This window comes from Bradyrhizobium sp. WSM2254 (assembly GCF_000472645.1).
Lineage (GTDB): Bacteria > Pseudomonadota > Alphaproteobacteria > Rhizobiales > Xanthobacteraceae > Bradyrhizobium > Bradyrhizobium niftali.
The window spans coordinates 1-55,495 of sequence record NZ_AXAB01000036.1; the positions used below are offsets into that span (position 1 = coordinate 1).

The following is a 55,495-nucleotide window of genomic DNA, read 5'->3' on the forward strand; positions in this document are numbered from 1 at the left end:
GGGCTTGCGGTGGACGCGGCAGCGTCGGGCACGAGAGGCGTGGGGCAGGGCGGATTGCTCTCCGTGAGCCCCAAGGCTTCGTGCGGACGAACGGCGCTGACAGGTTCGTCTCGCCAGCAGGTTTCCGGCTCCGTCGACAGGGCTGGAAAAACCGCGGCGAAATGGCGGGCCGTGCGTACGGCAAAACCGTGTGGTCCTGGCCGTCGTTGCTACGGTCAAGCTCTTGCGGAGGCGGCAGTCGCGTCAACCGGCGCGGCGTCGGTGAATTCCGCGAAGGCGAGGGAGGCCAAAAGGAACTCGGCTCCCGGGAGAGCACGGCATAAGCCGTCCAACCACTGCGCAGGGAGGGCCGAGTGATTGGCTACACCTGTATGCTGCTGTGCGGTTTCTCCTGCGTGTGCTTTTCGCGCAGCGGACCGCGGGTGCNAGGTCAGCACCCGGCCTTCCCTGCGCCCTCTTGGTTTAGAGGGTGGAGNGACGAAGCAAAGCTCGGGCGAAATGCGCCGCGAGGACGGGAAGGCGTGTCTGCAACCACACCCTCGCTGTCATCGCCCGGCTTGACCGGGCGATCCAGTACTCCGAGACGGCAGTGATGGAGCCGAGAGGCTGCGGCGTACTGGATTCCCCGCCTTCGCGGGGAATGACAGTGCGACTTGGAGAAGAAGCCGATGCACCTTGCTCCGTCATTGCGAGCGCAGCGACTTGTCCGCCGAAGCTTTAGCGAAGGCGGAAGCAATCCAGAATCCCGCCGCGGCGGCGGCACCTCGTTCTAACGCTGCGACACCTGCACGGGACGTCGCGGCATTTTGTCGTGCATTTGTGAAAATGCGTGATCAGCTTCCGGATGGGCGGAACATCACATCCGCGTTGAGGTTGCTGCGAAATCGTCCTGCTGCGCCGATGTGAATGTGCCGGAGCGATAGCTGCGCGCGTGGACAGCCGCCGGCAGATGTCCGATAATGCGTTCCGGAAATTGCGGGGCGCTGTGGCCTGCACTTGGACTCCGCGGAAGGAATGACCCGATGACACAGGCAGGCGCCTACGGACAGAGGCTCGGGCAGTTCCTGCGCTTGAAGGATGCGCCGCCCTCGCTGGTCACCCGCTCGCTGCGCAGCGCCGAGCTTGCGATCACCGAAACCCGGAATGACAACCCGGTGGCTGGCCTGTCCGGATCGCTCGCCGCCGAAGACGCCTTTCTCGTCAGCCTGAAGCTCCACGACTACCCGGATTGCGAGCTCTGGGAGCGCGGCAAATGCATCATGACCGCGGACGTCCATGCGGGGACGACCTATTTGTACGACCTCAAGCGCGATCCGCGCTACGTGATCGACAAGCCGTTCCACTCGCTGTTCTTCTACATTCCACGTTCGGCGCTCGACAGCATCGCCGAACAGTGCAACGCGCCGCGCGTTGACGAGCTCGACTGCCAGATCGGCGTTGGCCATGACGACCGAATCGTCCGCCACATCGGCGCGTCGCTGCAGGAGGGCCTGCGTCGGCCGGACGAGGCCAATCAGCTCTTCATCGATCACATGATGCTCGGGCTGACCGCCCATGTCGCCCAGACCTATGGCGGGCTCCAGCGCACGTCCGGGCTCGCGCGCGGCGGTCTCGCGCCATGGCAGGCGAAACGCGCCTGCGAGAGGCTCGAGTCGGACCTCGGCGGCAAGCTCTCGTTGCAGAGGATCGCGGCCGAGCTCGACCTTTCGGTCAGCCATTTCTCCCGCGCGTTTCGAATCTCGGTCGGTGTGCCGCCGCACCAATGGCTGCTTCAGCAGCGCGTGAAGGCCGCCAAGCAGTTGATGAGCGTCCGCGACCTGCCGCTGTCGGAGATCGCGATCTCGGCCGGCTTTGCCAACCAGAGTCACTTCACGCGCGTGTTCTCCTCGATCGTCGGCGTCAGCCCGGCCGCGTGGCGCCGCGAGTCGCTCGGCGCGTCGAACGGCGAGACGTGACGCCGGGCGCCTTCCGTCCTCAGCGGCGTTTCGCGAGTGAGATCGCGTAGGCGGCCCGCCGCGCCGCAAAGATCTCGTCCGGCGGATGACCGATGCCATCTGCGAGGTTGGCCGGATTGAAGATGGAGGCGTCGCAGGCCTCGTCCGGCTCGAAGCCGGTGATCACGATCGTGCCCAGGCGCACCTCTTCGCGATGATCCTCGTCCGGCCAGCGCATGGTCACGTCCAAGGTGGGGTCGCCGGGGCGGTCGAGCAGCGCCATCACGTTGAAGCGGACATTGCCCGCAGCGATCCGCGTGCCGAGATCGTCGTGCAGGAAGTCGGCCGGCTTCGTCCTGGCTTCGTCCTCGGTCAGCGTGATCTCGCCGCGGGCCGGGACGACCTTGAACTTGATGAAGCGCGTCTCGTTCTCCGCATTGGTCGCCGGAAAGGAATGCACGCCCCAATAGGTCGTGCCGGCAAAGCTTCCGGGCAGCGGACGTGCCGCGACGTAGTTCGCCTGGTTGAGCGTCTCGGGATTGGCCGCCGAGAAAGCCTTGACCTTCGCCATGTCCGGCTTGCCATCAGGTCCCGGGATGCGCGCCTCGAGGAAGGCCAGCATCTGGTCGAGCGTTCGAGCAAAGTGCACAGGCGCGCTTTCCGCGAGAATATCCGAGCGGTGATCGCCGTCGCCAAGCTTAAAGCTGAAGCCGCGCAGCACCAGATTGTTGGTGTCGGCTACGTTGGGATTGCCGCCGCCGACCGAGAAGCGCGCCAGCACGCGCGATGGCCTCGTGAAGCTCTGCGATCGGGTGACTTCTCCCGCCCGGTCCGACGGGGTGTAGGTACCGCGAACGCACCAGCCCTTGGCGAAGCTGGCGCGGACCTTTGGCGGGTTGCCGGCGACGGCCTTCAGGGCGTCGACGATGGAGGCGGGCGTTGCGGCATCGTTCGGGCTTCCGGCCATGGTGGATCTCTCGCATCTGCGAGTCGGATTCTAGCCGCGATGCGGACCCGCGATCTTTCCCAAAGCGGTCAGGTTTTGCCCGATCCTGCTCAAGACACATGCCCCGCGATGGCCCACGTGCCGATGCTCGCAATCGCCTGACCAATCAGGGAATGTCGGGTTGCGTCTCCGCCAGCGGTATCCAGCCGCCCTCGCCACGTTGGAAGAGCGGGCACCCGAAGACTGCGCGAACCGGAAGTGCCGTGGTCGAGGCCTGCCAGCGATTGGTTTGCTTCATCGCGACGACCATGCCGGCAATTTCGACGCCGACCTTCTGCAACAGGCGCACCGCCGCGAGCGCAGTCGCGCCGGTCGAGATCGCATCGTCGATCAGCACCACGCGGCGGCCCTCGGTCAGGGGCAGCAGGTTCGGATCGAGCCGCAGCTTTTTGCCGGCGTCGGGGCTGGTGATTGAACTCACGGGCTCGGACAGCGCGTCGTCGTACCAGAATTTGCGCGAATAGCCGAGCGGGACATAGCGTGGCTGTCCGAGCCGTTCGGCGACCTCTGATGCGAAGGCAAGACCAAGGGTCGGGAGCCCGACTACGATTTCGGCATCGAATGTGCGCGCCTGCGTCGCCATATGGTCCGCCAGCGCCGCGACAACGATATTTGAAGCTTGATTGGCAATGAGCGAGGCGACGGCGCGATCGCCATCGGGCAACTCGCGCAGCGGCAAGACGAGGACGCGGCCGCAGGGCAGGGTGGCGGGATACCCGAAGCGATAGGGGGGCGTCGCCGGGAAACGTGCAGGGATCTCCGGCGTCAGATCCTGCCAATAGCCCGTCGTAGCCTCGGTATAGGGTTCGCCTGCGGTCATGATGCCGGCATCAGACGCCTAACCCCCGAGGATTCGCCGGCAGGCGTCGACGAACACCTGCGCGCCCGTGACGATGTCGGCGTCCGCGGTGTTCTCGGTCCAGTGATGGCTGATGCCGCCGATCGACGGCACGAACAGCATTCCCGCGGGCATGACGGTCGCGAGCAATTGCGCGTCGTGGCCGGCGCCGCTGGGCATGCGGATGGACCGTCCGCCGGCGACGGCCTTGCTCGCAGCTTCGATCGCGTCCTGAAAACCGGAGTTCATCATGGCGGGAGCACCGGTCCGCAGTTTCTCCACGGTCACGGTACAGCGACCGCTCGCGTTGACCTCGTCCGCCATGGCCTTCAGCAATCCCTCCAGCCGCACAATGACCGCCGGGTTGTCGTCGCGGATCTGGAACAGCATTTCGGCGCCACCCGGAATGATGCTCGGCGCGCCCGGGTCGAGTGTGATGCGGCCCGTGGTCCAGACGGTGCGCGGACCGCACGCGGCCGGGAAGCGCTCGTCGATCGCAACGCAGAATTTGGCCAGCGCAAGGCCGGCATCCTTGCGTGCAGCCATGCGGGTGGTGCCGGCGTGGTTCTGCTCGCCAACGAAATTGATCTGGTACTGCCAGATGCCGACGATCGAGGTCACGACGCCGACCGCGAGCTGCCCGCTTTCGAGCGTATCACCCTGCTCGATATGCGCCTCCAGATATCCGACGTGCCGTCCCGGCTCGGCGGTGATGCGTGGGCGTCCGGCGAGCCCCATGTCGGCGAGCGCATCGCGCATGGTGCGGCCGCTGGTGCGGTCGCGCGCAGCATCGATATCGGCCTCGGTCACTTGCCCGACATAGGAGCGCGAGCCGAGGAAATGCCCGAAGTGTCCTTCCTCGTCGCACCAGGCGGCGACTTCGACCGCGCCCTGCACGGAGGGATCGGCATTGAGCACCCGCGCGGCCTCGAGCGCGTAGACGACACCGAGCGGACCATCGAGCCAGCCGGCGTAGTTCTGGCTTTCCAGGTGCGAGCCCGCCAGAAGCTTCGGGCCGGGCTTGGTGCTCGTCCCGAACACATTGCCGATGCCGTCAACAGCGGCGGAGAGACGCGCATCGGGCAGCTTCTGCACCAGCCAGTCCAGTGAAAGCTTGTGCGGCTCGGAGAAGGTCGGCTTGTGCACGCCGGTCTTGTAGGCGCCGATGGCGCGGAGCGCATTGAGGTCGGCGAGGACGCGCGCGCCGTCGAAGGATGGACGATTGTCAGGCATGTTCGGCAACCTTCAACGCCTCGGTACGGATTTCCTCGACCAGCCGTTCCTTGAGCTGGACGAATTCCGGCGTGGTCTTGATCTTGTAGGAGCGCGGATGCGGCAGGTCTATGGCAATCTCGGCCTTGATGCGGCCGGGGCGCGCGCTCATGACGACGACGCGGCTGCCGAGGAAGATCGCCTCCTCGATGTCGTGCGTCACGAACAGCACGGTCTTCTGGTCGCGCTCCCAGATCCCGAGCAGCATTTCCTGCATCAAGGCGCGGGTCTGGTTGTCCAGCGCGCCGAAGGGCTCGTCGAGCAGCAGAATCTTCGGATCATTGGCCAGCGCGCGGGCGATTGCCGTGCGCTGCTGCATGCCGCCTGAGAGCTGCTTCGGCCAGTGGTTCTCGAAGCCGGACAATCCGACCTGGCGGATGAAGGCGTCGGCGATCTTGTGCCGCTCGTCCTGCGACACACCGCGCTCGCGCAGGCCGAAGGCGATGTTCTCGCGCACGGTGAGCCAGGGAAACAGCGTGTAGGACTGGAACACCATGCCGCGATCCGCGCCCGGGCCGGTCACCTCGCGCCCGTCGAGCGTGACGCGCCCGCCGGTCGGCCGGTCGAGGCCGGCGACGATGCGAAGCAGCGTGGACTTGCCGCAGCCGGAGGGGCCGAGGATGGTGACGAAGTCGTTGTTGCCGATGGTGAGGTCGGTCGGCTCGAGCGCTCTCGTCGGCGCATTGCCGTGGCGCGCAGGGAAGGTCCGTGAGACCTGTTCGATCTTCAGCGTCGTCATGCGAGCTTCCACGGAAACAGCCAGGCGTTGAACGCCTTGAACAGGAAGTCGGAGACGAGGCCGATCAGCCCGATCACGATGATGCCGAAGATGATCTGGCCGGTGTTGAGCAGCGCCTGGCTGTCGGTGATCATGTGGCCGATGCCCGAGGACGAGCCGATCAGCTCGGCGACGATGACATAGGTCCAGGCCCAGCCCAGCACCAGCCGTAGGATCTCCGCGATCTCGGGCGCGGAGGAGGGCAGCAGCACACGGCGGATGATGCCGCGATCGCTGGCCCCGAGCGTATAGGCCGCTTCGACCAGATCGCGGCGCGTCGCGCCGACGGTCACCGCGACCATCAGGATCACCTGAAACACCGAGCCGATGAAGATGACGAGCAGCTTTTGCAGCTCGCCGATGCCGGCCCACAGGATCAACAGCGGGATGAAGGCGGAGGCGGGCAGGTAGCGTGCAAACGAGACGAACGGTTCGAGAAAGGCCTCGACCGGCTTGTAGGCGCCCATCAGCACACCGAACGGCACTGCAATGATCGCGGCGAGCGCGAAGCCGCCGACGACGCGCCAGATCGTCATGCCGATGTCGAACACGAAGCCTTGCTTCGTCAGCAGGTCGAAACCTTCCTGCACCATCGTCAACGGGTTGGCGAGAAAGGTCTTCGACACATGGCCGCCGAAGGTCGCCCACGACCAGAGGGCAACGAACAGTACGAAGAACGCGAGGCCATAGGCCACGCGCTGCCTCGATGTCACGGGATCCAGGGGACGCATCAAACTGTCTATCCGAATAGTCGATCAGGCGCCGGCTCCGCCTCCTGGCGGAACCGGCAGCTTGCAGAAGTTACTTGATGAAGCTGGCGTCGTAGAGGTCCTCGACCTTCGGCGCGGCCTTGATGATGCCGATCTCGAGCAGGAGCTCGGCCGCGTCCTTGTTGAAGGTCAGGAAGTCGCCAGTGAAGAACTTCTGGTTCGCGGCCTTGTCCTGCCAGCGCAGGTACTTCGCCGAGTTGCCGAACTGTTCGCCGGTCTGCTTCACGTCGGCGCCCATGATCTCATAGGCCTTGGCCTGGTCCTTGGCGATCATGTCGAGCGCCTCGAAATAGCTGTTGGCGAGCGCCTGCGCGGCCTTCGGATTCTCGCTCAGGAATTTCGGCGTGCAGCCAAACGTGTCCATCACGATCGGATAGTCCAGCGTAGTCGCGATGATCTTGCCTTTGTCGGGCGCGGCGCGCACGGTCGACAGATACGGCTCGTAGGTCATCGCGGCGTCGTTCTGGCCGGAGACGAAGGCCTGCGCCGCCGCGGCGGGCTCGAGATTCACCACGGTCACGTCCTTCGTGGTGAGGCCGTTCTTCTTGAGCATCCAGGCCAGCGCGAAATACGGCGAGGTGCCGGGCGCGGAGGCCGCAACCGTCTTGCCCTTCAGATCCTTGATCGCGGCGACGTCGTTGCGCACGGCCATGCCGTCGGCGCCATAGCTCTTGTCGAGCTGGAAGATCTGCTTGGTGGCGACGCCGTTGGCGTTCCAGGAGATCCAGGTCTCGACCGTGGTCGCCGCGCACTGGATGTCGCCGGAGGCAATCGCAAGGTGGCGGTCCTTCTGCGGGATCTTCTTGATCGTGACGTCGAGGCCGTTCTTCTTGAAGATGCCGGCTTCCTTCGCCAGCGTCAGCGGCGCGAAGCCGGTCCATCCGGAGATGCCGACGCCGACCTTGACGTCGTCGGCGAGCACCGGAGTGGAGGCCGCAAGGGCAATGATTGTCACGAATACTTTCGAATTACGCATGATTGTCGTCCTCTTGCCGATCGATGGATTGACGTCCTGTTGATCTGTTCGTGTCGGTCCATGCAGACCGTTGCCCGAAGCGTTGCACGAATTGTGCCGACATTGGTCTCTCAGCCCCCCTTGAATCGGGCGACAAGGCGGTGAGAGTCACCGGGATAGAGCAGCCGCACCGCGGTGATCGTGCGTGTGCTGCGCCAGGTGTAGCGGTCGATCACGAGGCAGGGCGCGCCGACGGCGATGTCGAGCGCCTGCGCCGCGCGATCGTCCGCAACGATGGCGCTGATCGTGTGCTCGGCCTCTGTCCATGGGACATGGTGAAGCAGCCACGAGCCCGGCGGTTCGCGCGAGAAGTCCGCGGTCGCAGCATTCGGCACGGATGAGAGATCGATCAGCCTGTCCTCGACGGCAAACGGCACGTTGTCGGCGCTGTGGCGGCAGGCGATCGCGACTACCTTGCCGGCCTTCTTCACCCCGAGACGGTCACGGTCGGCGGCGGTCGCCATGCGCAGCTTGCGATGGATCAGCTCGTAGCCGTAAGCGCGGCCGAGTGCGGTGATCTCGGCGCGGATATCGGCGATCTTGAGCACCGCCGACTGATGCTGCGGCCGGCGCACGAAGGAGCCGGCGCGCCGCCGCCGCTCGATCAGATCGGCTTGCGCGAGTTCCGACAGCGCCTTGTTTACGGTCATGCGCGAGCAGCCGTAGCGTGCCACCAGCTCGTGCTCGAACGGAATGCGATGACCCGGCGGCCACTCGCCGGTCAAGATGCGCTTCTCGATATCGGCGCGGATGCGCTTGTAGAGCGTCGGCTGGTCCGCGCCGTCTGTAGCGAGGCTCATGCGAGGAGGCTCCGCACCGATGCGTTGAAGCGCTCGCGCGCGGCCTGACGCAGCCGGTGCCGTCCGCCCTCGACGACCTTGTCGCCGCCGGCCCAGACGCAATCGATCGCGCCGCTGCCTGCCGCAAAGATCCAGCCGTCGATGGCCGCATCGCCCTGACGCCCCGCGAGCGACGGATGCGCGGAGTCGAGCGTGACGATGTCGGCACGCGCGCCCGACGTAAGACCGACGGTCGGCTGCGCAAGTGCCTGCGAGCCGCCGGCGAGGGCTTGATCGAACAGCGTGCGTCCGGTCGAGGCGCCCGCGCCGCCGGAGAGCACGTTGCGCTGGCGATGCTTCAGCCGCTGGCCGTATTCGAGCTGGCGCAGCTCGTCGGCGACACCGACCAGGACATTGGAATCGGTGCCGACGCCGAACCGGCCGCCGGTATCGAGGAATTCGCGGGCTGGAAAAATGCCGTCGCCGAGGCTCGCTTCGGTGATAGGGCAGAGGCCGGCAACCGCGCCTGTCTTGGCGAGCGCGGTGACCTCCTCGTTCGTCGTGTGGGTTGCGTGGATGAGGCACCAGCGTTGATCGACCGGTGCGTGCTCCAGCAGCCATTGCACCGGGCGCCGGCTCGACCAGGCCAGGCAATCCTCGACTTCCTTGACCTGCTCTGCGGCGTGAATGTGCACAGGGCCGCCGTCGGCGAGCGGAATGATCGCCGCGAGCTCGTCCGGCGCCACCGCGCGCAAACTGTGCGGCGCGATGCCGATATTGGCTCCTGGCAATGCTGCGATCGCTTTACGCGACGCAGCCATCAGCGCGGCGAACCGATCGACCGAGCAGATGAAGCGGCGTTGGCCGGCATGTGGTGCCGCGCCCCCAAAAGAGCCATGCGCATAAAAACTCGGCAGCAGCGTCAGCGCAATACCCGAGGCTTCGGCAGCCTGTGCAATGCGCGTGGCCATTTCGGCGAGGTCGGCGTAGGGCGAGCCGTCGCGATCGTGATGCAAATAATGGAATTCGCCGACGCGGGTAAAACCCTGCTCCAGCATCTCGACATAAAGCAGCGTTGCGACGGCCGCGACATCGTCCGGCGTCATCGCCAGCGCAAAGCGATACATCGTCTCGCGCCAGGTCCAGAACGTGTCGGTCGAGTCGCCGCGTTGTTCCGCAAGTCCCGCCATGCCGCGCTGGAAGGCGTGGCTGTGCAGGCTTGCCAGCCCCGGAAGCGCGATTTGGTGACGCTCGTCGCCGGCGGCGGGCGCCACGCCCGCTGTCACCGCCGCGATCGCGCCGGCGGTGATCACCACCTGCACGTCATTGGCCCAGCCCGAGGGCAGGAGCGCGGAGGCGAAATGCAGTCGGGTCATGATTACACGCCGGCTGGACAGAACCGACTTACGATTATATGTCTAGACATATAAGTCAAGCATCCCAGGGCGCAGGGACATCCGCGAAGGGACAGTTGCATGGCAGAGCGCTTCGACCGGATCTGGCACAATGCCCGCCTCGCCACGATGCGGGCCGATCGCCCCGATCTCGGCGAGATCGAGCATGGCGTGATTGCCGCGCGCGGCGGCCACATCGTCTATGCGGGTGCGGCGGCGGACTTTCCGGCTGACGCCGATGCCATCAAGCGGACCGATTGCGCGGGACGCTGGATCACGCCGGGCCTCGTCGACTGCCACACCCATCTCGTCTATGGCGGTAACCGCGCGCAGGAGTTCGAGCTGCGTCTGAAGGGTGCAAGCTACGAGGAGATCGCGCGCGCCGGCGGCGGCATCGTCTCGACGGTGGCCGCGACGCGCAAGGCGAGCGAGGCCGAACTCGTCGCAAGCGCGCTGCCGCGGCTCGATGCGCTGATGGGTGAGGGCGCCACCACGGTCGAGATCAAGTCGGGTTACGGCCTCGATGCCGAGACCGAGATGCGGCAGCTCGCGGCTGCGCGCAGCCTCAGCCGCCAGCGGCCGGTTGCGATCCGCACGTCCTTCCTCGGCGCCCATGCGCTGCCGCCCGAGGCCGATGGTGACAAGGATCGCTACATCGATTTCGTCTGCAAGGAGATGCTGCCCGCGGTCGCAAAGGCCGGCCTTGCCGATGCCGTCGATGCCTTCATGGAGGGCATTGCGTTCTCGGCCGAGCAGACCGCGCGGGTGTTCGAGACGGCGAGGGGACTCGGGCTGCCAGTCAAGCTCCATGCCGACCAATTGTCGAACCTCGGCGGTGCTGCGCTCGCGGCAAAATTCTCCGCGCTGTCGGCCGATCATCTCGAGCATACCGATGAAGCAGGTGCGGCCGCGATGGCCAAGGCCGGAACGGTGGCCGTGCTGCTGCCCGGCGCCTTCTATTTCATTCGCGAGACACAAAAGCCGCCGGTCGAGGCGTTCCGCAAGCACGGCGTTCACATGGCGCTCGCAACCGACTGCAATCCCGGCAGCTCGCCGCTGACCTCGCTGCTGCTGGCGATGAACATGGGGGCGACGTTGTTCCGGATGACGGTGGCCGAATGCCTCGCCGGCGTCACCCGCGAAGGCGCGCGGGCGCTCGGCCTGCTCCAGGAGACCGGTACGTTAGAGGCCGGCAAATGGTGCGATCTCGCGATCTGGGATATCGAGCGTCCCGCCGAGCTCGTCTATCGCATCGGCTTCAATCCGCTGCACCGCCGGGTATGGAGGGGACAGTGACGGACCAGGGCGCCGCGATCGTCGTCAAACCGGGAACGGTCAGCCTGGACGATCTCGCGCGCGTGCTTACCGGACAGCCCGTCGTGCTCGATCCGTCGTTCTGGCCGCGTGTCGAGGCGGCCGCGGCGATCGTCGCCAAGGCGGCGCGAGCAGACGCCCCCGTCTACGGCATCAATACCGGCTTCGGAAAGCTCGCCTCGAAGCGCATCCCGCCCGACCAGACCGCGCTGCTCCAGCGCAACCTCATCGTCTCGCATTGCTGCGGTGTCGGTCCGGCGACGCCGGAGCCGATCGTGCGGCTGATGATGGCGCTGAAGATCGTCTCGCTGGGGCGCGGCGCCTCTGGCGTTCGCCGCGAGGTGATCGAGCAGTTGCAGGGAATGCTGGCGCGGGGTGTCTGTCCGCTGGTGCCGCAGCAGGGCTCGGTCGGTGCCTCCGGTGACCTCGCGCCGCTCGCGCACATGACGGCCGTCATGATCGGCGAGGGGCAGGCGATTGTCGACGGCAAGACCGTGTCGGGTGGCGAGGCTCTCGCTGCCGCCGGGCTTGCGCCGCTGACGCTCGGCCCCAAGGAAGGGCTCGCGCTGATCAACGGAACGCAGTTTTCGACCGCCTATGCCATTTCGGGCGTGCTGCGCGCGTTTCATCTGGCCCGCGCAGCGCTCGTCACTGGCGCGCTGTCGGTCGATGCGGCAATGGCCTCCACGGCGCCGTTCCGCCCAGAAATCCAGGCGCTGCGCGGCCATGCCGGGCAGATCGCCGCGGCCGCGACACTAACTGCGCTGCTCGACGGCAGCGACATCCGCCTGTCGCATCTCGAAGGCGACGAACGTGTGCAGGATCCCTATTGTCTGCGCTGCCAGCCGCAGGTCGCAGGTGCCGCGCTCGATCTGATCATGCAGGCTGCGCGAACCCTGATCGTCGAGGCCAATGCCGTCACCGACAACCCGCTCGTCCTGGTCGAAACCGGCGAGATCGTCTCCGGCGGCAATTTCCACGCCGAGCCCGTGGCGTTTGCGGCCGATACACTCGCGCTGGCGCTGTCGGAGATCGGCGCGATCAGCGAGCGGCGCATCGCGACGCTGGTAGATCCCGCGCTGAACTTCGGTCTGCCGCCGTTCCTCACGCCCGATCCCGGCATCAATTCCGGCTTCATGATCGCCGAGGTCACGGCGGCCGCGCTCTATGCCGAAAACAAGCAGCGTGCGCTCGCCTGCTCGATCGATTCGACGCCAACCAGCGCCAACCAGGAAGATCACGTGTCGATGGCCGCGCATGCCGCACGGCGCCTCGCCGATATGGCGGACAATCTCGCCGCCATCCTCGGCATCGAGCTCCTGGTCGCCGCGCAAGGCATTACGCTGCGCGCGCCGCATGCGACCAGCGCGCCGCTCGTCGCCGTCATCGCCGCGCTTCGCGAACAGGTGCCCGCGCTCGGTGCCGACCGCTACATGGCCGGCGACCTCGCCAAGGCAGCCGCACTCGTCGAGGCCGACGCGCTGCCGGCGGCTGCGATCGGCGTGCTCTCATCTGATCCATTTCCGAGACTTGCCTGAAGAGGTGTTCCGCATGAACCGCCGACTGGACAACGACCGCACCATCCGCGCGCCCCGTGGCAGCGACATCAGCGCCAAGAGCTGGCTAACGGAAGCCCCCTTGCGCATGCTGATGAACAATCTCGATCCTGATGTCGCGGAGCGCCCGAGCGAACTCGTCGTCTATGGCGGCATCGGCCGTGCCGCGCGCGACTGGGAGAGCTTTGACCGGATCACGGCGGCGTTGCGCAAGCTCGAAGACGACGAGACGTTGCTGATCCAGTCCGGCAAGCCGGTCGGCGTCTTCCGTACCCACGCCGATGCTCCGCGCGTGCTGATCGCGAATTCCAACATCGTGCCGCATTGGGCGACGCTCGACCATTTCAACGAGCTCGACCGCAAGGGCCTGATGATGTACGGCCAGATGACGGCCGGCTCCTGGATCTATATCGGCAGCCAGGGCATCGTGCAGGGCACTTACGAGACCTTCGTCGAGGTCGGCCGTCGCCATTATGGCGGCAGCCTGGCGGGCAAATGGATCCTCACCGCCGGCCTTGGCGGCATGGGCGGCGCGCAGCCGCTGGCCGCGACCATGGCCGGCGCCTCGATGCTCGCGGTTGAATGCCAGCCGAGCCGCATCGAGATGCGGCTGCGCACCGGCTATCTCGATCGCCAGGCCACAACGCTCGACGAAGCGCTCGCGATCATGGCCGATGCTGCCAAGACGCAGAAGGCGGTCTCGGTCGGCCTGCTTGGCAATGCCGCGGAGATTTTTCCGGAGCTGGTGCGTCGCGGCGTCAAGCCCGACATCGTCACCGACCAGACCAGCGCCCATGATCCGATCAACGGCTATCTCCCCAAAGGCTGGACGCTCGCCGAATGGGAGGCAAGACGCGCCTCCGATCCGAAGGCAGTCGAGCGCGCGTCGAAGACCTCGATGGTCGAGCATGTTCAGGCCATGCTGGACTTCCACGCGCAAGGGATTCCCACGCTCGACTATGGCAACAACATTCGCCAGATGGCGCAGGATATGGGCCTGAAGAACGCCTTCGATTTCCCCGGCTTCGTTCCCGCCTATATCCGCCCTCTGTTCTGCCGCGGCGTCGGGCCGTTCCGCTGGGCCGCGCTGTCGGGCGATCCCGAGGACATCTTCAAGACCGACGCCAAGGTCAAGGAGTTGATGCCTGACGACAAGCATCTGCACAACTGGCTCGACATGGCCAAGGAGCGCATCAAATTCCAGGGCCTGCCGGCTCGGATTTGCTGGGTCGGCCTCGGCGATCGTCACCGGCTCGGCCTTGCCTTCAACGAGATGGTGGCGCGCGGCGAACTCAAGGCGCCGGTCGTGATCGGCCGCGACCATCTCGACAGCGGCTCAGTGGCAAGCCCGAACCGCGAGACCGAGGCCATGAAGGACGGATCGGATGCGGTGTCCGACTGGCCGTTGCTCAATGCGCTGCTCAATTGCGCCAGCGGCGCGACCTGGGTGTCGCTGCATCATGGCGGCGGCGTCGGCATCGGCTATTCCCAGCATGCCGGCATGGTGATCGTCGCTGATGGCACGCCGGAAGCTGCAAAGCGCATCGAGCGCGTACTCTGGAACGATCCGGCCACCGGCGTCATGCGCCATGCGGACGCAGGCTACGAGACCGCGATCGACTGCGCCCGCGCCAGCGGGCTCGATCTGCCGAGCCTGGCGAAGTAGCCGCGCCTCAGGCCAGGACCTTGGTCCCGTGCGTCGCTCCGTCGAGGCGCTGCCATTCCTTCGTAAGGTAGTCGTCGATCGCATCGCGCGGCATGGGTTTTGCGAAATAATAGCCCTGAATGTAGTCGCAGCCGAGCCGGCGCAGGCTGTCGAGCTGGGCGCGGGTCTCGACGCCCTCGACGACACAGGCGATCTCCATGTCGTCGCACAGGCCCGTGAGCGACTTGATGATCTTGTGGCTGACCGGATTTTCGTTGATGTCGGCGACGAAGCTGCGGTCGACCTTGATCTTGTCGAGCGGCAGCCGGTGCACGTGGCTCAGCGAGGAATAGCCGGTGCCGAAATCGTCGAGCGAAATGCCGCAGCCCATCGCCTTCAGCGCGGCGATCGACTGCTGAGCGCGCACGAAGTCGAAGGTGACAGCGGTCTCGGTGATCTCGAAATCGATCCGGCGCGTCGGCACGCCGCTCTTCTCGATGATGGTGATCAACGGCAGGATGCCTTCGGGCGAGCAGATGTCGTGGGCGGAGAGATTGAACGACAGGCAGAGATCGTCGGGCCAGGTCTTCGCAGTCGCCAGCGCGCGCACGAGCAGCGCCTGCGTCAGCGGCCGGATCAGGCCGATGCGCTCGGCGGCGGGGATGAAATCAGCCGGTGAGACCTGGCCGAGGCGAGGGCTGTGCCAGCGCGCCAGGGCCTCGAAGCCTGCGGTGTGCTCGCTCATGGCATCGACGATCGGCTGGAACACCAGCTCCATCTCGGTATCGAAGTCGGAGGTGCGCAGCAGGTTCTCGATGACGCCGCGGCTGCGAATCTCGGCCTCCAGCTCGCTCGAGAAGATCACGGTGCGGCCGCGCAGGTGGCGCTTGGCGTGATAGAGCGAATAGTCGGCGCATTCATAGAGCGCTTCCGCGGTCGTCGCCGAATGCGGGAACAGGGCGAAGCCGATCGAGCACGACAGCCCGGTATGGGCGGTGTCGAGCTGGTAGGGCAGCTTGACCAGGTCGCCGATCCGCTGGCCGAGCCGCATCAGATCGTCGTCGTCGGGATCGCCGCACACCACGAGGCCGAACTCGTCGCCGCCGAGCCGCGCGAACTCGACGCGGTGCGGGCCGAAACCTTCGCAGACCTCGCGGATGCGCCGGCCCGCCTCGATCAGGACGCGGTCGCCGACGCTGTGGCCGTAGTTGTCGTTGATCGGCTTGAAGCCGTCGAGGTCGATGATCCCGACCGCGACACGAACATTCCTGCGCTCGGCATCGGCAAAGGCGCTCGACAGTTCGGCGAAGAAGCGGCGGCGGTTCGGCAGCTCGGTGAGGGAATCGAGGTTTGCGAGGCGGAAGTTCTCGTCCGAAAGCGCCTGGGTGGCCGCCTGCTGCGCCAGCAGCGACTTGCGGCTCGACACGAGATCGGCAAAGTCGCGGTAATAGATGAACAGCACCGTCACCATCGCGCCGGAGACGAGCAGGTTGTTGACCGCGATCGCCTTCAATGTCGGCTCGCCCGTGGCGAAGAAGAACAGCACATAGGGTACGTCGACGATCAGCGTCACGATCAGCGCCGCCGAGCGCAGGTGCATCAGCGAGAAGATGCAGCCGATCACGGTCACCGCCATGTAGAAGGCGACCTGACTCTTGGCGAAGGGATCGCCGTACGGGTAGAGCGCGAAGGACCAGGCCGTGAAGCCTGCGCCGATCGGCACGGTCAGCCAGTTGGTGGCGCGCAGATTGCGCAGGATGTCGGCGTCGCTGCGCACGAGGTGACGCTGGCGCAGCCACCAGTAGGTCCGGAGCGCGGCGAGCACGGTCAGCACGCTCGGCACGATCATCGTCAGCCAGTCCGGCGCCACGTTCACATACGTATAGGCGACCGCGATCGTGTTGCTCATGAGGATGAAGTAGAGCAGCGGGATCTGCTTGGAGAAGGCGTCGAACTGCGCGCGCGTCAGATCCGGGCTGTCGGCCGGCACGCGAAACAGCTGCATGGCGGCCGCAAAGTGTGATTTCAAATCGACAGCAGGCATTGCAATACGCGCCCCGGATCCCTTCAAAACGCGGAGGATCTTGCATGGCGGGGGTAAAGGGCGCGTTAGATCGGGTTCCCGGCGAAAGCCAGCGCAGGTTGCACGCTACCGCAGATTTTCCGGCCGCGTGCATTGGTGAGGCGGCGTTAACGATATCCAGCGGCGGAGGCGGGTGTCTCGGGCACTGTTCGTCCGCAATCGCCGCAGCTACGATCTGTTAACCATGCGCGTCGGTGACGGCGCGGTGCAGATGATTGCCGCGCGATCAGCCGACCCACGCGATTCACCTCTCCCCCGCGGGAGGAGAGGCGAGAGTGCGCACGGCCGCTATTTCTTCTCCAGTGCCGCGGTCTGCTTGGTGAGCTGCTTGTCGAAATCCTCCGACAGGCCGGTCGCGTAGGTCACGATCTCGCCCGGCTTGACGAACGGGTTCGCCGCGCCCTCTTTCATCTCGGCGCGCTTGGCCTGCATGCCATAGACTTCCGGATGCGGCCCGAGCAGCACGTCGATCTTCATCGCCTTGGCCTTGGCGAAGGTCGCGCGGTAGTCGTCGACGATGCCGGGATAGGTCGGCTGGCCGACCAGCCGGTTCAGCGCCACCGTGCCGCTACAGAAGAACAGCACCTCGCGGTTCTCCTTGCCGTCCTTGATGGTCAACTTCCAGCTCGTGCAGCCCGGCGAATGGCCGGGCGTCGCATGCGCCGTCAGCGTGGTGTCGCCGAGCGTGACCTTGTCGCCTTCGTTCACCGCGCGATCGACCTTCACCGCGGGGAAGGTGAGGTCCTCGTTCTTCTCGTCGCCCGGATAATAGCCGCCTTCGAGCAGCGGCTTGTCGCGCTCGCCGGCGATCAGCTGCGCACCGGTCTCCTTCTTGATCTCGGCGAAGCCGCCGGTGTGGTCGAGATGCGCGTGCGTGTTGAGGATGATCTTGATGTCGGCAACCTTGAAGCCAAGCTTCGCGATGTTGTCCTTGATCATGCCGGTGGACTGGGGCATCGCCGTGTCCATCAGGATCAGGCCCTGCGATGTCTTGATGACATAGACGGCAATGCCGTCGGTTCCGACATAGTAGATGTTGTCGATGAGCTGGAACGGCTCGAACGGCGCCGTCCACTTCTTCATGGCCACTGCCAGAAAGTCCTTGATGGTTTGCGCCTGCGCGCCAGTCGAGAGCAGGGTCAGAGCACACAGCGCGGCCGTCAGCCTTCTCATAGTTTACCTCCCACAGTGTTCTTGTCGTTTTGGTCCGGCGCGGGCGTTGTGGCCCGAACGGTGCGCAAGTTACGTCGTGGCTGGCGTTCAGGGCAACTCCATGTGTCCCCAAAAATTCATGGGCCGAGCGGGAATATCGGCGCGTTTGGTGAAAGCGGAGCGCGAGCCTATCGCCCGATCGTGACGCCGGCGGTCGAGCGCATGGCGTCCCGGAGGCTTCTCGCGTTCATGTCGTCGAGGACCTGCCGCGTCAGCACGGTGGTCTGGCCCGGCGTGTTCAGGATCGTCTCGCCGCGCGAGGACGAGAGCCGGTCGGCCTTGTAGGGGGCGGCCGGATCGGTGGCGGGCGCATGGCGCGGCCGCTTGCTGGAAGCGGCAAAGGCTCCCTGCGAGAGGCAGAGGGCGACGATCACGATCAATCGCAATGATTTTGTGGGCATGCGAGCTCCCATGTCCAGGACATCAGCCTAGCATATGGCGAGCGTCGTCGTTGACGAAAAGGTCAGGCGAGAGCGGCCTGGCGTTCCCGCACCGGCTCGCGGACCCGGTCCGGCTTCCCAGGCTCGGCGAGCCGGGTAAAGCTGCGATGGCTCGCCTGTGCGGGCGCCTCGACGATGACGCCCTCGCAGACGATCTGCCCGCCCAGCATCCTGAACTCGAGCTTGTCGTAGCGCGGCATCGTCTCGCCGGGCGCGGGCGGCAGCAGCTCGACACGGCCCTGGATGTTCAGCGTGGCATCGCCGGTGCCGTGAAGCCGCGGATTCCACATCCTGATCCCGGTCTCCGCCCAGCGCTGCCGGATCAGCTCCGCGCGATCGGCGGGTTCAGTCGCCCTTGCGCGAACTTTCGGTGAGCTGCGGATCTCTGGTGTGGGAGACACAGGGATCGGTTCCGGCGCGATGTCCGCGACGCCGCCGGAGGTGTCGGCAGAAGCGTCCGTGGCGACCGCTGTGACCGGTGCGGGATCGCTTGCAAGGACCGGCTCGATCTCAATGGCGACGTCCGCGGATGATCCGCTGTCGATGCTCACGGCAGGGATGTCAGCCGCAGCGACTTCGATGTCGGCGAGGGCGACTTGCGGGTCGTCTACGATGGCCGGCTCGATATCGACGAGGACGTCTGAGGATGGCTCGTGGCTGACGACGAGGTCGAGCATAGCAACCGGAGCGGTCTCGCCATCGTCAGACGAGACGGGTGGCCCCGTGACGACGGGCTCAACGTCGGTCGCGAGCTCGCGAGCTGGACTGCAGCTGACGGCGAGCTCGGGAATGTCGACCGGCGCGCTATCGATGGCGACAGGCTGGACTGAGGCCTCTTCCGTGCCGACCGCCTCGACGCTCGTCGGGAGTTCCGCAGGCAGGTCGTTGCCGGCGGTGAGTTCAGGAACATCAACGGGCGCAGTCTCCACGTCGACAGGCGAGACGTCGACAGGCGAGACCGAAGCCTCCTCCACGACGGCCGGCTCGGCATCCGCCAGCATCGCCGGAGATGAATCGTTGCTGAGGCCGGTAGTCTGTGTCTGCGCCGCCGGGTTCTCCGCGATGACGGAGATCGCGGTGTCGTCCTCGGCGACCGGCGCCGCGACCGAGACTCCCGCGTCGTTGAGCAGTGGATTAGCGTTGATGCTGATGTCGGGAGTGCGCGCGGCTTCTGCAACGTCGACGGCGATGGCAGGCGAATCATTCGTGGCGATCGGCGAAACGTCGATGCTGCCGCCGTGCGGCAAGGGCCGAAGCCTCGTAAACGCCCATTTCACCGCAGGAATGCGGCGCAGCAACGATATCAGTCTCGAAAGCACTGGGAGTTGTCCAAGAGGTACTCGGCGTGAGGCAATCGCTGATTCGCCAGCAATGTAAAAAACTGCCCCGGCCGTCACACCGATGTCAATCTAGGTAGGACCAATTGCAGAACATCTGCGCGTCGCTCGCGAGAGAAGCTGCGATCGTCATGAGGCCACGTTGTGGACGTTCACAGTGCAACTGCACGGAACGCGGACACGCGCCGCGAGGCACCTCGCCAAGGGCGCGTTGCACCAAACGTCGGGGTTCCCTGCGCCGCTCCGTCGAGGGTAGTTTTGGAACATCCGGCATCTGGTGTAAGGACGACGCATGAAAAAAATAGTCGCCATCGGAGCGGTTCTGCTCTGGTCCACCATCGCATTCGCGCAGGATCGCACCATCACCGTGGCCTCGACGACGTCGACGGAACAGTCGGGCCTGTTCGGCTATTTGCTGCCACTGTTCTCGAAGGCCGAGGGCATCGGCGTGAAGGTCGTTGCCGTCGGCACCGGCCAGGCGCTGGATATCGGGCGGCGAGGTGATGCCGACGTGGTGTTCGTCCATGACAGGCCCGCTGAAGACCAGTTCATGTCCGAAGGGCAGGGCGTGAAGCGTTTCGACGTCATGTACAACGACTTCGTCATCGTCGGGCCGAAGAGCGATCCGGCGCAGATTGCCGGCGGCAAGGACGTCGCTGATGCGCTGCGCAAGATCGCGGCAGCCAAGGCACCGTTCATCTCGCGCGGCGACAAGTCCGGCACGCACGCGGCCGAGCTGAGATTGTGGAAAGAGGCGGGCGTCGATCTCGGTGCCGGCAAGGACAGCTGGTATCGCGAGATCGGCCAGGGCATGGGACCTGCGCTGAACATGGCCTCGTCCTCGAACGCCTATCTTCTGTCGGATCGTGGCACCTGGCTGTCGTTCAAGAACCGCGGCGAGCTCGCCGTCCTGACCGAGGGCGACAAGCGGCTCTTCAACCAGTACGGCGTCATGCTGGTGAATCCGGCAAGGCATTCGAACGTGAAGGCGCAGGATGGGCAGGCCTTCATCGACTGGCTGGTCTCCCCGAAGGGACAGCAGGCGATTGCCGGCTACAAGGTCGGCGGCGAGCAGCTATTTTTCCCCAACGCGGCCAACTAGCAAGAACGCGACGGTCGACACCGCCACACTGAGCGCGAGCAGGATCAGCCCGAGCCCCAGCGCCAGTGGCAGGTCGCCCTTGCTGGTTTCCAGCGCGATGGCGGTCGTCATCGTGCGCGTGAAGCCACGGATGTTGCCGCCGACGACGATGATGGCGCCGACCTCGGCGATGGCGCGCCCGAAGGCCGCGAGAAAGGCCGTCAGCAGCGAGGTCCGTCCCAGCGCGAACAGGAGCCCCATGCTGCGCAGGAACGACAGCCCGTCGATCCGCGCCAGATCGCCATACTCCGCCCAGAGCAGGCTCGCAGGCCGATGCACCAGCGCCACCACGATCGGTGTCGCGAGCAGCGTCTGCGCAATCACCATGGCCGCCGGCGTGAACAGCAGGCCGGCCGCCCCGAGCGGGCCGGACCGTGACAGCAGCAGATAGAGCGCGAGCCCGACCACGACCGGCGGCAGGCCGAGCAGCGCATTGGTCAGCACGATGATGATTTGACGTCCGCGGAAACGGGTGATCGCAAACAAGGCCCCTAGCGGTGCACCGATCAGGAGCGCGGCGATGCTCGCGGTCAGGCTGACACGCACCGACAAGGCGACGATGCCCAGAAGCTCGGAATCGGCCTCGCCGATCAGTGCGAAGGCGGCCCCCACGGATCGTGCGAAGTCGTTCATCCGCGCCTGAACTTCAGCGGCCGGGCAGAGGCCTCCGGGGCGTCGATGTCGAGGCTGCAAAAGCGCGTCACGGGCTGGTCCCTGCAGGTTTCGTTATGTGGAGCAAAAGCAGCGAGGCACCGCCGCCATGGGAGGCGACGCACAGAATACCCGGCAGGAGCGTTTTGAAAACCCGCTTCATCCGGCCGCGAATGCCGCAGCTGCGGGATCGGGCGTCAGGATGCGAGCGGCCGGGCGTCCCGCTTCGCCGGGGCACCGCCCCACAGCCACCCTGCGAGCGGAACGGCGAGAATTGCCCCGGCGATCTGCGCAGCGATGAAGGCCGGCACGCCCTGCGGGGCGATCCCTGCGAAGGTATCGGACAGCGACCTGGCGATGGTGACCGCCGGATTGGCAAAGGACGTCGAGGCCGTGAACCAGTAGGCCGAGGTGATGTACAGGCCGACCGCGTAAGGAACGGCGGCGGGCGTTCGAGACGCGACGCCGAGGATCGTCAACAGCAAACCGAAGGTCGCCACGGCCTCGGCGAGCCATTGTCCGGCTCCCGAGCGCTGCGTCAGCGAAAGCTGGAGGAGTGGAAGCTCGAACATCAGATGCGCGATCCACACACCGATGATTGCGCCGGAGATCTGTGCGGCGATGTAGATCGCCGCGTCCCTCCAGGTTGTTTCGCCGCGCAGGGCGAAGGCCAGCGTCACCGCCGGATTGAAATGGGCGCCCGACATGGGGGCGAAGGTGAGGATCAGCGCGACCAGGATGGCGCCGGTGGCGATCGTGTTGCACAGGAGCGCGAGCGCGACGTTTCCACCCGAGAGCTTCGCGGCCATGATCCCCGAGCCGACCACCGCGGCCAGCAGGAACGCGGTCCCGAGCCACTCGGCGAAGGCGCGCTGCGCGAGCCCCGGCATCAGGCGCCGCGGTCCAGCCGGACGCGCTCGCCGTCTTCCTTGACGAATTCCCCCTGCTGCGCCGGCAGGAGATCCAGCACGAGCTCGGAGGGGCGGCAGAGCTTGACGCCTTTCGGCGTCACCACGATCGGCCTGTTGATCAGGATGGGATGCGCCATCATCGCGTCGAGAAGCTGATCGTCGGTCAGCGCCGCGTTGCCGAGCCCGAGCTCGGCATAGGGCGTGCCCTTTTCGCGAAGCAGCGCGCGCACGGGCAGTCCCATGCGCGCGATGAGTTGTTGCAACAGCGCCCGCGATGGCGGCGTCTTCAGATACTCGATCACATGCGGTTCGATGCCGGCGCTCCGGATCATCGCGAGCGTGTTGCGCGAGGTGCCGCAAGCGGGATTATGGTAGATGATCGCATCCATGACCAAGCACTTCGTTCCTAGCAGCAGGGCGATTGTTGCTTTGGCGCCGCCTGCGGCGCGCAGCAAGCCGATTGCTTCTCCGGTTGTCTTTCATGGGCAACCCGCGCGCCATTCTCACCGGTGCCGTCGCCATAGTCGGTGCTCTCGCCCGTGGTGTGGAAGGTCTCCCAGGCGATTCCAGCGGGATCGTCGATCCAGGATTTCTCGGACTTCGCATAGCAGCAGGTCGTCTGGCCCTGTTCGATGATGTCGCCGCCGGCCTGGCGCAGCCGCGCGTAGACCTCCTGAAGCTCGTCACCGGTCTCGACCTGGATGCCGAGATGGTCGAGGCCGGGCTCGCGTCCGCGCGTCGAGATCGCGAAGTTCACGCGGGGGTCTTCGAGCATCCATTTGGCGTAGTCGAATTTCACCACCAAGGGCTGGGACGCGAACAAAGCCGAGTAGAAGCCGATGGAGCGGGGGAGATCCTCGACGGACACGTGAACGTGCAGGCGCTTCATGGTCTGTCCTTTCAGGCCGGAATTTTGCTGCGCTTTCGCGCGGGCTTGCAGGCGGCGGCCGGAGCGCATGACGTTCCGCCGCAGCAATTTTCGGTCAGGAAGCCGACGAGCTCATTCATGGTCTCGAACCGCGCTGCATAGATCATCGAGCGCCCCTCGCGCCGGACGGTGGCGAGACCCGCCATCCGCAGCCGGTCGAAGTGGAACGTCAGCGTGTTGGGGGCGAGATCCAGCGCTTCCGCGATCGCGCCGGCAGTCATGCCGTCGGGGCCCGCCTGCACCAGCAGACGGAAGACGTCGAGGCGATTGTCCTGGGCCAGCGCGGCGAGCGCCGTGACGGCGTCTGTCGTTTCCATATTTCAACGATTATTGAAATAATGGCGCCCTGTCAACCGGGCGGACGGCGTCCGTCATGCGCGCCGGATCAGATCAAGCCGCGCAGCACTTCGATCAGCCGACCGCATTGCTCCTCGGTTCCGACCGTGATGCGCAGGAAATCGTCGATGCGTGGCTTCTTGAAATGCCGGACCAGAACGCCGCGCTGGCGAAGTGCGGCCGCCAGATCGGCTCCGCTCAGGCTGCGGTGACGCGCGAACACGAAGTTTGCGAGCGACGGCAACACCTCGAAGCCGAGTTGTCCGAGATCGCGGGTCAGTGCTTCGCGGCTCGAGACGATACGGGCACGGGTCTCGAGGAACCACTGATCGTCCTCGATGGCGGCGACGGCGCCGGCGATGGCGAGACAATCGACGGGATAGGAGTTGAAGCTGTCCTTCACCCGCTCCAGCGCTGCGATCAGCGGCGGTTGGCCGATGGCAAAGCCGACGCGCAGGCCGGCGAGCGAGCGCGACTTCGAGAAGGTCTGGATGACGAGCAGATTGTCGTGGCGCGCAACGAGCGGCACCGCGCTCTCGGCGCCGAAATCGACATAGGCCTCGTCCACCACCACCAGCCGGTCGGGATTTTCGGCCACCAGCGCCGCGATCGCGTCGCGCGGAAGGGCGATGCCGGTGGGCGCATTCGGATTGCAGAGAAGAATGGCGCTCGATGGCCGCCTGTAGTCGGCGATCTCGATCCTCATCGCGGCATCGAGCGGCACCTCCTCGTGAGCTACGCCATAGAGGCGGCAATAGACAGGGTAGAAGCTGTAGGTGACGTCGGGAAACAGCAGCGGCCTGTCGTGCTTGAGAAGGGCCGGGAAGGTGTGGGCCAGAACCTCGTCGGAGCCGTTGCCGACGAACACCTGCTCGGCCGCAACATCACAGTACGCTGCGATCGCCTCGCGCAGGCGCGTGGCGCGCGGATCCGGATAGAGACGCAGCCGCTCCGCAGCCGACGCAATCGCCGCCAGCACGCGCGGCGAGGGCGGATAGGGATTCTCGTTGGTATTGAGCTTGACGACGCCATCCTGCTTCGGCTGCTCGCCCGGGACGTAGGGCGAAAGCGTGTGGACGACCGGACTCCAGAAGCGGCTCATGATCTCCAATCCAGGTTGATCGCGGCACAGTAGGGCACGACGGGCGTCGACGGAAGTGCGCTTCCGGTTCGGCAGCCGCGGCAGGTCTGCACAAGCGTCGCAGCCGGGGACGTTCCCGCAAACGCGACCTTCGTGCTAGGTTCATCGCGCAAACGTCCAGAATCGAGAACAAGAACGAAGGCCGGCGCGCCCCAGGGCTGCGCAGATGAGCCGCAAAGCGAGGAACACATGCCGGGTGCAGCCCTTGTCACCGCTCCCTCCATTCCGACCGCGCCCGTGACGCCAGCCATTCTAGACCGCTTGCGAGCCATCGTGGGCGACAAGGGCCTGATTCTGGACGAGCAGGACAAGCGCCCGTTCGTGACCGATTGGCGCGGCGAGCTGGCGGGGCAGGCCGCGGCGGTCGTGCGTCCGGCCAACACCGCGGAGGTCTCCGCTGTCATCAAGCTCTGCTACGACAGCGGCATTGCCGTCGTGCCGCAGGGCGGCAACACCGGCCTGATGGGCGGTGCCACGCCGTGGCCCGCGCACCGCGGCATCGTGCTGTCGCTCGGTCGCATGAATCATGTGCTGAATGTCGATCCCGTCGGCTACGCCATGACGGTGGAGGCGGGGTGCATCCTCCAGACGCTCCAGGACACGGCCGCGCGTCATGATCGCTTCTTTCCGCTCAGCCTGGGTGCCCAGGGCTCGTGCATGATCGGTGGCAATCTGTCCACCAACGCCGGCGGTGTGCAGGTGCTGCGTTACGGTAATGCGCGAAATCTGGTGCTCGGTCTCGAGGTCGTGCTGGCGAGCGGCGAGGTCTGGGACGGGCTGCGCGCACTCAAGAAGGACAATACCGGATATGACCTCAAGCATCTGTTCATGGGCGCCGAAGGAACGCTCGGCATCATCACCAAGGCGGTGCTGAAGCTCTGGCCCGCGCCGAAGGACGTGTGCACGGCATGGCTCGCGATCCGCGATCCCAGGGCGGCGATCGAGCTCCTGTCGGAGGCGCATGCCGCCTCCGACGACAATGTCGGCTCCTGCGAGCTGATGAGCCGCGCCTGCACCGACATGGTGCTGCGCCACATTCCCGGCACCCGGGACCCTCTCAAGGCCGAGACCGAGTGGTATCTCCTTCTCGAATGGTCGTCGGCCCGGCCGCGGCAGGACGGCGCGGGCATGTCGGACAGGATGGAGCAGTTCTTGGCCGATCAACTCGAGGCGGGCCGGGTGCTGGATGCGGTGATTGCGCAAACCGAAGCGCAGTCGCGCAACATGTGGCGCATTCGCGAGAGTGTGGCCGAGGCATCGCGCGCCGAGGGGCCGGGCCTGAGCTACGACGTGTCGGTCGCAATCTCGGGGATTCCCGAGTTCATCGACAGGGGTCTCAAGGCCGTGCTCGACATCCTGCCGACGATCCGCCCCTATCCGCTCGGCCACATCGGAGACGGCAATTTGCACTTCTCCTTCATGGGCCCGAAGGGCATGGATCGCGACACGCTCACCCAGTACTCTGCGGCGATCACGCGGGTCGTCAACGACCTCATCACCTCCATGGCCGGCTCGATCTCCGCCGAACACGGCATCGGCATCGAGAAGCTCGACGAGCTCCAGCATTATCGCTCCAGGACCGAGCTCGACATCATGCGCACGATCAAGCGGGCCCTCGACCCCAAGAACATCATGAATCCCGGCAAGGTGCTGCGTCTCGAATGAGGCGAGGCCTGACACCGCAGCTTCCCCCGCCGATCGACCCCGGTCCTCGCCGCACCCGCGGCGCTCTTGGGCCGGCTCTTGGGCCGGCGCTTGCGCCGCATGGCTCGGGCCAAACGGGCCGCGAGGCCTCGAAATCATGCCCTTTTGCGGCTTTATTCCCGCCATGGATGCTTTAAGGAAGGGGCAGGATCAGGTCGCACCCGGCAGCTGGCGGTGCTAGAGCCTGATGCAGGAACAATGGGGCCGGGCCGCTACCGGAACGCCCGCAAGGATGAGAAGGATGTGACGCAATGATCCAGACCGTTGGCATCATCGGGGCAGGGACCATGGGGAACGGCATCGCGCAAATCTGCGCCGCGGCCGGGCTCTCGGTCGTGATGGTCGACATTTCCGATGCGGCGGTGAACCGCGGGCTTTCGACCGTCGGCGGCAGCCTCGAGCGCCTGGTCAAGAAGGAGAAGATGTCGGCGGCCGACCGCGAGGCGACGCTCAAGCGCATCACCGGCACCACCGATCGGGCGAAGCTGGCCGATTGCGACCTGGTGATCGAGGCCGCCACCGAGAACGAGGAGCTCAAGGTCAAGATCCTGAAGGACCTCTGCGCGACGCTGTCGCCGCGCACGCTCGTTGCAACCAATACCTCGTCGATCTCGATCACGAAGCTTGCCGCCGCGACCGATCGCCCCGACCGCTTCATCGGCATGCACTTCTTCAATCCTGTGCCGGTGATGGCGCTGCTCGAGCTCATCCGCGGCCTGCAGACCTCCGACGACACCCACGCCAAGGCGCTCGATTTCGCCCAGCGCGTCGGCAAGGTGGCGATCACGGCCAAGAACAGCCCGGGCTTCGCGGTCAACCGCATCCTGTGCCCGATGATCAACGAGGCGATCTTCGCTCTCCAGGAGGGGATCGCGACGGCGGAAGAGATCGACGCCGGCATGAAGCTCGGCTGCAACCATCCGATCGGGCCGCTGGCGCTGGCCGATCTCGTCGGGCTCGACACCATGTTGTCGGTGATGGAGGTCTTCTACAAAGGTTTCAACGACCCCAAATACCGTCCGGCCCCCTTGCTGAGGGAAATGGTCGATGCCGGCCATCTCGGCCGCAAGACCGGGCAGGGTTTTTACACTTACGGCGCCTGATCACACGGCGCAGGCGGCGGGCATCTAGCGTCCGCCGCCCGATGCCCGCAATTTGCGCTGCGACAAGGACGTCGCGTGCGATTGCTTCTAGCTTTCTTCCTTCTCCCCTTGTGGGAGAAGGTGGCGCGAAGCGCCGGATGAGGGGTCTCTCTCCGCAAACTCAAATGTTTGAGGAGTGCGCCGAGAGAACCCCTCACCCGTCTCGCCGCTACGCGGCGAGCCACCCTCTCCCACAAGGGGAGAGGGGAAGACAGAACGGACGAAGAATAACATGTCGGATCGACTGAAGGCCGAGCGCGAGGCGGCGGCCGCGCGGCGGAACCTGCTGACCCAGGATGCGATCGAGCGTACCGGGATTACCGAAGAGATGATCGCGGAACTGGTTACGCGCTTTTACGGGCGCGTGCGCGAGGACGCGCTCCTGGGGCCGGTATTCGCGGTCGTGCAGAATTGGGACGAGCATCTCGCCAAGCTCGGGGATTTCTGGTCGTCAGTCGTGCTGATGAGCGGCCGCTATCATGGCTCGCCGATGCGGGCGCATCTGCCGCTCAGCCTTGTCGGCGATCATTTCGACCGCTGGCTCTGTTCGAACAGACCGCGCGCGACGTCTGTCCGCCCGCGGCGGCCGCGCTCTTCATCGACAAGGCACGCCGCATCGCCGACAGTTTTGAAATGGCGTCGGCAACGGTCGCAGGCCGCATCGCTTCGCCGCGTCACGTGCTCAGATCGTGAAATACCGAATGCCTGCCTGAGAAACGTGCAGCTCACATCGCGCGATGGCGCGTTGCACCAATTCCAACATCATCGGTCTGGTCTGCAAAATCATCATGCCGCTCGCGTGGTGCGACGTAGAACTGTGAAAATACGTTTGAACGCGTTCACTCTCGTTCAATCAAAGCGAGCAGAGCCATATTGATGCACTGCGGCGCCAATTCTTCGCCTTGTTTTCGGCAGAGTTCCAGCGCCTGCTAACGTGCATGTCGCGCGCATCATTCAACATCAATTCCTCATCCTCCGAGAACCCTGCGGAGCCTGAAGTTGACGCGGCCATGGAGCAGACGCGGCGAACGCTGCTGCTGGGCGCGCTCGCCACCTCGGCCTGTCTCGGCTGTTCCACATCGGCGCGCGCAGGCGAGGACCCGCCCGGCTCCGACGAACGGCCACAGAAGGGCGATGTGCTCGTCTTCTCCGAAGGTGACCAGGAGGGCAAGCTGATCACCGCGGCCGACCTGCCGGCCGGCGGGCCGCCGGTGCATGCCTGGCCGAAGGATCCCAAGACCTCGGTCGTGCGCAGCGCCTCGCGGCTCAACGAGATCCTGCTCATCCGGCTCGATCCCGCCGAGCTCGACGAGCAGACCCGCGCGCGCGCCGTCGACGGCATCATCGCCTATTCGGCGATCTGCTCCCATGCCGGCTGTCCGGTCACCGCCTGGGTGAAGAGCGACGTCGGCGACAAGGAGGTGCTCAAGTGCATGTGCCACAACTCCGAATACGATCCTCGCGCGGGCGCGCAGGTCGTGTTCGGGCCGGCACCGCGACGGCTCGCGGCGCTGCCGCTGGCGTTCGCTGACGGTTCGCTCAGCGTCGCCGGAAACTTCGTCGGAAAGGTAGGTGGCGCGCAGCCAGGATGATGGACGGTGGCGGGTCATGCCCGCGTCACGAGAGGCCGCATCCGCCGATGGGCGGACGACGGGACGAACGACAAGAATTCAACGCAAGAATTCAAACGGATGAAAAAGGGGAACGTCCATGACCAGGAAGCAGTGGTTACTGTCCGGCTTCGTCGCCTTCACGTGTCTTGCCTCGACCGCCGCCGTGTCTGGCCCGATCGAGAATTATTCTCCGGTCACCGCGCAGCGCCTGGAGAATCCGGAACCGAGCAACTGGATGCTCTATCGGCGCACTTATGACGGGCAGGGCTACAGCCCGCTCGACCAGATCAACACCTCGAACGTGAAGGGTCTCACGCCGGTCTGGACGTTTGCGACAGGCGTCGTCGAAGGCCACGAGGCGCCGCCGATCATCAACAATGGCGTGATGTTCGTGGCGACCCCGATGGGGCAGGTGATCGCATTGAACGCGAAAACCGGCGACGAATACTGGCGCTACAAGCGACAGCTCCCCGACGATCTGTTCCAGCTGCATCCGACCAGCCGCGGCGTCGGCCTCTGGGAGGACAAGCTCTATCTCGCCACCACCGACGATCATGTCGTCGCGCTCGACGCCAAGACCGGCAAGGTGGTGTGGGACACCAAGGTGCAGGACTACAAGAAGGGCCAGTACATGACCCTGATGCCGCTGATCGTCGACGGCAAGGTCATCGTCGGCGGCTCCGGCGGCGAGTTCGGCGTGCGCGGCTATGTCGCCGCCTATGACGCCAAGGACGGCAAGGAACTGTGGCGGACCTACACCATTCCCGGCGAAGGCGAGCCCGGTCACGACACCTGGCAGGGCGACGACTGGAAGAACGGCGGCGGCTCGGCCTGGATGACCGGCAATTACGACAAGGACACCAAGACGATCTATTGGGGCGTCGGCAACGCGGCGCCGTGGCCGGGCGAGACCCATCCCGGCGACAATCTCTACACCTCGTCGGTGCTTGCGCTCGATCCGAACAACGGCAAGATCAAGACCTTTCACCAGTACCACCAGAACGATTCCTGGGACTGGGACGAGGTCGAAGCGCCGATGCTGATCGACCTGCAACGCGATGGCCGCAACATCAAGAGCCTGGTCCATCCGGGGCGCGACGCGATCTTCTGGGTGCTCGAGCGCACGCCGACCAAGATCAACTACGTGGCCGGCTGGCCGTTCGTCTCCACCGACGTCTGGAAGGGCATCGATGCCGAAACCGGCAAGCCGATCGTCGATCCCGCGCACAAGCCGGTGATTGGCAAGCGCGTGGAGTTCTGCCCGTCGCTGTGGGGCGGCAAGGACTGGCCGTCGGCGGCCTACAGCCAGAAGACCGGCCTCGTCTACGTGCCCGCCAACGAGAACTTCTGCGGCGGCTTCACCGGCGAGAAGGTCGCACTCAAGCCGGGCGAGCTCTGGCTCGGCACCAAGCCGGAAGACATCGGGCTGAAGACAAAGCCGGGCGCGGATCATTTTGGCGAGCTGCAGGCCTGGGATCCCGTCACCGGCAAGAAGGTGTGGCAGCACAACTTCCCGAAGTCGCAGCTGTTCGGCTCGGTGACGGCGACCGCGGGCGATCTCATCTTTGCCGGCGGCACCAACGATCGCAACTTCCGCGCCTTCAACGCCAAGACCGGCGAGCTGCTGTGGGAGCAGAAGACCAACTCCGGCATCATGGGCATGCCGGTGTCCTATGAGATCGACGGCACCCAATACATCGCGATCCAGTCGGGATGGGGTGTGGACGCGCAGCGGATCCAGGATGCGCTCGTGACCAACAACATCGGCATCGAGGCCAACGTGCCGCAGGGCGGCGTGGTCTGGGTGTTCGCGCTGAAGAAATAGCTCCGCGGGCGGATCGAAAGAAGCGGAGCAGCAAGGGGGGTGGCGAATGCGGCGGACGGAAACGTCCGCCGCATTTTGTGTGGGCGTCTTCCCTTCTCCCCTTGTGGGAGAAGGTGGCGCGAAGCGCCGGATGAGGGGTTCTGTCCGCGGACACTCATCGTGAGATGGATTCCCGGAGACAGACCCCTCACCCAAGCGAGGTTGTAGCAACTGGCGTCGCCGCCCTCTCCCGCAAGGGGAGAGGGCACATCGATGTGCAGACGCGAGCCGACTACTTCCCCTGGCGATCCACCTTGTCCTTTTCCTTCTGGTTCATCTCCTGAATCTTTGGATCGGTGCTGCTCTGCCCGGTGGTCTGGGTGGTCGAGGCGGGCGGGGCGGTGGCATTGGGCAGTGAGTTCTGGTCCGGCGCGGTGGGGCGGGTGGCCGTGGTCGGCGTCGTCGTGTTGCTCTGGGCGAAGGCGCCGCCGGCGGTCAAAAGAAAGGCGCCCGACAGCAACGAGACTACGAGCGCCTTCGTGATGTTGACCATCGATCTGCTCCTGTCAGATCGATGCAAACGGCGCAAGGCCGCCTGATGTTCCTAAGCGCGATAGACCTCTATCGCGCGCCTTCTTGTTTGAGCACGATCTCCGCGCAATCGCGCATCCATGCGCTCACGCCTCCAATTGCTTGCCGATCGGCAGCGCACGGATGCGTTTTCCGGTCGCGGCGAAGATGGCATTCATGAGCGCCGGTGCGAACGGCGGAACGCCGGGCTCGCCGACGCCGCTCGGTGGCGTGCCTGACGCGGGCGGCACGATGTAGACGTTGGTCACCAAGGGAGACTCGTCGATCCTGACGAGCTGGAAGTCGTCAAAGTTCTTCTGCTGCACCTTGCCGTCCTTGAAGGTGATCTCGCCATATTTGGCGAGGCTGAGGCCCATGATCGCCGCGCCCTCGATCTGCGAGGCGATGCGCTCGGGGTTGACATAGGTGCCGCAGTCGATCGCGGTGTCGACCCGCGGCACCGTCAGCTTGCCCTTGTCGTCGACGGCCACCTCGACGATGGTCGCGATGTAGCTGACGAAGCTGCGGTGTACCGCGATGCCGAGACCGTGGCCCTTCGGCACCTGACGGCCCCATTCGCCCTTCTCGGCCACCAGCTCGACCACCTTGCGCAGGCGCGCGGTGTCGATCGGGTAGCTGTCCAGGGGCTCGCCATAGTTCCACAGGTCCTTCACCGCGGGCTTGACGATCCGCGGGCTGCCGATCAGCGCGAGCAGCGTCTCCTTCTGGTCGCGGCCGGTCGCGTTCGCGATCTCGCCGACCATCGACTGCACCGCGAAGGCCCGCGGGATGTTCGACACCGAGCGGAACCAGCCGATGCGGGTGAACGCCGCAGCCTCCGGGTTCTCGCAGGAGATGTTGGCAATCTCGAACGGCATGTCGACGAGGCCCATGCCGAGCTCGAAGGGCGCCTGGTGCACCGTACCGGCCGCAAAGGTCGAGGCGATGCTGGGCGCCACGCTGCGGTGGCGCCAGGCGATCACCTTGCCGCTCTTGTCGAGGCCGGCCTCGATCCGCTCGACCGAGACGGTGTGCAGGAAGCCGTTGTGGATGTCGTCCTCCCGCGTCCACTGCACCTTCACCGGCGCGCCGAGCTCCTTCGACAGCAGCGCGGCTTCGAGCGCATAGTCGCATTTCGACTTGCGGCCGAAACCGCCGCCGAGCAGCGTGACATTGACGGTGACGTTCTCCTCGGGGATGCCGAGGGTCTTGGCGACGTCCTCGCGGGTGCCGCCCGGGCTCTGCACCGGCGCCCAGATCTCCGCCTTGTCGCCCTTGACGTCGGCGACCGCCACTGGCGGTTCCATGGCGACATGGGCGAGATGCGGGACGTAGTACTCGCCGACGATCACCTTGTCGGCGCCTTTCAGGGCGGCATCCGCATCGCCCTCCTTGCGCACGACGAGGCCGGGCTTGCGCGAGGCCTCCTCGAGCTCCTTGCGGTAGGCGACGGAGTCGTATTTGCCGTTGGCGCCGTCGTCCCAGACCAGTTTCAGCGCGTCGCGGCCCTTGATCGCCGCGCCGGTGTTGCGCGCGATCACCGCGACGCCGCCGAGCGGCTGGAATTTCGACGGCCACGGCCAGCCGCGCGCCTGCATCACCTTCTCGACGCCGGGCACCTTCAACGCCGCGTCCGGATCGAACGAGGTAAGCTTGCCGCCGGTCACCGGCGGGCGCGCGATCACGGCATATTTCATCCCCGGCAGACGCACGTCGGCGCCGTATTGCGCCTTGCCGGTGGTGATGTCGTGGAGATCGACGATGCCGATCTGGCCCTTGGTCAGGTAGCGGAAGTCCTTGGGGTCCTTCAGCTTGAGGCCTTCGATGCTCGGCACCGATTCCTTGGCGGCGTCGGCGGCGAGCTCACCGAAGCCGAGCTTGCGTCCGCTGGCGCTGTGGACGACCTCGTGATTGACGGCCTTGACCTCGGTCGCGGGCACGCCCCAGCGCTTGGCGGCGGCCTGCTCCAGCATGGTGCGGGCGGCGGCGCCGATCTGGCGCATCGGGATCAGGTAATGCCGCGTGCTGCGGGAGCCGTCGGTGTCCTGGTTGCCGAACTTGACCTCGTCGCCATGGGCCTGCTGCACCTTGACCCTGGACCAGTCGGCCTCCATCTCCTCGGCCACGATCAGCGGCAGGCTGGTGCGCACGCCGGTGCCCATCTCGGAGCGGTGGGCGACGATGCTGACGATGCCGTCGGGCGCGACCGCGACGAACACCCGCGGATCGACCACGACGCCATGCGGCATCTTTCCGGCGCCGGTCTCATAGGCAAACGCCTGGCGCGACATCACGGGCGCGGCGAGCACGAAGCCGCCGGTGATGCCGAGCCCCTTCAGAATGCTGCGGCGCGAGACCTTCTCGACACGGATGTTCTTTTCGAAGCTGTGGAGCTTCCGGGGATTGTCGATGAAATTCATGTCACACTCCCGTCGATGCGAGATGGACCGCGTTTTCGATGCGCTGGTAGCAGCCGCAGCGGCAGATGTTGCCGGACATGGCCTCGCGGATCTGGTCGTGCGAGGGCTTCGGGTTGTCCATCAAGAGCGCCGCGGCCTGCATGATCTGGCCGGCCTGGCAGAAGCCGCATTGGGGCACGTTGACCTGGCGCCAGGCTTTTTGAACCGGGTGATCGCCGTTCGGATGCAATCCCTCGATCGTCGTGACCTCGCGTCCGGCGACGTCGTTGACCGACGTGATGCAGGAGCGCACCGCCTCCTTGTCGACGATGACGGTGCAGGCGCCGCACAGGGCCTGGCCACAGCCGAACTTGGTCCCGGTCAGCCCGGCCTCGTCGCGCAGGAACCAGAGTAGCGGGAGATTCGGGTCGCCATCCCAGCTCTGTTCCTGGCCGTTGATCTTCACCTTGATCATGATCTTCCCTCGCTCTTCATAAGCATGAATTGAAATACGCCGGCATGCGCCGGCGGGGCTCGTGCGTCGTCGCAACGTCCCGCCGTCATCCCGCGCGGGCAAATCCCGGAGGGAGGCAGGAACGCCTAGCGATGTCTGGATGTGCTCGATACCTCCCGTTTTGTTCTTGTTTGATTGAACTTCGCGCGGCATCGTGACGGCGCGATCGCAGCAGCGATCGGCCGGCCCGGCGTTCACAGCCGGGTGTTCTCAGCATGCAGAGATTGCATCTGGGGTTTGTCAAAAGCAGGGCGCGGCATTGCGCCGCGCGCATTGTGCAACTGCAAAGCAGGTCGCAATAAAAAAGCTTCGTCCGCCAGAAGGACTGTACGGACGAAGCAGGATGCCTCAGTCGAGGGAGGGAGAAACGCAGGTGCCGCGGGCTTCAGGCGGGAAGCGGGCGGCACTGCGCAGTCATTCAGAGACCAGGACTGAGGGAGCGCGTGGCTCTCTTAGACGCAGAGTGCAGAAGCGGCGGCTTCGCCGCGATCGTTGGAAGCCACCCCCGTCCGGCTCGCTGGTGCTGGTCCGGACCAGCGAGCGGACGTGGCGTGGGTTTGCTCGGGCCGCCTCGTTCAGGCGGCCTTCGTCAGGCTGCTTTGGCTTTCGCCACGTGGGTTGCGATCGCGTCCATCAGCGCCGGCGACAGGCAGTCGTAGGGCTCGAGCCCGATCTCCTTCAGCCGCGAACGGATGCCGGCCATCTGCTCCGGCTTCACGCCGGATTCGATCACCGAGGAGACGAAGGCGGCGAATTGCGGCGCCTGCGAGCCCTGTTCCTGGAACAGTTCGGGATGGATGAAGTCGAGGCCGTAGAACGGATGGTTCTTGTTCTCGATGCGGCCGTACATGTGCGTGCCGCAGGCCTTGCAGGCGTGACGCTGGATCACCGCGGAGGCGTCGACGATCTGGAGCTTGTCGCCGTTCTCGAGCACGGTAACGTTCTGGCGCGGCACCACGGCCACGACGGAGAACGTCGCGCCCTGCGGCTTCCAGCACTTGGTGCAGCCACAGGCGTGGTTGTGGGCGACGTCGCCCTTGATGCCGACCTTGACCTGATGGTCCTTGCATTTGCAGGCGAGCGTGCCGCCGGCGAAGCTGCCGCTGCCCTGTTTGAGGCCGTTGTCGATCGATGGGTGGAGTGCAACAGTCATGGGTCGATCCTCCTTGGGGTGATGGCGGTGAGCTAGTAGACGACGACGGAACGGATGGATTTGCCCTCATGCATGAGGTCAAAGCCCTTGTTGATCTCTTCGAGCTTGAGCACGTGGGTGATCATCGGATCGATCTGGATCTTTCCGTTCATGTACCAGTCGACGATCTTCGGCACGTCGGTGCGGCCGCGCGCGCCGCCGAAGGCCGTGCCGCGCCAGTTGCGGCCGGTGACGAGCTGGAACGGGCGGGTGGCGATCTCCTTGCCGGCTTCGGCGACGCCGATGATGATCGAGGTGCCCCAGCCGCGATGGCAGGCTTCCAGCGCCTGGCGCATCACGGTGGTGTTGCCGGTGCAGTCGAAGGTGTAGTCGGCACCGCCGTCGGTGAGGTTGACGAGATGCGGGACGATGTCGCCGGTGATCTTCTTCGGGTTGACGAAGTGGGTCATGCCGAACCGGCGGCCCCAATCTTCCTTGGAATCGTTGACGTCAACGCCGATGATCTTGTCGGCGCCGGCCATCTTGGCGCCCTGGATCACGTTCAATCCGATGCCGCCGAGGCCGAACACGACCACGTTGGCGCCCGGCTCGACCTTGGCGGTGTTGACGACGGCGCCGACGCCGGTGGTGACGCCGCAGCCGATGTAGCAGCTCTTGTCGAACGGCGCGTCCTCGCGGATCTTGGCGACGGCGATCTCCGGCAGCACGGTGAAGTTCGAGAAGGTCGAGCAACCCATGTAGTGGTAGATCGGCTTGCCCTTGTAGGAGAAGCGGCTGGTGCCGTCGGGCATCACGCCCTTGCCCTGCGTCGCGCGGATCGCGGTGCAGAGATTGGTCTTCTGGCTCAGGCAGCTTTTGCACTGCCGGCATTCCGGCGTGTAGAGCGGGATGACGTGGTCGCCCGGCTTCACCGAGGTCACGCCAGGGCCGATCTCGCGGATGATGCCGGCGCCCTCATGGCCCAGGATCGACGGGAAGATTCCCTCGCTGTCGAAGCCGTCGAGCGTGTAGGCGTCGGTATGGCAGATGCCCGTCGCCTTGATCTCGACCAGGACCTCGCCGGCCTTCGGTCCTTCCAGATCGACCTCGACGATCTCAAGCGGCTTCTTCGCTTCGAAAGCGACGGCGGCACGTGTCTTCATCGTAAACTCCTCAGATTCTCGCAGGACGCCAAGAAGTAGTCTCGGCAGTCCTCGTAGCGTTCATTTCTTGCCCATGCAGGCGTCTTCCGCCTTGGTGTAGGTCTCGTTCTTCTCCTCCTTCTTGGAGGGACGCTGCCGGCCCCACGCCTCGTCGGAGCGGGCGCGCAGATAGACATAGAGATCGTCCATGTAGCAGGCGACGTTCGGGTTGTCGCCGAACGCAGGCATGACGTTCTCCTGCGCGGTCGAGATGTTCTTGCGACCGGAGGCGACGACGCCGAGGAAGTCGCCATAGCTCATGGTCTTGACCGAATCCTTCAACGCCGGTGCGTAGGTGGATCCCATGCCGTCGGGGCCATGGCAGACGTGGCAGTCGGAATGATAGCGGCGATATCCGGAATAGGTGAACCAGTCCACGGTGCCGTCGGCCGAAATCTTGTAGGTCGGGTTTCCTTCCTTATCGAGCCACTTTCCGTCGTCTTCCTTCTTGACGGCGGTCGGGTCGCCCGGACCGTCCGCAACAGCAATTCCCCCCGAGGTTACGAAGATCATCGCAGCAATGACAAAGCAGATTTTACGCAAGAGATTATCCTCGAAGGCATCAGGTGGAGACGAGCCGGCGCGTGGAGTTGATCCACGCGCCGGAGCGACACGAAGGTGAGGCTAGTTCGCCGCCGGCAGCGAGAACACGGTCAGCGTACCGCCGAGTGCCGTGTAGTTGCTGAGAGCCGCGTAGCCACCGACTGCGCCGAGACCGGCGGTCGGATCGGTCAGACCAGCTGCCAGACCGATGCCGGCCCAGCCGCCGACGCCCGAGAGCACTGCGACATACTGCTTGCCGCCGTTCTCATAGGTCGTGACGTTGCCGATGATGCCGGAGGGAGTCTTGAACTTGTAGAGCTCCTTGCCGGACTTGGCGTCGACCGCCTTCAGGTAGCCTTCGAGCGTGCCGTAGAACACCACGCCGCCGGCGGTTGCGAGCGCACCCGACCAGACCGAGAACTGCTCCTTGTTCGACCAGACGATCTTGCCGGTCTTGCCGTCCCAGGCGATGAAGTTGCCCATGTGGCTTTCACCCTGCGGCGGATACATCGAGAGCGTCGCACCCACATAGGGCTGGCCCGCGGTGTAGCTCACCTTGAACGGCTCGTAGTCCATGCAGACGTGGTTGGTCGGAACGTAGAACAGCTGCGTGTCCGGCGAGTAGGCTGCCGGCTGCTCGTCCTTGGTGCCGAGCGCGGCCGGGCAGATGCCCTTCACGTTGTGGTCTTCGCCGGCCTTGTCGGTCGAAGCTGCGTCGAGCACCTTCGGACGGCCATAGGTCGGCGAGTTCTTGTCCATGTCGACGCCGGAGGTCCAGTTCACCTTCGGATCGTACTTTTCGGCAACCAGCAGTTCGCCGTTCTCACGGTCCATCGTGTAGGCGAGGCCGTTGCGGTCGAAATGGGTCAGCAGCTTGCGCGGCTGGCCGTTGATCTGCTGATCCGAGAGGATCATCTCGTTGACGCCGTCATAGTCCCACTCGTCATGGGGCGTCATCTGATAGACCCACTTGGCGTTGCCGGAATCCGCGTCGCGCGCGAAGATGGTCATCGACCACTTGTTGTCGCCCGGACGCTGCTTCGGATTCCAGGTCGAGGGGTTGCCCGACCCGTAATAGACGAGGTTCAGAGCCGGATCGTAGGACATCCAGCCCCAGGTGCAGCCGCCGCCGATCTTCCACTGATCGCCTTGCCAGGTCTTCAGCGAGGAGTCGGCTCCGACCGGCTTGCCGAGCGACGTCGTCTTGGCCGGGTCGACCTTGATCTGGTCGTCCGGACCTTCGGAGAAGGCGCGCCAGACCTGCTTGCCGCTCTTGAGATCGTAAGCGGTGACGTGGCACTGCACGCCGAATTCGCCGCCGGAGATGCCGACCAGGACCTTGTCCTTGACGACCAGCGCCGCCGAGGTGCCGGTCTGGCCCTTGCTCGGATCGCCGTTCGTCGCCGACCACGCCACCTGGCCGGTCTTGGCGTCGAGCGCGACGAGGTTGGTGTCGGCCTGATGCAGGATGATCTTGCCGTCGCCATAGGACAGGCCGCGGTTGACCGTGTCGCAGCACATCACCGGGATGACGTTCGGATCCTGCTTCGGCTCGTACTTCCAGACGATCTTGTTCTCGTTTGAAAGGTCAATAGCGTAGACCTTGTTCGGGAACGGGGTGTGGACGTACATCATGTTGCCGATGATCAGCGGGCCGCCTTCATGGCCGCGCAGCACGCCGGTCGAGAAGGTCCAGGCGACCTGGAGCTTGCCCACGTTTTGTGCGTTGATCTGGTTCAGCTTGGAATACCGGGTATTGGCGTAGTCGCCTGCCGGCATCACCCAGTCTTTCGGGTTCTGCGACATCTTGATCAGCTCGTCATTGGCTGAAGCGCTGCCGACGGCGAGAGCCGCCGCGGAGCCAAGATAGGTCGCCAGTAGCACCTTGCGCATAGTCATTTCCTCCGTTGGTATCGTTTATTGTTTCCGAAGCGTTGCTCAATCACCGGGCTTCTCGTCCGGCGTCTGCTCGTGCAGGGCGGTCACGATTGGGACCAGAAACGATGGTGTGGTGTTTCCTCCTCCTGATGAGAGCCACGGGTCCACGTGCAGGAGCGGCCCGTTCTTTTTGTTCCTGCCGCAATCCCTAACGACTTCGTCAACGGGAAACTTGCCCGAGAGAGAAGCCGGTTTGCTTGACAGCGCACGGACGTGAAGATTTTGATTTTGCAGTAGCGAATTCAGCGGCTTCCGCACCGCGTCGGGATCACGTTCAGCGCTCAGGTTCCCCTTGACGGCGTTGCAACTAAGGCGGAGGATTAACTTTCAAGGGTGGCAATGAAACGATGGCGCTCGTTGCAAAAGACCGCTCAAATTCGAGGTGAACGTCACGCAATCTCGGCTGAGGGCTCCGGAAGCGCTGGTCGCGATTCGCGTCGAATTTCCGAATCAAACCAGTGGCTGGATTCTGGATTAATGTCCGACACCATTCATACGCTCTCGACGACTGGAATGACGCCGAAGCGCCAGATCCAGAGCTGGATCGACGGGCTGACCAGCCTGTGTGGGCATTTTGACGTCGATCCGCTGGAGGCCTCCTCGCTCGAAGGCCGCATCGACTACACCTCGGTCTCGCGCCTGAAGCTGTGCCAGATCGAGGTCAGCCAGCATCGCATCGCGCACACGCTCGCGCGCGCCAAGGCCAACGAGCACCCGTACATCAAGATCCACTTCCAGACCTACGGCGTGTCCTATTTCGAGCAGGAAGGCCGCCACATCGAATTGAATCCGGGCGACATCATCGCCTATGACGTCTCCTGCCCGCATTCGATCATCAGCCCCGCCTTCACGCGTCACGACGTGGTGATCGTGCCGAAGGCGCTGCTGCGCGACCGCGGCTTCCCATCGCAGCGGATGCCGGCCTGCAAATTGTCGGCGAAGACGGGTACGGGACGGATCGCCCACGATTTCGTCCACGCGACCTTCGACGAGGCGGCCAAGCTGTCGGCGAACAGCGCGGTCGGCGTCGCCGATTCGCTGATCGACCTCTTGCTGCTGCCGCTGCGCGAAGCCGACACGATGTTCGATCGGGTCGGGCCCGAGGCGATGTATGTGCGCGCGCAGTTCTTCATCCGCGAGCACCTGCGCGATCCGGATCTGTGCATCGACCAGATCTCCGCCGAGCTCGGCTGCTCCAAGCGTTATCTGCACATGCTGTTCTCCGAGCGCGGCACCACGGTGAGCGATTACATCTGGCAGGCGCGCTTGCAGAACTGTCGCCAGGAGCTCGAGGCCCACGCTGGCAAGACCATCACCGACGTCGCTTTCTCCTGGGGCTTCTCCAGCTCGTCGCATTTCAGCCGGGTGTTCCGGAAATATTTTGGCGTGGTGCCGTCCTCGATCCACAAGGCGCAGCAGGGCACCGCGGCCGCGAACGAGCATTAGGCGAGCGCCGCAGCCGACGCAGGCCGCGCGGCGATATCTCTCAGGCCGATATGGCGACGTAGGGAATGCTGGTCACGAGAGCGACGAGCAGCACCGCGTTGCCCAGCATTCCGCTCCAATGCAGCCGGCGCAGCCGGTGCGGGGCTTCAGCGTCGCCCGCGTCCCTCGCGCGGAGCTGGTCGTCGATCCGTTGCATGAACCAGCGGCGCCCCCAGATGGCCAAGGCTGCGATCAGGCCAACGCCCATCGCGGCGATCAGGCGACCGTCGAGCAGGAAAGCCAGCGCCCCGATCACGCCGGCAACGCGCATTACCAGAAAGTGAGCGTTGAACATCCCACGCAATAGCTGGGCGACGGGCTGGATATCGAGCTTCACCAGCAGGAAGGCGGGCGAGGCCAGGGTGAAATAGCCCATCGGAAAGAGCAGGATGACCATAACGCCAACTGCGACTCCATCCGGTGTCATACGATCGGCCCTTCTTGTCGGCCCCGGTGAGGGCTTTCGGCACCGTGCACAATCATAGCGGGAAAATGCGCTTCCGACACTAGGCTTTGGTCGGACGCCGGGCCGCGAAGGGAGCACCCGGCGCGCCGCGCCATGGCTTGCGGTTCAGGCCGGCTCGAGGCCGAGCGACTGCGCGCTCTCGATCCAGATCGGCAGCTCGCGCTGATAAAGGGCGTTGCTCTCCTTGAAGCCGATCGCCGGTTCGAGCACGAAGGTCGCGAGAACCTCCTTCACTTTCGGATCGTTGTTGGCGGCGACGCAGAGCTCGGCCAGGCGGTCGACCACCGGCTGCGGCGTCGCCTTCGGCACCGCCCAACCGGAGAATCCGCTGACGGTGAAGAATTTCGACGTCGCGCCCTGTTCGGGGAGGGTCTTGATCGCGGGAATCGCGTCGACTTTCTTCGAATGCACCGCGAACACGGTGCCACGGTCGCTTTGCAGGACGGATTGCGCGGCCGTGTAACTGCCCATCGCGGCATCGAGCGTGCCTTCCAGCATGCCCGTCCACATCGGCGCTTCGCCGCGGTAATGGACCGGCTCGATATTGAGGCCATACTGCTTGTTGAGCTCGTTGATCGTCATGTGCGGGGCCGAGCCCGCGCTATAGGTGCCGAAGTTCACCTTGCCGCTCTTGCGCGCGAAGGCGACGAAATCCTCCAGCGTCTTGACGCCGGTCTTCGGGTTCGCGACCAGCAGGAGGCCGGCACCGGGAATGACGCTGACGAGCGCCAGATCCTTGTCCATGTCGTAGCCCGGATTCTTCATCACCACCCGGTTCATGATGTAGGTGGTCGAGATCGAGCACAGCACGGTGTGGCCGTCGGGCTCGGCGCGGGCGACCTCAGCCGTGCCGATCGCGCCGGAGGCGCCGGGCTTGTTCTCGACGACGACGGTCTTGCCGACCTGCTTGGAGATGAATTCGCCATAGGCGCGCGCGAGGAGGTCGGTCTGTCCGCCGGCCGGGTAGCTGCAGATCATGCGGATCTGCCGCGACGGCCACGCAGCTTGTGCAGAGGCGCTGCGCGAGACGAAAGGCATCGCGAGTGCGCTGGTACCGGCGGCGATGAAATAGCGGCGATCGAGTTTTTCGGACATGATTCTCTCCCGGATTTTTGCCGAAAGTACTGCATCATGCCGCCGCTGCCATGGGCGACAGGCGAGACAGATTGGCGCATTCGAACGTCACCGATCCTCGCGTCACCCGGACGATCGGGCCTTCCGTATGACGCGCAGCCAGACGATCTCGGTCAGGGCCACCGCAACGAGGCCGAACGTACCGCCGATCAGCACGTTGACGATGCGCTCCTCCGCAATGCCGCTGGCGCCGCCGGCAAAGGACGCGGCGAGCGCAATGAAGAAGCAGCGCAGGCCGAAGCCGACGATGTAGCGGGAGAAGGAGATCAGCGTGAGGGTGGCTGCGAGCACCGCGAGTGCATAGCCGATCCGGCTTTGCGGCAGCACGATTCCGGCGAGGAAGCCGAGTGGCACGCCGACGAGCGCGCCGATCGCCCGCTGCTTCAGCTTGCCAGTGGACGCCGAGAGATCGCCGACCACGACGCTTGCAGCCGACCACATCACCCATTGCCCCTGCGCAAGGTCGAGGATCTCGACCAGCGCCGCCGCGGCGAACACCGCCAGGGCGGTCGCCGCCGCGGGCAGAAACCATTCGGCCGCGGGCGGTCCGAACGAGGTCGCCGCGCCAGCGTCACGTCGCCGCTGGTCGTAAACCTGGTTCGCGCAGACGAGCGCCAGTGCGATCGGAGAGGAGACGATGATCACGCCGGCATGGCGGAGGGCTTCCGAGGCGCTGACGCCCTCCCGCACCTCGCAGGCGAGATAGACGGCGGGGATGAACACCCAATTGCCGAGCGTGCGGAAATGTTCACCATAGCGTGTCACCGCCACTGCAAGGAAGCCGGCAAGCGCCGTCAGCACCACGAATAGCGGTTTGACGGGCGCTGCAAGGAAAAGCGCGGCAAAAGTGACGAGGATCGCGAGATAGTGCCACGCGATCACTTTTGGCGGCAGGTGCAGCCTCAGCGCGGGAATGAGCAACGAGACCGCGACCAGCCCCAGATTCAGCAGCGCCGTCTCGCGCGCGATGAAATAGGCGGCCACCATCGGACCGACGACGATCAACGCGCGCAGCAGCTCGCCGGTCTTGATTTCCCGGGAGACGGCGGCGCGCAAGTTGGCGGCAGAGGGACTCACGACTTCACCAAATGGCCGAATGAATGGCCGCATTATAGCGGGACGCTGTCAGCCACACCCGGCGTCATTCCGGGATGCGTGCGCAGCACGCAGGCCCGGAATCCATCGGGCGGCATCCTCTGCAGAGAAATGGATTCCGGGCTCGCCCTGCGGGCGCCCCGGAATGACAGATCTCACCGCTGAATGATCTTCATCCAGACATCGCCGAGGATCGCGGGCTCGCGCGGCGGCAAATAGGTGAGGCCGGCTTGCTTGCCGAATTCGGCGATCTTGCCTTCAGCGGCGAGCTCGGTCAGCGCTTTGTTGACGGCGTCGATCAATGCGGGATCGCCGGCGAGCCCGACATAGCCGCGATTGGCGCCGATCGGATAATAGTAGCCGGACGCGGTGATCGGCGTATCCGGATGCGCGGCGCGGTGGGCATCGAAGCGGCCGAGGTCGATCAGCGTCGCGTCGTAGTCGCCACGTGCCAGCGCGCCGAGGAGATCGTCGCGGCCGGGGACGAGATGCGTGATGTTGTCGATCAGGCGCCCCTTGTCGAAGGTCATCAGGATCGCATCGCCCAGCGATCCGCTCTCGATGGCGAGGCGGAGTCCGGCAAGATCGCCGACGTCGGCGATCTTGCGCCCCTTCGCCTTCGGCCCGAGCACCACCGTCATCGGCGAATAGACGTAAGGCTGGCTCGGCGCGAGCACGCCGAGTGCGACGCGGCGCCGCCGGTCCTCGCGCGTGGCGCCAGCGAAATCCGGCAGGCGCGCGGTCTTCATGCCGGGCTTGACGAGGGAATCCGTCGTCAGCGCGTAGCCGCCGACCAGCGAGCAGCGCCCGTCGGAGAGCAGCGCATTGGCCTCGAGCTGCGGGCTGGAATCCTCATCCAGCTTGCTCTCGAACCACTGGATCTTCAGCGGTCGTCCCATCCGCTCCGCGATCGCCTGCGCCAGCAGCACGTCGAAGCCGGAGTCCGGCTTGCCCTTGTGATGCACCGAGAGCGGCGGGCGGTCCTCGTCGAGACAGACATTCAAGGGATCATCGGCAGCATGCGCAGCATTGGCCGCGAGGATCGCGGCGAGGCTCCAGGCGGCGAGCCAGCGCCTCATGGCTTCCTCCGGCTCGAGATGAAGGCCCAGAGATCGCCGATCTCGTCGTCGCTGAGGATATCGCCCCAAGGCGGCATCTTGTTGTTCTTGCCGTTCTTCACGGTGGTGATGAAGCGCGTCTTGTCGTCGGGAAAGGCGCGCAGGTCCGGCGTGATGGTGCCGGAGTTCATCATGTTGGGACCGTGGCAGTGCGAGCACTTTGAAGCATAGGTCGACTTGCCATGGTCGATCTGTGCCTGCACGGGATTGCCGGTTGCGTCGTCCGCGGCACGAACGGTCGCAGCAAGCGCGACCGTCAGCACCGCGACGGTGGCGATGGTCGCCACCGTCTTGTGAGCTACGTCCTTCAGCATCGTGCCGTGGTTATTGCTTGACTGCAAAGACCCACAGCGAGCCACCGGGCGGCACCTTGGCAAGCCGCTCGTCGCCGGAGAACAGCGAGTAGACGCCGCCATAGCCGCTGGTCACGGCAACGTACTGCACGCCGTCCTGCTGCCACGTCACCGGCTGCCCCTCGATGCCGGAGCCGGTCTGGAACTGCCAGAGCTTCTTGCCGGTGTCGGCGTCGAAGGCCTCGAACTCGCCGGTCAGCGCGCCCGAGAACACGACGCCGCCCGCGGTCGACAGCACGCCCGAGAAGCGCGGGATGTCGCTTGGCGCTTCCCACTTGGCCTTGCCGGTCATGGGATCGATCGCCTTCAGATGACCGCGCGGGCCGTCACCCCATTCCCAGAGATCGGTGAGGTCCATGCCGAGATACCATTCGCCCTGCTTGAAGGTGACGGGCTCGGTCTTGTACCTGCCGCCGAAGGCGAGCGTGTTGGCGTAGGCAAGGCCGGTCTGCGGATTGAACGACATCGGCTCCCAGTTCTTGCCGCCGAGGATCGACGGATAGACGGTGACCTTCTTGCCCTCGCGCGCATCCTTCGAAACGTCGGTCTCGATGGGGCGGCCCGTCTTCATGTCGATGCCGGTTGCCCAATTCACCTTCACGTAAGGATTGGCCGCGAGCAGCTTTCCATTGGTGCGATCGAGCACGTAGAAGAAGCCGTTGCGGTTGGCATCCATCAGCACCTTGGTCGGCTTGCCCTCGACATTCATGTCGGCGAGGACCATCTCGGCCACGCTGTCATAGTCGAACGGATTGTTCGGCGAGAACTGGTAGTGCCACTTGATCTTGCCGGTCTTGGGATCCATCGCCAGCACGGAGCAGGTGTAGAGGTTGTCGCCGGGGCGCACCGCCGAGTTGAACGGGCCGGGATTGCCGATGCCCCAATAGACCGTGTTCAGCTCGGGATCGTAGGAGCCGGTGATCCAGGTCGAGCCGCCGCCGAGCTTCCAGGTGTCGCCCTTCCAGGTGTCACCACCGGGCTCGTCGGGCGAGGGGATCGAATGGGTGCGCCACAGATGCTTGCCCGTCGCCGGATCCCAGCCGTCGATGAAGCCGCGGGTGCCGAACTCGGCGCCGGAGATGCCGGTGATGACGACGCCGTCGGCGACCAGCGGGGCCACCGTCATCGAATAGCCTTCCTTGATGTCGGCCGCCTTCTGCCGCCACAGCTCCTTGCCGTCCTTGGCGTCGAGCGCGATCACGTTGGCGTCGAGGGTGGTGCGGAACACCTTGCCGTCGTAGAGCGCGGCGCCGCGGTTGATGATGCCGCAGCAGACGATGCGCGGCGTCTCGGCGGGATACTCGATCTTGCTCTTCCAGATCTGCTTGCCGGTCTTGGCATCGACCGCCATGGTCGCGTTGTGCGAGGTCACGTAGATCACGCCCTGGTACACCAGCGGCTGCGATTCCTCGCTGCGATCGTCGTTGAAGGAGTAGTTCCAGACCGGGACGAGGTTCTTGACGGTGTCCTTGTTGATCTGGTTCAGGGTCGAGAAGCGCTGGAGATTGTAGCCCATCCCGTAGTTGAGAACGTTCGATGTATCGGTCGCACCCTTGACCAATTGCTCGGTGGTCTGGGCGCTTGCATACGTTGATGCAAGCATGACGAGGCTCGCGGCCATCGCAAAGCGTTTCATCCGTTCCTCCCAATATGCGCGCCTTTTGACGCTGCGACAGCAACACTCCGCTGGAATGCAAAACGCGTCAATACGAAAGTCGTAATCGAGACGCCGATATGTTAGACGGCAGGTGCCGGTCACCTGACGGAAACCTTACAGTCGCCTCTCACTTGTGCGCAGGCGCTGGAAAAATTCCGTGGCATGAAGCGGTGCCGCGCGCAGGCCGCCGGATTCGGGCAGTCTGGTTCCGCGAGTTGTGCGGCGCGCAGGTTGCAATTCCGGACTTGAACCGGGGCTTGCTTGTGGACTTATGTCGTTTCGATCCCGCTCGAATCGGGCTCTTGGTCAGGGAGGTTTTGATGATTTCGCGTCGCTCTGTTGCGCTTGCGCTCACGATTGCACTGCTGTCCGGTCCGGCGTGGTCGGCCTCCGGCAACGCGATCAAGATGTTCGATACCGACAATGACGGCACGCTCGACCTTGCCGAGGTGAAGAAGGCCGCGACTGCATTGTTCGCCAAGCTCGATCCCGATCACGACGGCACGCTGGATGCGCGCGAATTGCGCGGACGGCTGACGGCGAAAGAACTCGCCGCCGCCGATCCCGACCGCGACGGGACTCTCACGCTCGACGAATATCTGTCCGTGGTGGAGCAGCGCTTCAACGCCGCCAATCCGGACAAGGACGGGACGCTGGATGCGAAGGAATTGAACTCGCGCGCCGGCCGCGCGCTGCTGCGCCTGTTGCGCTGAGAGCGGCAGTGCTTGACTGGGAGCGAAGGTGATTTGCCCGAGAGGGAAATTCGCGGGCTAAATGCGACAGTTCGCTGTATCTGCCGTTCAATTCCAGGCTTGCGCTGCATCTGACGCAGCCCTAGGTTTTGCCCCGCGCGATGTCGCGCTCAATACCCTTGGGAGACCCCGGATGGCTTGGAAAGCTCCGAAGATCGTGGAAGTGTCGGTCGGCATGGAAATCAACATGTACGCCTGCGCTTCGCGCAAGTAAGACTGACGAACCTGCCGCGGCTTCGGTGGCGAATGCCATCGAAGCCGTGGCAGTGTTCGGCACCCTCGTGGCTGCGCCTCGCGCTTTGCCGTCGATGCAACTTCATACCTGAAAAGCCACACCTAAAAAGCCACACTTTAAAAGCCACACTTGGGCTGGCTTCGACACGCTCTCTCCAAAATCTCGGTCGTGCTCTTGCCGCAGTGTGTTACGCTGGCGCTCGGTCAGCGCTGCTGCCGCTTTGACGCGGCGCGGCCTTCAGGACACGGGATGCACGGCGGAGTTCGCAAATTAGGGTTGGCGATTGCGTGCACGATCGCGCTCGCACCGGCATATGCCAGCGCTGAGGAGGGCTTCGATACCGAGCACATCTTCGGCTTCATGATCGGCACCGATGTCGGCAATCCCGGCGAGCGCGAATTCCAGAGCCAGACCACGGGGCGGTTCGGCAAGGGCGGCGGCACCTATCGCGCCCTCGCGCAGGAGGTCGAGATCGAGGTGGTGCCGTTGCCGAACTTCCGCATCGAGGTCGGTGGCACCGCAAGCTTGCACGACATCACCGGCGTTCCCGATATCGACGATCGCCGTCAATTCAATTTCCAGGGCGCCTCGCTCGACCTGCGCTATCGCCTGCTCGACCGCGAGCACGCGCCGTTTGGCCTGACCGTCGCCGCCGAGCTCCACGGCGACCGCATCGACGAGACCAGCGGCGCCAAGGGGCGGATGTACGGCACCGACTTCACGCTCGCCTTCGACCGCGAACTGATCCCGAACTTCGCCATCGGCGCGCTCAACCTGATCTATCAGCCGGAATGGGCGCGCTTCGAGGTGGCGGGACTGTCCGAGAAAAGCTCCACGATCGGCGCGGCCTTCGCCGGCCTCGTGCGGGTGCGGCCCAACATGCTGCTTGGCGGCGAGCTGCGCTACTTCCGGCAGTATGAGGGCATCGGTCTCGGCGAGTTTTCGGGCCAGGCCCTGTTCGTCGGCCCGACCGCCTATTTCCAGCTCTCCGAGCGCTCGCGGTTGACACTGAGCTGGAGCATGCAGGCCTGGGGCCGTCCAGCCGGATCGGGCGCCAATCTCGACCTCGTCAATTTCGAGCGCCATCAGGCGCGGCTGGTGTTCGGGGTGAATTTCTAAGGTGGGGGTCGTCATGCCCGGGCTTGTCCCGGGCATCCACGTTCTTTGTGCCGGGGAGCAAGGCGTGGATGGCCGGGACATAGGCGAGCGAAAGCGACGCCGTCCTTCGGACGGCTATGCCCGGCCATGACGATGTCGAAGCGTCAAGGCCTCAAGCACTAGCCTCGCATGTCAGGACCTCGCGCAGCAGAGAGATCGGCTGTTCCGGCCATCCCTCACGCCCGTTTGAAACTTCCCTCTCCTTGAAACGTAACCTTTCGTGCTAAATTCCATCGTCCCGCGAGAGGATTCCGGCATGAACCCGATCGACCTGGTGGTGACCGTGTGTGCGGTGCTGTCGCCTGCGACCTGCGAGGAACAGCATCTGGTGTTCAACTATGCGGGGTCGCCCCGCCAATGCGTGATGGCCGCGCCGCCCTACATCGCGCAATGGGTCGGCGAGCATCCGAAGTGGCAGGCGGTGCGGTGGCGCTGCGAATATCCGCACGCGAACGACAAGGCGTGACACGGCCGTCCTATTTCGTGCAGTCCTTCAGGTCCTTGTCGGCGATCGAGAACACAGCATCCGCCTTGATCTCGATACCGAGGACGAAGCACTGGCGCGCATTGGGAAAGGTGACCTTGGCGTCATAGCGGCCAGGCTCGATGCCGGTGATGCGCAGCCGCTCGTCGTGATCGACCTCCTTGTCCTTGTCGTTCAAGGTCTGGTTCGGGCCGAACTCGGGCTTGCCAACCGGCGATAGCTGGAAGCCGGTGATCGTCTCCGTGGTCAGATTCCAGAGCCGGATGCCCTTGCTTTGTGCGGCGGCTTCGCCGGCAAGCGCCAGCAACGCGATCAACACCAGACCCCAACGCATCAAATCGTCCTCCCAAAGATCGTCCACCCAAGGCGACGCCATTATTGTCTGATCAGGCGCTCGCGGTTCTTTGCCTTGTCGAAATTTTTGACGCGGTCAAGGCCGTTCGGCCCGATCAGCTTCGCTGAGGTAAGATCGGCGCCGTCGAAATCGGTGTCGATGACGATGGCGCCGGTCAGATCGGCGCCGCCGAGTTGGGCATTTTTCAGTGATGCACCGGTGAGGTCGGCGCCCCTGAGCACCGCAAATTCAAGATCGACGCGCGACAAATCGGCGTTGCGCGCGTTCAGCCGTTCCAGGTTGGCGGATCTCAGTACCGCGCGCATCAGCCCCATCGACTGGTTGCGCATATCGGCGCCAAGATGCGCGTCCGCGATCGAGGCGCCGACCAGGCTTGCGCCGGTGAGGTCGGCAGCGATGCGCGCTCCCGACAGGTTCGCGCCGTCGAGGCGCGCACGGGCCATTTGCGACGCGAACAGATTGGCGCCCTTCAGGCTTGCGCCGGTAAGATCCGCATCCAGCAGCCAGGCCTGATCGAGGATCGCACGGTCGAGCCTGGCGTCTCGGAGTATTGTCTTGTTGAGCCGTGCGGCGCGGAAAATCGCGTTGGACAGGTCCAGCCCCGAGAGATCGAGGCCCGACAGGCGCTTGCCGGTGAAATCGGCAGGCTGCGCGGCGCTCGCTTTGGCCAGCACCGCCTCGACCTCCGGCCTGGTCATTTCGGCCGAAACCATCGCGGGGGAGGTGAGGTCGACGTCACGCATCATGTCCTGCGCGCGCGCCGTCATCGCGACGAGTGCGAGGCCAAGCGTCGCAAGACCAAGCGTTGCGAGGGCGACCGTCCGCGTCATCATCAACTCCGCCGCCGGCCTGTCTAGCACGTCCGCCGGGCGACCGGCTATGAGACATCTCGCTCGGCGCGGTCGCCTTGAGTTCGTCGGGCGAGGTCGGCCTTGATCGCCGCAATCTCGGCTTCGCCGCGTGTGTCGCGCGGGATGCCGATAGGCACCTCGGCCACGATGCGCGCCGGCCGCGGCGACAGGAAGAACAGGCGGTCGCCGAGGCGGATCGCGTCGTCGATACTGTGGGTGACGAGCAGCGTCATCACGGGGCGGCTTGCCACCAGCGTGGCGATCTCGTCGCGCAGGCGGCCTGCGAGCGCGTCGTCGAGCGAGGCGAGGGGCTCGTCGAGCACGAGCAGATCGGGCTCGACCGCGAAGGCGCGGGCGAGCGCGACGCGGCGGGCAAGGCCCAGCGACAATTCGCCGGGAAAGTGGCTGCGATGCGCCTCCAGCTCCAGGATCCTGAACAGCTCCGACAGCTTCGCATCGGAAATGCCGGGCGCAGCCAACCGCACGTTCTGCTCGACCGAGCGCCACGGCAGCAGCCGCGGTTCCTGGAACACCATGCCGATCCGCGCCTCCGGTGGCCGCGCGATGGTCCCGTGAAAGTCGCGGTCGAGCCCGAGGAGGATACGCAGCATCGTGCTCTTGCCGCAGCCGGAGGGTCCGATCAGCACGCCGACCTCGCCGGATTGAAGCGCGAACTTGATCGGCGCCAGCACGTCCTGCGTCCCGCCCGCCGCGTTCCTGAACGCTTTGCCTGTGATGTCGACCTCAAGCCGCACGGGGCCGCCACCTTGTTGCGCGGGCCTCGAACGGCTGCACCAGCACCGTCTCGATCACGAGCACGACGGCCGCGAATGTCAGGGAGTAGGCGAGCAGGCGCGGCGTGTCGAACAGCTGGAAGGCGACCCCGATCTCGAAGCCGACGCCGTTCGGCCGTCCCAAGAGTTCGGCGACCAGCACGATCTTCCACACCAGCGACAAGCCGGAGCGGGCCGAGGCTGCGATATAGGGCGCAAGCTGCGGCAGCACGACATGGCGGAAGGCGCGCCAGCGCGGCATCGCGAACACGCTCGCCATCTCGTCCAGCGAGCGGTCGAGCGCGCGCGTGCCCTCGCGCAAGGTGACGATGGCGGTCGGCAGCTTGTTGATGGCGATTGCGGCGATCGCGGCCGCCTCGGTCAGGCCGGCCCAGATATAGGCGAGCACGATCACGACCAGCGCCGGCAGGTTGAGCAGCAGGATCAGCCAGGGATCGCCGAGCCGGTCGGCGAGCTTCACCCGCCCCATCAGGTAACCGATGGCGCTGCCGAGCGACATCGCCAGCACGAAGGCGAGTGCGACGCGCGCCAGCGTGGCGCCGAGATGCAGGAACAGCGCGCCGTTCGAGGCTTCCGCGATGATGACGTTGAGCACGGCAGGCGGGGAGGGCAGTTTTGCGCCGCCGACGAACAGCGCTGCAATCCACCAGGTCGCGAGGAACAGGGAAAACGAGAGAAGACGCAGCACCTCAGTCTCCGGGGACTGCGTGATAGAAGGTGCCGGGATCGAGCTCGGCCGCCGGCCCGACCAGGTCGCGGCCGCCGGTCTCGGCCAGCACGTGGTAGAGCACGCGCGCATCCGTCTCCTCGTCGGCGATGCTCCGGCGCGGAATGCCGTCGCGATAACGGTCACGGTAGGTCTTGAGCATGACGGCATCGCTCGTGCCGGTGAGCGGCGCGATCTTCTCCCAGGCCGCGTCGGAGGTGACCAGCAATTGCTTGGCCTTGCGGGTCATCGCGATGAAGCGCGCCACCGCCTCGCGATGGCTTGCCGCCCAGCTCTCGTCGAAGACATAGCCGACCGCGGAGACAGCTCCCTTGGCGCCCAGCTTGGGAAGGATGTCCTCGATGCCGGCGAGGCGGCGAAAGCCCTTGGCCTCGAGCTGGGCGCAGAAATTCCAGAAATTGAGGCTGGCATCCATCTCGCCGTCGAGCGCCTTGGCGGCGATCAAAGGCGGCGCGCCATAGACGATGGTCGCTTCCGACTTCAGGTCGATGCCGTCCTGCTTCATCCGCGCCTGCAGCAGCAGCCAGCTCTTGTCGATCGGGCCGCCACCGACGGCGAGCTTGCGGCCCTTGAGGTCGGCGAGCGTCTTGATCGGCGAGGCCGCGGGCACCATTACCGCGCCGAGTGCGCTGGAATAGGGGTAGAAGGTGAGCTTGGCGCCGAGGGCGCGCTCGCGCGACACCCACAGCCAGTCCGACAGGATGATGTCGGCGCTGCCGGCGCGGAGCGCGATCTTGCCGGCTTCGGGGCTCGCAAGCTCGGTGACCTCCAGCGACAGGTCGGCGTCCTTGTCGAGGCCGCCGGCCCGGATCGCGGCCAGCTCCCAGGAGAATGTTCCGGTCTTCTGCACCGCAAGGCGGATGGTATCCGCGGCGCGGCCGCTTGCGACCTGTGTCAGCGCCAGCGTCACCGCGAGCGCCAATGTTCGACCAAGTGCTCTCATCACCTTGTGAGCCGTTTCCTCGAAGGGAGTGCTTTTCAGGACAATACGCATAGCATAGCTTTCGTCGCAACCAGCGGGAGGACACTCATGAATTTGGCGGGACAGCTACGACCGATTGTCGCCGCATTGGCGGTGCTGGTGGCGGCCATGTCCACGGCGCGCGCCGAGGAGGCCAACGACTATCCGACGTCGGCGCGTGCGGAGTACGTCTATGGCTGTATGAAGGCCAATGGCGAGACGCGGGCCGCCATCGAACAATGTTCCTGCTCGATCGACGTGGTCGCCTCGATCGTCACCTATGAGCGCTACGTCACCGCCGAGACCGCGCTCAGCATGTCCCAGGTCCGCGGCAATCTCGGCGTCCAGTTTCGCACCTCGGAGCAGGCGAATTCGGCGGTGAATGATCTGAGGCGGGCGCAGGCCGAGGCCGAGGTGAGGTGTTTCTGATCTAACACCGTCATTCCGGGGCGATGCGAAGCATCGAACCCGGAATCTCGAGATTCTCAGGTGCGCAATCGCGCACCATAGTTCGGTCCTGCGGACCGCCCCGGAATGACGGCGTGACTATTATGTCCCCGGCTTCTCCACATCCCACTCATTGCGGAACACGTGCCCATCCGTGTCCTTGGCTTCCGCGCGGAAGCGCTTGGCGCCGTTCGACACGTAGATGAAGCGCAGATTGGGATCTTCGGAGATCGAGATGCCGCCTTCCATCGACAGAACGGGGCTGTCGTCCTGCGTCAGCTCCAACTGGTTGACGAAGAAGGCGGGAATATAGAGCTGCGTGACCTGGTCCATTTGCAGGCCGGAATTGTTGGGATGGCCGATCATGATCTGCGCCTCGCGGACGCGGCTCGCCGGCGCGTCCTCGCGCGCGAATTGCCGGTAGCGCATCTGCCCAAGCCGGTTCTTCGCTTCCTCGACATTCTTTCCCGCCGGCGCGGAGCAGCCGCCGGAGGCCTTCACATACGTCTTCGACACGTAGAGCTGGCCGTCGCTGAGCTCGGCCACCGCGTGGACGTCGGTGTAGTTGTTGACGCGCACGCGCGTGGAGATCTCGCTGACATTGGCATCCGGCCCGAGCTCGAACTTCGCCGCCATCGGTGCCGGGTTGCGGTCGATGACCAGCGTGATCGAACGGATGCGGCGGGCATCGCCCGGCGAGAGCTTGCTGCGCAGGGTCACCGGCACGATGGCCGCATCCTCGGCGCGATACGGCATCTCGATGCCGATCACGTCGGCGCCGTCGTTCATGGGACGGTTGCTGAAGATGTCCTGCACCAGACCCGGCCAGGGATCGTAGGCCTCTTCGGCATTCGCCGGCACAGCGAAGGCGATGCCGAGAAGCAGGGCGATCAGGGGCAGGCGGCGTATGCATCCCGTCATGGTCATGGTCCCGTGCGGACGAAGCAGCCAGCGTCCGCGAAGCTGGCATAGCGTAGCGCGCCCGCTACTCCCATTCAATTTCCGAAAATGCTGCGGTTGCGTTGCGGGCGTTGTAGTCGTCGAACAGCTGCCAGTGCGTCCGTTCCGATTCAGCTGCCTTGTCCGCGGCGGTTCGGATCGGCGCGCCCTTCTTGTTGAGTGTGCGGACGTCGGACAGCATCGTCGTGAGATAACGTCGTTCATCGGCGAGCGCCGCTGGCCAATCGCTCACGGGGCCGTGACCGGGAACGACTCGGGTTGCCGGAACCGTTTCAAGCTCCTTGAGCAGGGCAAGCCAGCCGCGAATGCTGCCGTCCATGACCGGAATGTGGCGGAGAAAGACGAGGTCGCCCGTGAACAGCGTGTTGGTCGTCTCGTCGAACACTGTCAGATCGCTGTCGCTGTGCGCGGCGGGCCAGGCCCGCAAGGTCAGGCGGCGCGATCCAAGATCGATCGTCATCGTGTCCGACACGAGCAGGGTGGGCGGTACGATCTTCACGGGATCGATCAGCTCGCCGCCCATGATGCGTCTGAAATTGTCGAGATAGTAGGGCCCGCGCGTTGCCAGGGCCTGCGGCAGCTTGCTGTGGCCAACGAAGCTGGTTCCTTCCGCCACGAAGGCCGCATTGCCGAAAACATGGTCGGGATGGCCGTGGGTGTTGATGATGTAGCGGATCGGCTTCTCAGTGCGGGCCCGCACGGTCGCCAGCAGCGCCTCGCCCTCGCGGAGGCTGCCGCCGGTGTCGATCACGGCGACCGCATCAGCGCCCACGATGAAGCCGACATTGGCGATGTCGCCCTCGTTCTCGCGCGTCATCAAAGCGATGGTCCCGGAGTGTACGAAGATTCCCGGCGCGACTTCGCTTACAGGCAATTCGGCTGCTTCCGTGCGTGCTAGCGTCGCTATCCCGAGCAGGGTCAGGGCGGCGATCCTTGAAGCGATGTGAGACACTTTTCCGCCTCAGTTCAAAGGGTTTGCTGCATTGCACTGTAACAAAGGGAAGCCAGCACAAAGTTTGGCAAAACATGGCGCGTCATGCGTTGCATGGATAACATTCAAACAAAACGAGGAGGAAGCGCGATGACGGAGGCCGGACGACATCGTCGCTGGTTGTTCTTGCTGTGGGGTCTGGTTGCGTCCTGTGCGCTGGGCGACGTCGCCATGGCGCAGACCAGCGAGACCGGAGACCTCTCGTTCGAGCTGGTCGATCCGAAGGTGCTGCGGGTCTGCGCAGATCCGCGCAATCTGCCGTTCTCCAACGAGAAGGGCGAGGGGTTCGAGAACAAGCTCGCCGAGCTGTTCGCCGACAAGCTCGGGAAGAAGCTCGACTACGTCTTCTTCCCGCAGGCCACGGGCTTCGTGCGGATGACGCTGGGCGCGCATCGCTGCGACGTCATCATGGGCTTCCCGCAAGGCGACG

The 55,495-nt window shown here is 65.0% G+C and carries 54 protein-coding genes and 1 pseudogene (1 of these 55 cut by a window edge); 17 read left to right on the forward strand and 38 right to left on the reverse strand.

The window, feature by feature from the left end; translation table 11 throughout:
• Positions 1–1,022 precede the first annotated feature (1,022 nt).
• Positions 1,023–1,955, forward strand: a complete 933-nt coding sequence (locus tag A3M7_RS0125345) for an AraC family transcriptional regulator (RefSeq protein ID WP_027546427.1) — start codon at positions 1,023–1,025, stop codon at positions 1,953–1,955.
• A 19-nt stretch (positions 1,956–1,974) separates the two neighbouring features.
• Here the strand turns inward: A3M7_RS0125345 and A3M7_RS0125350 are convergent, their stop codons facing one another.
• The 8 genes from A3M7_RS0125350 to A3M7_RS0125385 form a co-directional block, all read right to left on the reverse strand.
• Entirely contained in the window at positions 1,975–2,901 is a 927-nt protein-coding gene (locus A3M7_RS0125350; protein ID WP_027546428.1) for a catalase family peroxidase, read from the reverse strand.
• Between the two features lie 145 nt (positions 2,902–3,046).
• Positions 3,047–3,760: a phosphoribosyltransferase gene (locus tag A3M7_RS0125355; protein ID WP_027546429.1), complete on the reverse strand. Its 714-nt coding sequence runs from the start codon at positions 3,758–3,760 to the stop codon at positions 3,047–3,049.
• 18 nt (positions 3,761–3,778) lie between these two features.
• Positions 3,779–5,011, reverse strand: a complete 1,233-nt coding sequence (locus tag A3M7_RS0125360) for a Zn-dependent hydrolase (protein WP_027546430.1) — start codon at positions 5,009–5,011, stop codon at positions 3,779–3,781.
• Complete coding sequence (locus A3M7_RS0125365) at positions 5,004–5,789, reverse strand: ABC transporter ATP-binding protein (RefSeq protein WP_027546431.1); 786 nt, start codon at positions 5,787–5,789, stop codon at positions 5,004–5,006. The genes A3M7_RS0125360 and A3M7_RS0125365 overlap by 8 nt, the downstream gene beginning before the upstream one ends.
• Entirely contained in the window at positions 5,786–6,559 is a 774-nt protein-coding gene (locus A3M7_RS0125370; RefSeq protein WP_027546432.1) for an ABC transporter permease, read from the reverse strand. Before A3M7_RS0125370 ends, A3M7_RS0125365 begins: the two co-directional genes overlap by 4 nt.
• 70 nt (positions 6,560–6,629) lie before the next feature.
• On the reverse strand, positions 6,630–7,574 hold the full coding sequence (locus tag A3M7_RS0125375) for an ABC transporter substrate-binding protein (RefSeq protein ID WP_027546433.1): 945 nt from the start codon (positions 7,572–7,574) through the stop codon (positions 6,630–6,632).
• A 110-nt stretch (positions 7,575–7,684) separates the two neighbouring features.
• Positions 7,685–8,413 carry a histidine utilization repressor gene (hutC, locus tag A3M7_RS0125380; protein WP_027546434.1) on the reverse strand — a complete coding sequence of 243 codons (729 nt, stop codon included), beginning with the start codon at positions 8,411–8,413 and terminating at the stop codon, positions 7,685–7,687.
• Positions 8,410–9,768, reverse strand: a complete 1,359-nt coding sequence (locus tag A3M7_RS0125385) for a formimidoylglutamate deiminase (RefSeq protein WP_027546435.1) — start codon at positions 9,766–9,768, stop codon at positions 8,410–8,412. Before A3M7_RS0125385 ends, hutC begins: the two co-directional genes overlap by 4 nt.
• 99 nt (positions 9,769–9,867) lie before the next feature.
• Here A3M7_RS0125385 and hutI point away from each other — a divergent pair, with 99 nt between their 5' ends.
• The 3 genes from hutI to hutU are packed head-to-tail and all read left to right on the forward strand — an operon-like array spanning position 9,868 to position 14,322.
• Positions 9,868–11,082, forward strand: a complete 1,215-nt coding sequence (hutI, locus tag A3M7_RS0125390; RefSeq protein WP_027546436.1) for an imidazolonepropionase — start codon at positions 9,868–9,870, stop codon at positions 11,080–11,082.
• Positions 11,079–12,638 carry a histidine ammonia-lyase gene (hutH, locus tag A3M7_RS0125395; protein WP_027546437.1) on the forward strand — a complete coding sequence of 520 codons (1,560 nt, stop codon included), beginning with the start codon at positions 11,079–11,081 and terminating at the stop codon, positions 12,636–12,638. The genes hutI and hutH overlap by 4 nt, the downstream gene beginning before the upstream one ends.
• 13 nt (positions 12,639–12,651) lie before the next feature.
• On the forward strand, positions 12,652–14,322 hold the full coding sequence (hutU, locus tag A3M7_RS0125400; protein WP_027546438.1) for a urocanate hydratase: 1,671 nt from the start codon (positions 12,652–12,654) through the stop codon (positions 14,320–14,322).
• A 7-nt stretch (positions 14,323–14,329) separates the two neighbouring features.
• On the opposite strand, the gene A3M7_RS0125405 is transcribed toward hutU, so the two are convergent.
• The 4 genes from A3M7_RS0125405 to A3M7_RS0125420 form a co-directional block, all read right to left on the reverse strand.
• Complete coding sequence (locus tag A3M7_RS0125405) at positions 14,330–16,345, reverse strand: bifunctional diguanylate cyclase/phosphodiesterase (protein ID WP_027546439.1); 2,016 nt, start codon at positions 16,343–16,345, stop codon at positions 14,330–14,332.
• 327 nt (positions 16,346–16,672) lie between these two features.
• Complete coding sequence (gene blaBJP / locus A3M7_RS0125410; RefSeq protein WP_027546440.1) at positions 16,673–17,557, reverse strand: BJP family subclass B3 metallo-beta-lactamase; 885 nt, start codon at positions 17,555–17,557, stop codon at positions 16,673–16,675.
• Positions 17,558–17,724: 167 nt separating this feature from the next.
• Complete coding sequence (locus A3M7_RS0125415; RefSeq protein ID WP_027546441.1) at positions 17,725–17,997, reverse strand: TonB-dependent receptor plug domain-containing protein; 273 nt, start codon at positions 17,995–17,997, stop codon at positions 17,725–17,727.
• Positions 17,998–18,059: 62 nt separating this feature from the next.
• Positions 18,060–19,355, reverse strand: coding sequence for a hypothetical protein (locus A3M7_RS0125420; RefSeq protein ID WP_245284322.1), 1,296 nt, complete (start codon positions 19,353–19,355; stop codon positions 18,060–18,062).
• A 310-nt stretch (positions 19,356–19,665) separates the two neighbouring features.
• Between A3M7_RS0125420 and A3M7_RS0125425 the strand changes: the two genes are divergently transcribed.
• Positions 19,666–20,475 carry a substrate-binding domain-containing protein gene (locus tag A3M7_RS0125425; protein ID WP_027546443.1) on the forward strand — a complete coding sequence of 270 codons (810 nt, stop codon included), beginning with the start codon at positions 19,666–19,668 and terminating at the stop codon, positions 20,473–20,475.
• On the opposite strand, the gene A3M7_RS0125430 is transcribed toward A3M7_RS0125425, so the two are convergent.
• From A3M7_RS0125430 to hisC, 6 genes are all read right to left on the reverse strand, one after another.
• Complete coding sequence (locus A3M7_RS0125430; protein WP_027546444.1) at positions 20,449–21,147, reverse strand: ABC transporter permease; 699 nt, start codon at positions 21,145–21,147, stop codon at positions 20,449–20,451. The genes A3M7_RS0125425 and A3M7_RS0125430 overlap by 27 nt on opposite strands.
• A 215-nt stretch (positions 21,148–21,362) precedes the next feature.
• Entirely contained in the window at positions 21,363–22,055 is a 693-nt protein-coding gene (locus tag A3M7_RS0125435) for an MIP/aquaporin family protein (RefSeq protein ID WP_027546445.1), read from the reverse strand.
• Positions 22,055–22,465: an arsenate reductase (glutaredoxin) gene (arsC, locus tag A3M7_RS0125440; protein ID WP_027546446.1), complete on the reverse strand. Its 411-nt coding sequence runs from the start codon at positions 22,463–22,465 to the stop codon at positions 22,055–22,057. The genes A3M7_RS0125435 and arsC overlap by 1 nt, the downstream gene beginning before the upstream one ends.
• Positions 22,466–22,482: 17 nt before the next feature.
• Positions 22,483–22,965: an ArsI/CadI family heavy metal resistance metalloenzyme gene (locus tag A3M7_RS0125445; protein ID WP_027546447.1), complete on the reverse strand. Its 483-nt coding sequence runs from the start codon at positions 22,963–22,965 to the stop codon at positions 22,483–22,485.
• A gap of 11 nt (positions 22,966–22,976) precedes the next feature.
• Complete coding sequence (locus A3M7_RS0125450) at positions 22,977–23,321, reverse strand: helix-turn-helix transcriptional regulator (protein ID WP_027546448.1); 345 nt, start codon at positions 23,319–23,321, stop codon at positions 22,977–22,979.
• A gap of 68 nt (positions 23,322–23,389) precedes the next feature.
• Positions 23,390–24,442 (reverse strand): histidinol-phosphate transaminase, encoded by a 1,053-nt coding sequence (gene hisC / locus A3M7_RS0125455; protein WP_027546449.1) that lies wholly within the window; start codon positions 24,440–24,442, stop codon positions 23,390–23,392.
• 228 nt (positions 24,443–24,670) lie between these two features.
• Between hisC and A3M7_RS0125460 the strand changes: the two genes are divergently transcribed.
• The 5 genes and pseudogenes from A3M7_RS0125460 to A3M7_RS0125485 all read left to right on the forward strand — a co-directional run bounded on the left by A3M7_RS0125460 (position 24,671) and on the right by A3M7_RS0125485 (position 30,765).
• The gene (locus A3M7_RS0125460; RefSeq protein ID WP_027546450.1) at positions 24,671–26,146 is read left to right on the forward strand and encodes an FAD-binding oxidoreductase; all 1,476 of its coding nucleotides are present in this window, start codon (positions 24,671–24,673) and stop codon (positions 26,144–26,146) included.
• Positions 26,147–26,436: 290 nt separating this feature from the next.
• Entirely contained in the window at positions 26,437–27,288 is an 852-nt protein-coding gene (locus A3M7_RS0125465; RefSeq protein WP_027546451.1) for a 3-hydroxybutyryl-CoA dehydrogenase, read from the forward strand.
• A 271-nt stretch (positions 27,289–27,559) separates the two neighbouring features.
• Positions 27,560–28,020 (forward strand): annotated as a pseudogene (locus A3M7_RS0125470) (group III truncated hemoglobin).
• 245 nt (positions 28,021–28,265) lie between these two features.
• On the forward strand, positions 28,266–28,919 hold the full coding sequence (locus tag A3M7_RS0125480; RefSeq protein WP_027546452.1) for a ubiquinol-cytochrome c reductase iron-sulfur subunit: 654 nt from the start codon (positions 28,266–28,268) through the stop codon (positions 28,917–28,919).
• A gap of 118 nt (positions 28,920–29,037) precedes the next feature.
• Positions 29,038–30,765, forward strand: coding sequence for a methanol/ethanol family PQQ-dependent dehydrogenase (locus tag A3M7_RS0125485; RefSeq protein ID WP_027546453.1), 1,728 nt, complete (start codon positions 29,038–29,040; stop codon positions 30,763–30,765).
• A 271-nt stretch (positions 30,766–31,036) separates the two neighbouring features.
• Here the strand turns inward: A3M7_RS0125485 and A3M7_RS0125490 are convergent, their stop codons facing one another.
• The 7 genes from A3M7_RS0125490 to xoxF5 form a co-directional block, all read right to left on the reverse strand.
• A complete protein-coding gene (locus A3M7_RS0125490) occupies positions 31,037–31,297 on the reverse strand; it encodes a hypothetical protein (protein WP_027546454.1) in 261 nt (86 codons plus the stop codon).
• A gap of 124 nt (positions 31,298–31,421) precedes the next feature.
• Positions 31,422–33,734, reverse strand: a complete 2,313-nt coding sequence (locus A3M7_RS0125495; protein WP_027546455.1) for a molybdopterin cofactor-binding domain-containing protein — start codon at positions 33,732–33,734, stop codon at positions 31,422–31,424.
• 1 nt (position 33,735) lies between these two features.
• On the reverse strand, positions 33,736–34,188 hold the full coding sequence (locus tag A3M7_RS0125500; protein ID WP_027546456.1) for a (2Fe-2S)-binding protein: 453 nt from the start codon (positions 34,186–34,188) through the stop codon (positions 33,736–33,738).
• Positions 34,189–34,816: 628 nt separating this feature from the next.
• Entirely contained in the window at positions 34,817–35,380 is a 564-nt protein-coding gene (gene gfa / locus A3M7_RS0125505) for an S-(hydroxymethyl)glutathione synthase (RefSeq protein ID WP_027546457.1), read from the reverse strand.
• Between the two features lie 32 nt (positions 35,381–35,412).
• Complete coding sequence (locus tag A3M7_RS0125510; protein WP_011088955.1) at positions 35,413–36,522, reverse strand: S-(hydroxymethyl)glutathione dehydrogenase/class III alcohol dehydrogenase; 1,110 nt, start codon at positions 36,520–36,522, stop codon at positions 35,413–35,415.
• 60 nt (positions 36,523–36,582) lie between these two features.
• A complete protein-coding gene (locus tag A3M7_RS0125515; protein WP_027546458.1) occupies positions 36,583–37,074 on the reverse strand; it encodes a c-type cytochrome, methanol metabolism-related in 492 nt (163 codons plus the stop codon).
• Between the two features lie 111 nt (positions 37,075–37,185).
• Entirely contained in the window at positions 37,186–38,997 is a 1,812-nt protein-coding gene (gene xoxF5 / locus A3M7_RS0125520; protein WP_027546459.1) for a lanthanide-dependent methanol dehydrogenase XoxF5, read from the reverse strand.
• A gap of 522 nt (positions 38,998–39,519) precedes the next feature.
• Between xoxF5 and A3M7_RS0125525 the strand changes: the two genes are divergently transcribed.
• Positions 39,520–40,488, forward strand: a complete 969-nt coding sequence (locus A3M7_RS0125525) for a helix-turn-helix domain-containing protein (RefSeq protein ID WP_027546460.1) — start codon at positions 39,520–39,522, stop codon at positions 40,486–40,488.
• 40 nt (positions 40,489–40,528) lie between these two features.
• Here A3M7_RS0125525 and A3M7_RS0125530 read toward each other — a convergent pair whose 3' ends face one another.
• From A3M7_RS0125530 to A3M7_RS0125555, 6 genes are all read right to left on the reverse strand, one after another.
• Positions 40,529–40,954 (reverse strand): hypothetical protein, encoded by a 426-nt coding sequence (locus tag A3M7_RS0125530; RefSeq protein WP_027546461.1) that lies wholly within the window; start codon positions 40,952–40,954, stop codon positions 40,529–40,531.
• 144 nt (positions 40,955–41,098) lie between these two features.
• Complete coding sequence (locus A3M7_RS0125535) at positions 41,099–42,088, reverse strand: tripartite tricarboxylate transporter substrate binding protein (protein WP_027546462.1); 990 nt, start codon at positions 42,086–42,088, stop codon at positions 41,099–41,101.
• 102 nt (positions 42,089–42,190) lie between these two features.
• Positions 42,191–43,204 carry an FUSC family protein gene (locus tag A3M7_RS0125540; RefSeq protein WP_245284323.1) on the reverse strand — a complete coding sequence of 338 codons (1,014 nt, stop codon included), beginning with the start codon at positions 43,202–43,204 and terminating at the stop codon, positions 42,191–42,193.
• A 173-nt stretch (positions 43,205–43,377) separates the two neighbouring features.
• Complete coding sequence (locus A3M7_RS0125545; RefSeq protein ID WP_027546464.1) at positions 43,378–44,301, reverse strand: ABC transporter substrate-binding protein; 924 nt, start codon at positions 44,299–44,301, stop codon at positions 43,378–43,380.
• The gene (locus A3M7_RS0125550; RefSeq protein ID WP_027546465.1) at positions 44,298–44,654 is read right to left on the reverse strand and encodes a cytochrome c; all 357 of its coding nucleotides are present in this window, start codon (positions 44,652–44,654) and stop codon (positions 44,298–44,300) included. Before A3M7_RS0125550 ends, A3M7_RS0125545 begins: the two co-directional genes overlap by 4 nt.
• A gap of 10 nt (positions 44,655–44,664) precedes the next feature.
• Entirely contained in the window at positions 44,665–46,329 is a 1,665-nt protein-coding gene (locus A3M7_RS0125555) for a methanol/ethanol family PQQ-dependent dehydrogenase (RefSeq protein WP_027546466.1), read from the reverse strand.
• Positions 46,330–46,670: 341 nt separating this feature from the next.
• Here A3M7_RS0125555 and A3M7_RS0125560 point away from each other — a divergent pair, with 341 nt between their 5' ends.
• From A3M7_RS0125560 to A3M7_RS0125575, 4 genes are all read left to right on the forward strand, one after another.
• Positions 46,671–47,063 (forward strand): EF-hand domain-containing protein, encoded by a 393-nt coding sequence (locus tag A3M7_RS0125560; RefSeq protein WP_027546467.1) that lies wholly within the window; start codon positions 46,671–46,673, stop codon positions 47,061–47,063.
• A gap of 172 nt (positions 47,064–47,235) precedes the next feature.
• Positions 47,236–47,316 carry a pyrroloquinoline quinone precursor peptide PqqA gene (gene pqqA, locus A3M7_RS44920; RefSeq protein ID WP_035663753.1) on the forward strand — a complete coding sequence of 27 codons (81 nt, stop codon included), beginning with the start codon at positions 47,236–47,238 and terminating at the stop codon, positions 47,314–47,316.
• A gap of 270 nt (positions 47,317–47,586) precedes the next feature.
• On the forward strand, positions 47,587–48,456 hold the full coding sequence (locus A3M7_RS0125570) for a hypothetical protein (RefSeq protein ID WP_027546468.1): 870 nt from the start codon (positions 47,587–47,589) through the stop codon (positions 48,454–48,456).
• A gap of 295 nt (positions 48,457–48,751) precedes the next feature.
• On the forward strand, positions 48,752–48,961 hold the full coding sequence (locus A3M7_RS0125575; RefSeq protein WP_027546469.1) for a hypothetical protein: 210 nt from the start codon (positions 48,752–48,754) through the stop codon (positions 48,959–48,961).
• A gap of 10 nt (positions 48,962–48,971) precedes the next feature.
• Here the strand turns inward: A3M7_RS0125575 and A3M7_RS0125580 are convergent, their stop codons facing one another.
• The 5 genes from A3M7_RS0125580 to A3M7_RS0125600 are packed head-to-tail and all read right to left on the reverse strand — an operon-like array spanning position 48,972 to position 52,649.
• Complete coding sequence (locus A3M7_RS0125580) at positions 48,972–49,313, reverse strand: hypothetical protein (protein WP_027546470.1); 342 nt, start codon at positions 49,311–49,313, stop codon at positions 48,972–48,974.
• Between the two features lie 41 nt (positions 49,314–49,354).
• Positions 49,355–50,164, reverse strand: coding sequence for a pentapeptide repeat-containing protein (locus A3M7_RS0125585; protein ID WP_027546471.1), 810 nt, complete (start codon positions 50,162–50,164; stop codon positions 49,355–49,357).
• Between the two features lie 47 nt (positions 50,165–50,211).
• Complete coding sequence (locus tag A3M7_RS0125590; RefSeq protein WP_027546472.1) at positions 50,212–50,940, reverse strand: ABC transporter ATP-binding protein; 729 nt, start codon at positions 50,938–50,940, stop codon at positions 50,212–50,214.
• Positions 50,930–51,667 (reverse strand): ABC transporter permease, encoded by a 738-nt coding sequence (locus A3M7_RS0125595; protein WP_027546473.1) that lies wholly within the window; start codon positions 51,665–51,667, stop codon positions 50,930–50,932. The genes A3M7_RS0125590 and A3M7_RS0125595 overlap by 11 nt, the downstream gene beginning before the upstream one ends.
• A gap of 1 nt (position 51,668) precedes the next feature.
• The gene (locus tag A3M7_RS0125600) at positions 51,669–52,649 is read right to left on the reverse strand and encodes an ABC transporter substrate-binding protein (protein ID WP_027546474.1); all 981 of its coding nucleotides are present in this window, start codon (positions 52,647–52,649) and stop codon (positions 51,669–51,671) included.
• 87 nt (positions 52,650–52,736) lie between these two features.
• Between A3M7_RS0125600 and A3M7_RS0125605 the strand changes: the two genes are divergently transcribed.
• Positions 52,737–53,096 (forward strand): hypothetical protein, encoded by a 360-nt coding sequence (locus A3M7_RS0125605; RefSeq protein WP_027546475.1) that lies wholly within the window; start codon positions 52,737–52,739, stop codon positions 53,094–53,096.
• 120 nt (positions 53,097–53,216) lie between these two features.
• Here A3M7_RS0125605 and A3M7_RS0125610 read toward each other — a convergent pair whose 3' ends face one another.
• Both A3M7_RS0125610 and A3M7_RS0125615 read right to left on the reverse strand, forming a co-directional pair.
• Positions 53,217–54,035: a quinoprotein dehydrogenase-associated SoxYZ-like carrier gene (locus A3M7_RS0125610; protein ID WP_027546476.1), complete on the reverse strand. Its 819-nt coding sequence runs from the start codon at positions 54,033–54,035 to the stop codon at positions 53,217–53,219.
• 64 nt (positions 54,036–54,099) lie between these two features.
• Positions 54,100–55,026 (reverse strand): quinoprotein relay system zinc metallohydrolase 2, encoded by a 927-nt coding sequence (locus tag A3M7_RS0125615; RefSeq protein WP_027546477.1) that lies wholly within the window; start codon positions 55,024–55,026, stop codon positions 54,100–54,102.
• A 129-nt stretch (positions 55,027–55,155) separates the two neighbouring features.
• Between A3M7_RS0125615 and A3M7_RS0125620 the strand changes: the two genes are divergently transcribed.
• Positions 55,156–55,495 carry the start of a substrate-binding domain-containing protein gene (locus tag A3M7_RS0125620; protein WP_027546478.1) on the forward strand. The gene runs 542 nt beyond the window's last position, so 340 of the gene's 882 nt are visible here — the first part of the coding sequence; its start codon is at positions 55,156–55,158; the stop codon falls past the right edge of the window.

Bases quoted from the DNA above. Each gene is read 5' to 3' on its own strand.
- A3M7_RS0125405 (WP_027546439.1), bottom strand. From the start codon at position 16,345: ATGCCTGCTGTCGATTTGAAATCACACTTTGCGGCCGCCATGCAGCTG.
- A3M7_RS0125435 (WP_027546445.1), bottom strand. From the start codon at position 22,055: ATGCCGGGGCTCGCGCAGCGCGCCTTCGCCGAGTGGCTCGGGACCGCG.
- A3M7_RS0125610 (WP_027546476.1), bottom strand. From the start codon at position 54,035: ATGACGGGATGCATACGCCGCCTGCCCCTGATCGCCCTGCTTCTCGGC.
- A3M7_RS0125365 (WP_027546431.1), bottom strand. From the start codon at position 5,789: ATGACGACGCTGAAGATCGAACAGGTCTCACGGACCTTCCCTGCGCGC.
- arsC (WP_027546446.1), bottom strand. From the start codon at position 22,465: ATGGATGCGATCATCTACCATAATCCCGCTTGCGGCACCTCGCGCAAC.
- A3M7_RS0125415 (WP_027546441.1), bottom strand. From the start codon at position 17,997: ATGCCCACAAAATCATTGCGATTGATCGTGATCGTCGCCCTCTGCCTC.
- A3M7_RS0125480 (WP_027546452.1), top strand. From the start codon at position 28,266: ATGTCGCGCGCATCATTCAACATCAATTCCTCATCCTCCGAGAACCCT.
- hisC (WP_027546449.1), bottom strand. From the start codon at position 24,442: ATGAGCCGCTTCTGGAGTCCGGTCGTCCACACGCTTTCGCCCTACGTC.
- A3M7_RS0125460 (WP_027546450.1), top strand. From the start codon at position 24,671: ATGCCGGGTGCAGCCCTTGTCACCGCTCCCTCCATTCCGACCGCGCCC.
- A3M7_RS0125385 (WP_027546435.1), bottom strand. From the start codon at position 9,768: ATGACCCGACTGCATTTCGCCTCCGCGCTCCTGCCCTCGGGCTGGGCC.
- A3M7_RS0125600 (WP_027546474.1), bottom strand. From the start codon at position 52,649: ATGAGAGCACTTGGTCGAACATTGGCGCTCGCGGTGACGCTGGCGCTG.
- A3M7_RS0125360 (WP_027546430.1), bottom strand. From the start codon at position 5,011: ATGCCTGACAATCGTCCATCCTTCGACGGCGCGCGCGTCCTCGCCGAC.
- A3M7_RS0125430 (WP_027546444.1), bottom strand. From the start codon at position 21,147: ATGAACGACTTCGCACGATCCGTGGGGGCCGCCTTCGCACTGATCGGC.
- A3M7_RS0125580 (WP_027546470.1), bottom strand. From the start codon at position 49,313: ATGCGTTGGGGTCTGGTGTTGATCGCGTTGCTGGCGCTTGCCGGCGAA.
- hutU (WP_027546438.1), top strand. From the start codon at position 12,652: ATGAACCGCCGACTGGACAACGACCGCACCATCCGCGCGCCCCGTGGC.
- A3M7_RS0125515 (WP_027546458.1), bottom strand. From the start codon at position 37,074: ATGATCTTCGTAACCTCGGGGGGAATTGCTGTTGCGGACGGTCCGGGC.
- A3M7_RS0125525 (WP_027546460.1), top strand. From the start codon at position 39,520: ATGTCCGACACCATTCATACGCTCTCGACGACTGGAATGACGCCGAAG.
- A3M7_RS0125445 (WP_027546447.1), bottom strand. From the start codon at position 22,965: ATGAAGCGCCTGCACGTTCACGTGTCCGTCGAGGATCTCCCCCGCTCC.
- xoxF5 (WP_027546459.1), bottom strand. From the start codon at position 38,997: ATGCGCAAGGTGCTACTGGCGACCTATCTTGGCTCCGCGGCGGCTCTC.
- A3M7_RS0125450 (WP_027546448.1), bottom strand. From the start codon at position 23,321: ATGGAAACGACAGACGCCGTCACGGCGCTCGCCGCGCTGGCCCAGGAC.
- blaBJP (WP_027546440.1), bottom strand. From the start codon at position 17,557: ATGAGAAGGCTGACGGCCGCGCTGTGTGCTCTGACCCTGCTCTCGACT.
- hutI (WP_027546436.1), top strand. From the start codon at position 9,868: ATGGCAGAGCGCTTCGACCGGATCTGGCACAATGCCCGCCTCGCCACG.
- A3M7_RS0125550 (WP_027546465.1), bottom strand. From the start codon at position 44,654: ATGCTGAAGGACGTAGCTCACAAGACGGTGGCGACCATCGCCACCGTC.
- A3M7_RS0125345 (WP_027546427.1), top strand. From the start codon at position 1,023: ATGACACAGGCAGGCGCCTACGGACAGAGGCTCGGGCAGTTCCTGCGC.
- hutC (WP_027546434.1), bottom strand. From the start codon at position 8,413: ATGAGCCTCGCTACAGACGGCGCGGACCAGCCGACGCTCTACAAGCGC.
- A3M7_RS0125585 (WP_027546471.1), bottom strand. From the start codon at position 50,164: ATGACGCGGACGGTCGCCCTCGCAACGCTTGGTCTTGCGACGCTTGGC.
- A3M7_RS0125570 (WP_027546468.1), top strand. From the start codon at position 47,587: ATGCACGGCGGAGTTCGCAAATTAGGGTTGGCGATTGCGTGCACGATC.
- A3M7_RS0125425 (WP_027546443.1), top strand. From the start codon at position 19,666: ATGAAAAAAATAGTCGCCATCGGAGCGGTTCTGCTCTGGTCCACCATC.
- A3M7_RS0125465 (WP_027546451.1), top strand. From the start codon at position 26,437: ATGATCCAGACCGTTGGCATCATCGGGGCAGGGACCATGGGGAACGGC.
- A3M7_RS0125350 (WP_027546428.1), bottom strand. From the start codon at position 2,901: ATGGCCGGAAGCCCGAACGATGCCGCAACGCCCGCCTCCATCGTCGAC.
- A3M7_RS0125490 (WP_027546454.1), bottom strand. From the start codon at position 31,297: ATGGTCAACATCACGAAGGCGCTCGTAGTCTCGTTGCTGTCGGGCGCC.
- pqqA (WP_035663753.1), top strand. From the start codon at position 47,236: ATGGCTTGGAAAGCTCCGAAGATCGTGGAAGTGTCGGTCGGCATGGAA.
- A3M7_RS0125530 (WP_027546461.1), bottom strand. From the start codon at position 40,954: ATGACACCGGATGGAGTCGCAGTTGGCGTTATGGTCATCCTGCTCTTT.
- A3M7_RS0125370 (WP_027546432.1), bottom strand. From the start codon at position 6,559: ATGCGTCCCCTGGATCCCGTGACATCGAGGCAGCGCGTGGCCTATGGC.
- A3M7_RS0125535 (WP_027546462.1), bottom strand. From the start codon at position 42,088: ATGTCCGAAAAACTCGATCGCCGCTATTTCATCGCCGCCGGTACCAGC.
- gfa (WP_027546457.1), bottom strand. From the start codon at position 35,380: ATGACTGTTGCACTCCACCCATCGATCGACAACGGCCTCAAACAGGGC.
- A3M7_RS0125375 (WP_027546433.1), bottom strand. From the start codon at position 7,574: ATGCGTAATTCGAAAGTATTCGTGACAATCATTGCCCTTGCGGCCTCC.
- A3M7_RS0125500 (WP_027546456.1), bottom strand. From the start codon at position 34,188: ATGATCAAGGTGAAGATCAACGGCCAGGAACAGAGCTGGGATGGCGAC.
- A3M7_RS0125575 (WP_027546469.1), top strand. From the start codon at position 48,752: ATGAACCCGATCGACCTGGTGGTGACCGTGTGTGCGGTGCTGTCGCCT.
- A3M7_RS0125545 (WP_027546464.1), bottom strand. From the start codon at position 44,301: ATGAGGCGCTGGCTCGCCGCCTGGAGCCTCGCCGCGATCCTCGCGGCC.
- A3M7_RS0125355 (WP_027546429.1), bottom strand. From the start codon at position 3,760: ATGACCGCAGGCGAACCCTATACCGAGGCTACGACGGGCTATTGGCAG.
- A3M7_RS0125555 (WP_027546466.1), bottom strand. From the start codon at position 46,329: ATGAAACGCTTTGCGATGGCCGCGAGCCTCGTCATGCTTGCATCAACG.
- A3M7_RS0125495 (WP_027546455.1), bottom strand. From the start codon at position 33,734: ATGAATTTCATCGACAATCCCCGGAAGCTCCACAGCTTCGAAAAGAAC.
- A3M7_RS0125485 (WP_027546453.1), top strand. From the start codon at position 29,038: ATGACCAGGAAGCAGTGGTTACTGTCCGGCTTCGTCGCCTTCACGTGT.
- A3M7_RS0125560 (WP_027546467.1), top strand. From the start codon at position 46,671: ATGATTTCGCGTCGCTCTGTTGCGCTTGCGCTCACGATTGCACTGCTG.
- A3M7_RS0125510 (WP_011088955.1), bottom strand. From the start codon at position 36,522: ATGAAGACACGTGCCGCCGTCGCTTTCGAAGCGAAGAAGCCGCTTGAG.
- A3M7_RS0125605 (WP_027546475.1), top strand. From the start codon at position 52,737: ATGAATTTGGCGGGACAGCTACGACCGATTGTCGCCGCATTGGCGGTG.